Here is a 42724-nt window from a genome sequence, read left to right as displayed (position 1 = left end):
AGCAATCAGCAATCAGCAAATCATATCTGCTTTTTTTTTGAAGATGATATTGTTTTTTCTGATAAATTTACTCCCGATCTTATCAATGAAATCACAGATTTCATTTCCTCTTTAGAAAAACCCTCTATTCTTGTTTTGTTTAATAGTATTTACAAAAAGAAGAAAATAAAAGATTTCCAAACTTGCAATATTTCTGTCTTCTCTGCTCATAATTTATTTTATGCTTATGGATATGTAATCAATCGAAAAGCTGCGGAAAATATTTTAACAATTCAAACACCAATTAAATTTGAAATTGATGCGTTCAAATTTTATTATTGGCTAAGTGCGGTTGATTTATATTGTTTAAATGCCAATTTAGTAGAACCAGCTCCAACAATATCAGAATTATCAGAAATAAATGATGGACACCCTAGAGGATATACCAAACAGCGTACCATAAAGAAAAATAAAGCATTTCGCCTTTTATATAATCAACTCAGTTGCAAAGATAAATTAAGTGCTAATATTAAAAGAATACAAAAAGCACTACATAAGCCTTTTGAAAAATTATAATCTGCGGTCACTTTTTCATTAAATTTTAGGCATGCTAGAAAAAATTCTCTAGCATGTTTTAAATTAAAAATTTAAAACTTCTAACAATAACAATCCATATTTTCTACGCCAACCACAAAGTAAATCGGGTAAATCATTAGGATCTTGTTGCTTAATCCAACACCATTTTATCAGTTGATCTAACATACGTTTGCTGGATAAAACCTTCGTTGGTAGACCCTGTGGAGTGATTTCTTGTAATTTAGTTTGTAACAATTTAATGACTATACGATAACGAGGATCGTTAGAAACACGCAAAATAGGGACTGGATAATCATGCTTTGCAACTCTTTTCGCTTTTTCTAATATTTTTAATATTTTTTTGCCATGAATACGAATCTCTTGCGGATCCAAGCCTATGGATAAAAGCTCTGAGATGTGCTTTGGATTGTGTTGAGCAACGGCAATCAAATGTTCTGCTCGCACAACAAAATTTAATGCAAGATCCCTTTTGATTGCTTCTTCTTGGCGCCATTTAGCCAGTAATTTCAAGCGCATCAATTCCTGTGAATTTAACTTCCAAGCACCAGAGACAGAAAAATAAGCATTTTGACTATCTTTTATTTGCTTGTATTTTTCTAGCAAAATTTCGCAGTCATTTTCTACCGCACTTTGCCAAGGTGTTTGAGCGAGAGCTTGTTGCATGCGTTGAAACAGTGGCAATAAATACCATACATCAGCTACCGCATAATGCAATTGTATTTTAGACAGAGGACGAGTCAGCCAATTCGTTCGAGAAGCTCCTTTATCAATTTCTAATGCAAAATAGTGTTTCAGCAATGTGGAAAACCCTATGGAGCTTCCATGCTGCAAAAAGGCAGCCATAATTTGCGTATCGAGCATTGGCGTTGGTAATTGTTGAAAATAATGCTGAAAAACTTCTAAATCTTCACCACAAGCGTGTAATACTTTAATTACTTTTTGATTAGACAACAGCTGAATAAAAGGCGAGAAGTCACTAATTTCAAGAGGATCAATTAAGCTAACTTGTTCACCATCATAAAGTTGGATTAACCCCAATTTAGGATAAAAACTTCTTGTACGAACAAACTCAGTATCTAGTGCAACAACAGTCTTTTGCTGTGCTTGTTGACAAACCTCAAATAATTGAGCATTTGTTGTAATCAATTGAAAGTGCGGTGGATTTTGGACTTCTTTTATTAAAACAGACATACTTCTTATCTATTAAATAGGAAACAAAAAAGAAATGGGCGATTGATTGATCGCCCACTTAATATTTAGCTTTGCGAACGTTTTGCGAGCTCTTCATCACGCAAGACTCGACGCAAAATTTTACCTACATTAGTTTTTGGTAATTCATCACGGAATTCAATATCTTTCGGGATTTTGTAACCTGTAAGGTGCTGGCGACAATGTTGACGTAATTCATCACGAGTTAAACTATCATCTTTCACTACGAAAATTTTAATTGTTTCTCCGGAAACTTCATGAGGAACGCCAATAGCAACTACTTCTGCGACTTTATAGTTAAGCATAACGACATCTTCAATTTCATTTGGATAAACATTAAAACCAGATACGATAATCATATCTTTTTTACGATCCACAATACGCAAACTATAAGTTTCATCCATGATTACCACATCGCCTGTTGCCATCCAGCCATCTTTCAATACCTCGGCGGTAGCTTCTGGACGTTGCCAATATCCCTGCATAACTTGCTCGCCTTTAACCCAAAGTTCGCCCGGTTCGCCAAGTTCAGCCAAAGTGCCGTCATCTTTAACAATCTTAATATCGGTATTTGGTACAGGAACACCAATAGTGCCGTTGTGTTTAACCACATTAATTGGGCAAGCAGCAATTAAAGGCGAACATTCAGTCATGCCATAACCTTCGATAATATTGCAACCTGTTAATTCATGCCAACGCGTAGCCACAGACTGTTGAATAGCCATACCACCGCCAACAGACAATTTCAGCGTAGAAAAATCAACTTCTTTAAAGTTTTCATTGTTCAATAACGCATTAAATAAAGTATTTACACCTGTTAGTGCGACAAAACGATGCTTTTTCAACTCTTTAACAAAACCATCAATATCACGAGGATTGGTAATTAACACTGCTGTGATACCTAATTCAATAAAGAGCAAACAGTTTACCGTTAAAGCGAATACATGATAAAGCGGTAAAGCAATGATAGCTTTACGTTCTTTTTTATGATCACCCACAAACGGCAGTGCAATCCAAGCGGCTTGGAAAATATTTGTGATGATATTACCATGGCTCAACATCGCTCCTTTTGCCACGCCAGTTGTGCCACCTGTATATTGCAAAAAGGCTAAATCAGTGCGCTCTACTTGTGGGCGCACATATTGGCGATTTTTGCCCACTGCTAAAACTTCACGAAATGTGACCGCACTTGGTAGCTTATATTTTGGTACTAATTTTTTCACATATTTCACCACAAAATTAACTAAAGTGCGTTTACCAAAAGAAAGCTGATCGCCCATTCTAGTTAAAATAACGTGCTTAATATTGGTATTGAAAACCACTTTTTCTAAAGTTGAGGCAAAATTTGACACAATCACAATGGCTGTTGCGCCACTATCTTGTAACTGATGTTCAAGTTCACGTGGCGTATAAAGTGGATTTACATTCACTACTACCAAACCCGCACGCAAAATCCCAAATAATACGATTGGATATTGCAATAAATTGGGCATCATCAATGCAACACGATCACCACGTTTTAATTTCAATTCATTTTGTAAATAAGCAGCAAAAGCTCGGCTACGTTCTTCTAATTTACGGAAAGTTAAAACTTGCCCCATGTTCACATAAGCAGGACGATCTGGATGCTCACGAATAGCTTTATCAAACATATCTAATAAGTTTTCATATTTTGACGTATCCAGCTCAAATGGTGAACCTTCTGGGTAATTTTGAAACCAAGGTTTTTGCATGGTATTTATCCTTTTCAATCAATGAGATTTTCAGTCTTTTTTACTATTTTCTTGTGAAAAATTGGCTTGCATTATACTTTAATTTTTGGCTTTTGGCGGATTTATTTCTCCAAATAAATCCCACTTAATCCAAGTAAAATCAGCCATAAAAAGAGAAAAAGGCGAGCTAAACTCGCCTTCACGCCTAATATAAAACATAACGTAAACGAGGTTCGGGCCGCCAAAAACCACCAAATCCCCAACGACGTCGACTTTCATAAAAATCGGCTAAATCTTCTGGATCATAATAATATTCTTGAGCAAGCTGCCAAATGCGGTAATCTTTTCCTTGTAAAATAGGGTAAATATAATCCGCTTGATCAATTTTTCCTTTTTCAGCGCCCTTTAGAAAACCGCCCATCGTAATATATTGATCTTTTAAACTTTCTGGATCAATAAAGCCATCAAGATAGGCAATGAAACGTCCGTTTGTTTGTCCTTCTAACTCTGGTCTTCCCGAAAAAGTTAAAATCGGTAAACTCAACACTTCAATTTTCATTTTATTTTGTAATGCTGTCGCCTTGATGACTTTTCCACCTAAACGGGCTTGCTTGCAATGACATTGCAGAATCTCTTCATTGACTTGCGCTAAATTTTGGATCTCATACTTATCTCGCTCTAACCCTTGTGGTGCTGAGATACAAGCGGTTAAGAAAAAAATACTCAATAAAAAAAAGCTATTTTTCATTTGATTTGCTCCTCAAATTAGGCATTATTCACGCCCTGGCAATTTCTTCCAAGTCACTTCATTACGCAAATAAACTGGCTCAATTTCCACCGCACTTATCCATTGTTTTTGATGATAATAAGGTAATGCAAGGGAAAGCATATAGCGTGCCGAAGGCAAGTGGATTTGCGTATTTTCGCCCAGTCCTGCAACACTAAATTCTGCATAAGCATTCCAACCTGTACCTACGGTTATCCAGTGCTCTGCTGGAATATCTTGTAATTGTGCTAAAGCCTGCAGTGGCGAACAAACTTGCTCATTGATGAGTTCTTGCCATTGCATAAACTCCGTATTTTCCAACCGCACTTTTTCCGCTCTTAGCTGGCTAAAATACACTTCATTCATTCTCGCATCAATTGCACACAATACCTGTTCGGCACCATATTGCTCATAGGCCTGTTGCGCCATTGTGGTTAAATTAGAAATCGCAATTACTGGTAAATCTGCCCCCAAAGCCAAACCTTGAGCAATTCCAGCGCCAACACGCACTCCCGTAAAACTTCCTGGCCCACGCCCAAATACCAGTGCATCGAGCTGATTTAACTGAATACCAGACTGCGTTAAAATCTCATCTATCATGGGTAAAATACGTTTCGTATGGGTGCGTTGTGCGAACTCGTCAAAATGAGTGAACTCCCCTTTGTGTAATAAGGCGACAGAACAGGCTTCTGTTGATGTATCAATTGCTAATAAAGTTGTCATAATTCTGTTATTTTTCCTTGTTAATTTCCGCCAAGAATTGTACCACTTTGTTTAAATCTCGGGTACGTTTTGCATTAGGCAAACTGCGCAAAAAGATCTCGCCGTAAGGTCTGGTCACTAATCGGCTGTCACAAATAATTACCGCACCTCGATCTGTGACATCACGAATTAAACGCCCTACACCTTGTTTTAAGGCAATTACTGCCTCTGGAATTTGAATATCGTTGAAAGGCTCTCCCCCTTGTAAACGACAATCTTCAATTCTCGCTTTAAGTAAAGGCTCATCAGGTGCAGTAAAAGGTAATTTATCAATGATCACTAAAGATAACGCATCTCCACGCACATCAACCCCCTCCCAAAAACTCGAAGTAGCCACTAGGACGGAATGATCTTCTTGAATAAATTGCTCAAGTAATTTTCCTTTTGAAGTTTCGCCTTGCAGCAAAATACTTAATTGACTATGTTCACGAAAATATTCCGCCAAGCCTTTCATCATCAAATAAGAGGTACAAAGCACAAAACAGCGCCCTTTATTACTTTCGATAACGGGCAATAACATTTCAGCTAATTGGTTTAGCGTCTTACTTTGATTTGTAGCCGGCAAGTAACGAGGCACGCAAAATAGCGCTTGCTCAGGATAATTAAATGGGCTAGGCAACACTTGCTGTTCGGCATTTTCAATACCTAAACGTTGACAAAAATGATCAAAAGTACCAGCAACTTCCAAAGTTGCAGAAGTAAAAATCCAAGCAGTTTGGCGAGATTTCATTTGTTCACCAAATTTATCCGCCACAGTTAAAGGCGTAATATGTAAACCAAATTGTCGCCCTATTGTTTCAAACCAGTAACAAAATCCTACCACATCGGTTTCCCGTAAGCGTTGTAACATAGTTTTTAGTTGAATAACTCGCTCAAAAATACTGTCTAACGTTTGCGAACGACCTAAGCCTAACTTAATAACCTCGGCGGTAAAATCTAATTTTTCTTGTAATAAATTAAAAGATTTTTCCACCGCACTTTGGGCAAGCATTTCACGCCAATTTCCCCGTGAATTTCCCTCACTGAGCAATATACGAAAATCTTGCACCACTTTTAATAAAGTATCAGATGCGACACCAAGCTGTGCCATATCTTTGACTTCTGTGCGGTAAACAATATTAATATCTTTGCATAAATCAAAAAATTGGCGAGAAGTAATACTTTGCCCAAAATATTGACTGGCAATATCGGGAAGTTGATGTGCTTCATCAAAAATAATCACTTCAGCTTGAGGGATTAATTCACCAAAACCACTCTCTTTTACCGCCATATCAGCAAAAAATAAATGGTGATTAACAACAACTAAATCAGCATTTAGTGCTTTTTTACGAGCCAAAGCAACATAACAATCGGCATAATTAGGGCAATCTGTTCCCAAACAACTTTCTACCGTGCTTGTTAATTGTGGCAAAATGGGACTATCTTCCGCCAACTCCACACATTCAGTCAAATCGCCTGTTTTGGTTGCATTATTCCATTTGCGCACCTTAGCTAAATCTGCTAGCACGTCCCTATTACCCAGTACGCCTTGGGCAATAAGCTGATCTAAACGCTCCAAGCATAAATAATTAGCTCGCCCTTTTAGCAAGGCTATTTTTCCGCTGTAATTCAAGGCTTTTTTGATGACCGGAAGATCTCGGCTGAAGAGTTGGTCTTGTAGATTTTTGGAGCCCGTGGAAATAATGGTTTTCTTTTTAGCTAATAAAACTGGAGCTAGATATGCAAAAGTTTTCCCAGTTCCTGTGCCAGCCTCTACAACTAAAGTGCTTTTTTGACTAATTGCACGCCAAACTGCTTTTGCCATTTCCACTTGTTCGGTACGAGAACGAAAATCTTTGATCTTTTCACTTAATGCACCGTTATTGGCGAATGTTTGAATAATTTGTTGCATTGATTAATAAATTTAAACCGCACTTTGAACCTAGGTTATGACAAACACAAGAAAAGTGCGGTGTTATTTTGCTTAAAATTAAAGTCATCATTTGGAAGTTGCCGAATAATAGCAAAATCAAATAAAAACGAAAGGATTATTTAAAGCAACAATAACGCAAAAATAGCGCACAACGATAGCGCCAGTGTCCTCACTGGTGCTTTGTTTTTTTGCCGCAAAGAGCGGTGGTAATTTTAGGAGTTTTAGTCACCCGTGAGGACACGGGCGACAGCAGCGTAATATTAAAAATAATCTTAGTTGCTTGTCCGCTAAAACGATCATCAATTATGCGTCTTGCTCTCAAAGCGATACCTAAAATCAGCATTAACAATGTAGGTAAAGTAACGCTAATGGAAAAGAGAAAAGCAGACAAGAAATCGTTATTTTGCACACTACTCTGGATATTTTATCTCCGTAACCACCGCACATTGCTCACAATCCCATTGCATGCCAGCAATCGTTGAAGGATAAAAACTCACTGGACTGCGTCTTTGGCATAATTCCGTCACAATTTCGCCCACTAAAGGTAAATGTGAAACAATTAAAACAGTATTAACGCCTTGTTCTGCTAATACGGATAAATAATCGACAACTAAACTACTGCTACTGTAAGGCGTAATAGCATCCCAAATTTCCTGTTTTGCACTTAATTGATGCTGATAAACTGCATCAATTTTGGCAAAAGTTTCTAGCGCTCTTGTATAAGGGCTGACCAGCACCTTATCAAAATCAGGCATTACTGTTTTTAACCAGTTTCCCTGCTCTGTGGCTTGTAACTGTCCTCTTGAGGTTAAACAGCGTTCTTTGTCTGACTTTGCCATGACTTCTGCTTCGCCATGGCGCATTACAAATATTTTCATTATTTTCTTACACTTAATTTGCTCGCACTGCATCAGCAATTTTTTCAGCACTAAGTTGGGCTAATTCGGCATCTTCACATTCCACCATAACTCGAATTAACGGCTCCGTCCCAGATTTGCGCAATAAAATTCTGCCTTTACCTATCAGCTGTTGCTCAACTTCTGTCGCAATTGATTTTACCGCATCACTTTCCAGTGGATTTGTTCCACCTGTAAAGCATACGTTGATTAACACTTGTGGAAATAATTCCACCGCACTTGCCAATTCATGTAAGGAAAATCGGTGTTGAACCATGGCTGCGAGTACAGCTAAGGAAGTAATCACGCCATCTCCCGTTGTATTCTTATCTGCAATAATGATATGACCTGAGTTTTCACCACCAAATTTCCAACCTTTTTCTTGCATTTTTTCCAACACGTAGCGGTCGCCAACATTAGCTCGCACAAATGGAATACCCAATTGTTTTAAGGCTAACTCTAAGCTCATATTGCTCATTAAGGTTCCTACTACACCACCTTTTAAGTTACCAGAACGCAATGCCTCACGAGCGATAATAAATAAAATCTGATCACCATCAACTTTATTACCTAAATGATCAACCATAATTAAGCGATCACCATCACCGTCATAGGCTAAACCAACATCAGCTTTGGTTTCTAATACCTTATCTTGTAGTGCTTTAATATCTGTTGCACCGCACTTTTCATTAATATTCATACCATTTGGCTGAGTACCGATTTCGATCACTTCAGCACCAAGCTCACGCATTACGTTTGGTGCAATATGGTAAGTTGCACCATTTGCACAATCCACAACAATCTTATATTTTTCTAAACTTAAATGTGCTGGGAAAGTACTTTTACAAAATTCAATATAACGACCTGTTACATCATTAATACGACTTGCACGTCCTAATTGAGCAGACTCAACACAGTCCATTGGTTGCTCTAACATAGTTTCAATAGCTTCTTCTATATCATCAGGCAATTTTGTTCCTTGAGCAGAGAAAAATTTAATTCCATTATCATAGAAAGGGTTATGGGACGCAGAAATTACAATCCCTGCTTCAGCACGAAAAGTACGGGTAAGATAAGCAATTGCTGGTGTTGGGATCGGTCCAGTAAAAGCGACAGATAATCCTGCTGCTGCCAAACCAGCCTCTAATGCCGATTCCAACATATAGCCAGAAATACGCGTATCTTTTCCAATTAAAACTCGACCTGTGCCTTGAGTTGCTAATACTTTACCAGCAGCCCAACCTAACTTAAGTGCAAAATCAGGAGTTATTGGATAAGTTCCTACTCTGCCACGCACGCCATCAGTTCCAAAATATTTACGTTCTGCCATTTTTTATTCCTTGATTATTCATCAAATAAGTGGAAAACACTTATTATTTATTGTTATAAAATGAATTTTTATTAGATCCTTTCTAAGCATGCTCTGTTGCCTGCCAAATTTTCAATACATCTTGCGTTTCAGCGACATCATGTACGCGCAAGATTCTTGCACCATTCATTGCGGCAAGTAATGCACCTGTAACACTGCCCATCACTCGCTGATCCACAGGCTTATCCAACACAGCACCAATCATTGATTTACGCGATAAACCCGCTAGTACAGGAACACCTTGCTGGCAAAATTGGCTAAGTTGCTGTAATAACTTGTAATTATGTTGCACTGTTTTACCAAAACCAAACCCAGGATCCCAAATGATATTTTCTTTTTTTATCCCAGCTTGCAAACAAAGTGCGGTGCGATTTTGCAAAAATTCTAATACTTCTTGCACTACATCACCATATTGTGGGTTCTGTTGCATAGTACGAGGTTGTCCTTGCATATGCATAATACAAGTTGGCAAGCCTAATTTTACCGCTGTTTCCAATGCCTTTGGCCCTTGTAGTGCACGAATATCATTGATCAAATCCATGCCAACTTTAGCACTTTCCAACATCACTTCCGCTTTAGAAGTATCCACTGAAATCCAGCAATCAAAACGTTTTCTTACCGCCTCAACCAAAGGAACCACACGATCTAACTCTTGTGCTAAGCTGACTTCTTCAGCATTGGGACGAGTAGATTCACCGCCAATATCAATAATCGAAGCACCCGCTTTCAACATTTTTTCCACTTGAATAATTGCTTTATCTAACTGAAAAAATTGTCCTTTATCAGAAAAAGAATCTGGGGTGAAATTTAGAATACCCATAATTTTAGGGGAAGAAAGATCTAACGTTCTATTATTTGCTTTCAAATAAAATTTAGATGAAGAATAAATCATAAAAATTTCTCTTGACTTATTCCTTCCAATATACATTCCATGTTCCATGTTCCATGTTTTGGCATTCTCTCATTTTCTGGAGGCAACTGCATATAGTTACCGTAATAATCTGTTAAATGTTCATGATAATTTTTTGTTACATAAAAATATTTATCTTCAAATTTCACTTTTTCAAATTTAGAAAAATATTCTTTGGGCATATAAGATTTTTGCCAACCACCATAATCAGATAAAAAAAGTCCAATATTTTCACTATTCTTTTCATTATAATTTTCTCTTAACCAACTCAAATTAGTTTGCATTTTTTGATAAAAGAATTGTGCTAATTTACCAAATATTTTTTTCATTAGACTATTATCTTTGGCTCGATAAAAACGTTTCTTTAAGGAACTAAATCTTAGTTTTAATCTACGATGCTTTTTCATGGATTTATACAAAAGATCTAAATCACTAGGCACATAATCTAAAACAAAAATATCAATAAATATATGACTTGATCTATGTCTCTCCGCCAAATATGTTCTCATATCATAAATTTTAGCCATTTCTCCAGCAACATCGCCATCAAAAGTTTCAATAGGAGATAATTGATAATAATCATGATTGAATTTATTCCAAACTGATACAAACTTTTGATACTCACTCCATAACATATAGACATCAATATCATCATCCCAAGGAATAAATCCTTGATGTCTAATTGCACCAATTAATGTACCCCCACCTAGAGAATATTTTATATTATGCTCCTCACATATATTATGAAAATACTCTAAAATATTTAAAGAAATCATTTGTAATTCTTTTAAAGATATATTTTTACCCTTTATCATACTATACCTCTAGAGTTTATATTATTAAGTGCAAAATAATAATGTTCTAACTTATCTACTTCAAACGCATCATTTTCATTAAGATTGAAAACACCTATGTTTAAGTCATCTAACATACTAATTGGAATATTATCCCAATATAACTTTGAATTGGTTAAATTATCTTTCGAGTTATATTTTTCTAATTTTTCTTTGATTTTAGTTGCATCCTTTTTATTCCAATAGGACACACCTAATAAACTAGCTTTTACATCATTGCTAATCCTCATGTTTATAACTCGATCATTATTATCACATTCTGGGATCCATTCATTATCTTCAGAAATAGGTCTTTTAATAACGAAATAAGAGCTTCTATTTAACTTTTCAAGGAAAATATTTCTTGTTAAAATAACATCTGAATCAATCACATAAGTATCTGAAAAATAATCTTTTGCTAAATAAAATGAATATACATTATTATATTCAATAAATTTATCATTATATATTAAATTACAATTATATTTATCCCTTAAATAATCAAATTGTTCTTTTAAATATCCTGTAACAATAAAGATATCCTTTATACCTGCCTCATGTAAATATAAGATAGTCCTTTCAATATTTGGAATATTATCTACAGGTAATAAAGCTTTATGTTTATTTTTAGTTATTTCTTTTAAACGGCTACCAAGCCCAGCAGCTAATATTATTGCATTCATACATTCTCCCTTAATACAAAGACGCAACCTAAAACAATACCTAATGACAATAAAATATGAGAGATAGATATATTGGAATTAGAAAAAAAATATTCAAAAACGACAACCCATACACCATAAGTTATATTTAATATCATTGCTCTTATGGGTTTAATATAGTATATAGCCCTATAATAAAGATAATAAGAAATAATTGAGAAAGAGATAATACCTAACAATATAAATTTGATATTGAAATTTATACCATCTGGAATATCTTTTTTAATATAGAAAAGAGTTAAAAATGATGCTAAATATAAGATACTTGAACTAAGCTGACGAAAGAGATAAACATAATGAAATTTTAAATATCTCATGGCATATCCTGAAACTGCAATTTCTATTCCCCATCCGAATGCCGTACAAAGAGCTAAAACTCCACCTAATATATAAAATTCGTTATCATATTGATAGCTCAGTAAAGCAGAGCAAAAAATAGCAATTAAAAAGCCATATTTAGCATATCTAGATAATTTTTCTTTTAGAAGAACATATGAGAAAGTAGCTCCTATTATTGGATACAGCGCTGAAATTGAAGCTATATAACTAGAATTCATTGTGCTGATAGCAAATAAATAGCAAAGCATTGCTGAGGCACTCAAAATACCCGCTAAGCAAGAAAAAATCATGCCTTTATTGCTTAATGTTAGTATAGAGATTCTATTCTTCTTTCTAAAGAAAATATAAAACGAAACAGAAATAAAAGCGATAAAATCTATAAAAAAGAGGATTATCAATATAAACGAAGAATTATTAGAGATAGGATAACTATTATTTAATAAGGAATATAAAAAAGTTACTCCCCCCCATAGAATACCAGAAAATAAAGCAATAAAGTAAGCAAAGAACATCTACTAATATCCTCTTTCCTTTATATCTTTCATGAACTTAATTGCCCTTAAAATTCTATTTTCCGCATAATCACCAAAGCTTTCTTGATTTTCTTCTTTAATTAAAGTCCATAAAAACCAAAGAACATCTTGAGTAAATTGGTAATAGCTAATTTTTTTCATTACTTCATCAAAATCAATCTTCTCTTGATAATAATTACTAAGAAAAAATTTTTTCTCATCTAAGTTGAGATTACATTCTAAGAAAAAAGCCGCTATATCAAATAAAGGATCATTCATCCCTGAATATTCCCAATCAATAAAATAAATATCATTATCTTTAATTAAGATATTTTCTGGAACCAAATCATTATGACAGGGAGATAGTAGTATACTTTGACCATCAAAATAATCAGAGAGAGACTCAAATAAGTGAATAACATTTATCATTTCTGGATGATACTGATAAAAATCATTCTTATTTTTTAATAAGCTAAAATAGTGCTTATACTCATTAAATACATTGAATCTGTTATAAAATTGAACAGCACTTTGATGTAACAATTTTAATTTTTTTGCTATTTTAGCTAGAAAGTCGTAATTTCTAATATTTTGGTGGGTTAGTGAATAGCTATTCTCTAAGAAATAAGTTACTTTTATTCCTGTTTTTTCATCAAAGAAATACGTCCCTACATTAATATTTATTTCTGAAGCCTTAACACTATTAATGGACTCATAAGAACGATTAATGAGTTCCTGAGTCATAGCCCCAGGAACTCTTAGAACATATTTCGTATTATCAATATTGATAATATAGTTTTTATTTGTCATTCCCCCTAAATACATGATTTCAGTATCACTTATCTCAGTATCTGGGAAAACATTTTTAACAATATTGGTTACGTTATGCATATTTAATGAATATTTTTATAGATTAACAATCCTCTACTATCTAATTCTACTAGGCTTTTTTAGAACTATAAACAGGGAATTGTAAATTTTTATTCATTATTACTCCAACCTGATGGAGCCGTAACCTCTTCTCTATTCATCAATTGTTTGATTTGTACTTCCTCGATCGTTTCATATTTTACTAATGCGTCTTTCATTGCATGTAAAATATCCATATTATCAATCAGCAACTGTCTTGCTCTTTGGTAATTACGGCTAACTATTGCTCTTACTTCTTCATCAATAGTATGTGCGGTTTCATCAGACATATGTTTAGCCTTTGCCATTGAACGTCCAAGGAACACTTCGCCTTCATCTTCTGAATACAAAATTGGACCTAATTTATCTGAAAAGCCCCATTGAGTCACCATATTACGAGCAATATTTGTTGCTACTTTAATATCATTAGAAGCACCCGTTGAAATATTTTCTTCGCCATAAATAAGCTCTTCAGCTAAACGACCTGCATATAAAGTCGAAAGTTTACTTTCTAATTGTTTTTGGCTAATGCTAACTTGGTCACCTTCCGGTAAGAAGAAAGTTACCCCTAAAGCACGCCCACGAGGAATAATCGTCACTTTATGTACAGGATCATGTTCAGGCACTAAATAACCCACAATAGCATGACCTGCTTCATGATAAGCAGTACTTTCTTTAACTTTATCTGTCATGATCATGGTACGGCGTTCAGGTCCCATGTTGATTTTGTCTTTCGCTTTTTCAAACTCTAACATGGTCACTACTTTTTTATTGGTGCGTGCAGCAAATAAAGCTGCCTCATTCACAAGATTTGCTAAATCCGCACCTGAATATCCCGGTGTACCACGAGCTAATGTCATTGCATCAACATCATCTGCCACAGGTACTTTACGCATATGAACTTTTAAAATATGTTCACGACCGCGCACATCCGGTAAACCAACAACGACTTGGCGGTCAAAACGGCCTGGACGAGTTAAAGCTGGATCTAAAACATCAGGGCGGTTAGTTGCAGCAATAACAATAACGCCTTCATTACCTTCAAAACCATCCATTTCAACAAGCATTTGGTTCAAGGTTTGTTCACGTTCATCATGTCCACCGCCAAGACCAGCTCCACGCTGACGACCAACCGCATCAATCTCATCAATAAAGATTAAGCAAGGCGCATTTTTCTTAGCTTGTTCAAACATATCACGAACACGAGATGCCCCCACACCAACGAACATTTCTACGAAATCAGAACCTGAAATAGTGAAAAATGGTACTTTTGCTTCTCCAGCGATGGCTTTTGCTAGTAAGGTTTTACCTGTACCTGGAGGTCCCACCATCAAAATACCTTTTGGAATTTTACCGCCCAATTTTTGGAACTTGCTTGGATCGCGTAAGAAATCAACAATTTCGCCAACCTCTTCTTTTGCCTCATCACAGCCGGCAACATCGGCAAAAGTCGTTTTAATCTGCTCTTTGGTTAGCATCTTGGCTCGGCTTTTACCAAAGCTCATGGCTTTACCGCCACCACCTTGCATTTGGCGCATAAAGAAGAACCAAACCCCAATTAATAAAATCATTGGAAACCAAGAGATTAAAATTTGTGATAGAAAACTGCGTTGCTCTGGTAAAGCTCCATCAATTTTTACCTTTGACTTAATTAGATCGTCTAATAATTTACGATCTTCTAAAGGTGTAGGAAGAACTGTTGTATATTTTGAACCATCTTTTTTAGTGACAAAAATTTCACCTACTTCATTAAATTTAGTAGCTGAAACTTGGTTATTTTCTACATCACTAATAAATGTAGTGTAATCAATTGCATTACTTGATGAACTTCCGCTAAAACTTTGATAAGCGGTCATCATCACCACTGCAACAACAATCCAAAGGACTAGATTTTTCACCATATCGTTCAAGGCTTGAACTCCATATTTTAGTAGTTAATAATTTGTTACAAGATACTATAAATCCATAGGGATTTAAAGTTATCACATTGATTGTTCATTATTTATTAAATGAAAAAGTGCGGTCACTTTTTTATCCTTTATAACCCGTAGCCACAATGTAAACCTCACGAGAACGTCCACGGGATGCTTCTGGTTTACGCACTTTAACCACGTTAAATAATGAGCGAATTTCTTTTAAATATTCATCAAAACCTTCCCCTTGAAAGACTTTAACCACAAAACTTCCTTTTGTCGCTAAAACTTGTTTACACATATCAAGGGCAAGCTCAACTAAATACATTGCACGAGGAATATCCACTGATGGCATACCACTAAAATTTGGAGCCATATCAGACATCACTACATCTACTTTTTTTTCACCAACACGCTCTAACAGTGCTTGTAATACTTTTTCATCGCGGAAGTCGCCTTGTAAAAAATCAACCCCCACAATGGGATCCATTTCCAAAATATCACAGGCAATCACTCGACCATTACCGCCAATTTGCCCCACAACATATTGTGACCAGCCACCCGGCGCTGCACCAAGGTCAACAACTGTCATACCATGCTTAAACAAGCGATCTGTTTGTTGAATTTCATCTAATTTAAAATAGGCTCTGGAGCGCAGTTTTTGCTTATGTGCCTTTTGCACAAAAGGATCTTTAAAATGTTCATTTAACCAGCGGCTAGAACTCGCTGAACGTTTTTTCTTTCCCATAATTTTCTAAATTTTGTAGCGGTTTGCTCAATATAAGGTTAAAATCTTCCAGTTCAAGTCAATTTAACTATTTTTATAAAATTGACCGCACTTTTTCATTATGTAGGATAAATAACCAATGACATTATCGACAAAACAAAAACAATTTCTAAAAGGTTTAGCACATCATTTAAGTCCTGTGGTCATGCTAGGTGCTAATGGTTTAACAGAAGGGGTTTTAGCTGAAATTGACAACGCATTAAATCACCATGAATTAATCAAAGTGAAAATTTCTGGTGCAGAACGTGAAACCAAGCAATTGATTATTGATGCAATTGTACGTGAAACTCAAGCAAATGCGGTACAAACTATAGGTCATATTCTTGTGCTTTATCGTCCAAGTGATGAACCAAAAATTCAATTGCCTCGTAAATAAATTACAGCAAATAAAATGGGCTCTTAAGCCCATTTTTATCTGTTAAACCTCTACCCTATTTATATTCTACTTCGATAATCTCAAATTCAACTTTGCCACCTGGTGTAGCGATAACAACGGTATCATCAACTTCTTTACCAATTAAACCACGAGCAATGGGTGAATTCACAGAAATTAGACCAGCTTTAATGTCAGCCTCATCATCTCCAACAATTTGATAAGATACTTCTTCATCAGTATCTGTATTGAGTAATACCACTGTTGCACCAAAAATTACTTTGCCATTGTTAGGTAATTTAGTGACATCAATAATTTGGCAATTTGCTAATTTGCCTTCGATTTCTTGGATACGTCCTTCACAGAAACCCTGTTGTTCACGAGCAGCATGATATTCTGCATTTTCTTTTAAATCGCCATGTTCGCGCGCTTCAGCAATTGCTTTAATAATCTCTGGACGGCGTACATTCTTTAAAAAATCTAATTCTTCTCTTAATTGTTCTGCGCCACGCACAGTCATTGGAATTTGTTTCATTGCTTTATACTTCCTTTTTTAAGTAAAACAAAACTACGATATGGAAATAATAACCATATCGTAGTTTATAAAAAATATTCTCACAAAAGTCATTTACTCTTGCATATCACCGCACTATTATTGTTCGTCTTAAAAAAAATAGCAACTACAATCCGCATTATGTGTAAACTTATTTCTAAATTTAAACTCGGTCTTTTAACCCTTAGCTTATCTATCTCGCAATATAATCTTGCTCAAGTTGATATGACAGCGCTCTCTGGTCATTTACCTGAAGGTGCTCAACTTGGCTTTATTGCCAAAAATTTGCATACTAATCGAATTTCAGCTGAATTCAATGCTCACTCACTTATGCTGCCAGCTAGTACACAAAAAGTTCTGACCGCACTTGCTGCTAAACTCACGCTTGGTGATCAGTTTAAATTTGAAACGAGTTTACTTACCAATGGAAAAATAGAAAACTCACAATTAAAAGGCGATCTGATTGTAAAATTCACTGGCGATCCAGATTTAACCAGCGGACAGCTCTATAATTTGCTTGCTCAACTCAAACAAAAAGGAGTTAGCAAAATAACTGGTAATCTTATTTTGGATACTTCAGTTTTTGCTGGCCATGATCGTGGTTTAGGCTGGATTTGGAATGATTTAACCATGTGTTTCAATTCCCCACCAGCTGCGGTAAATATAGACAATAACTGCTTTTATGTAGATTTAGATGCAACACAAGCGGCGGGAGAATTAGTTAAATTTAATATACCAGCACAATATCCTGTGCAAGTATTTGGTCAAGTTCGTATAGCCAGCAAAGAAGAAAGTCCTTATTGTACGTTAGATGCTGTTGTGCATGATAATAATCGCTATCAAATTAAAGGTTGTTTATCTCGCCAAACAAAACCTTTCGGTCTTAGCTTTGCGGTACAAGATCCTAACGCTTATGCTGCTGCTATTATTTCACGTCAACTGACTCGCCTTGGTATTCAATTTAGCGGTAATATCCAGCAACCGCATTCATCATCAAAAGGGATTTTATTAGCGCAACATTTATCTAAGCCATTACCTGATTTATTAAAAAAAATGATGAAAAAATCAGATAATCAAATTGCAGATGCGTTATTTCGTACAATCGCCTACCAATATTACAAACGACCAGCAACTTTCCAACTAGGTGCAATGACTCTAATGCACATTTTACAGTCAAAAGCAGGTATAAAATTCAATAATGCCAATATTGCGGATGGTTCAGGCTTATCTCGCCATAATCTCATTACGCCACAAATCATGCTACAAGCACTGGAATACATCGCAAAACATGAAGCACAATTAGGTTTATTGGAAACCTTTCCTATTGCGGGTGTCGATGGAACTTTAAGTGGTCGTGGTTCCATGATTAAAGAACCACTAATGAAAAATATAATCGCTAAAACAGGGGCGTTAAAAAATGTTTATAACTTGGCTGGATTTATCACAAATGAAAGAGGGGAAAAAATTGCTTTTGTGCAGTTTATCAATGGATACTCTACTGGAAACAATGAAAACAAGGTCAAGCGAGCGCCTTTAGTTCAATTTGAAAATTCAATTTATAATCATCTTTATCAAGAGTAAAAAATTGGCAGATGATCAACATCTGCCAATTTTCATCTCAATTAGTAGCCTAATTTATAGCCTATACCGCTCAACATAAGCAAGAATCGGATCTCTTCATCCGTGAAGAATTTGTCATTAAATTTTAGCTTATTATCTTCCAAATTCATGGTTAAAGTTAATTTATCGCCATTAACAACAAATGCGTTGGAGCCGATAGCTTGAAAATATAATTCATTGACTGTTTTCTCAGCGATCTGTTCTGCCATTTCATTATTTTGTAGTTTTTGTAACTGAATCAAACGAATAAATTCCTTAATCACAGCTTTATCTAATTCTATATTTGCAGAAAGTCTATTAAATAACCCCAAAATAGTCTGAGATGCAGCAACTTTTTCTACATCATGAACGAACGCAAGATCTAAATTAGCTGAAATTTTACCTTTTGAATTACTTAACATTAAAGGGGAAACTTTAATTTCTGGTGCATCATTTAAAATCTCTTTAGCTTCTTGGATCGCTAGCTCATCTTGCAAATGAGTATTGCCTGTAGCAGTCATGTTTTGTGAAATAACGAGAAGATTGTTTAAGGCAAGAGCATTAACATGATTAAACTGAGTGCTTAATTCGCCACCAAAGAAAGATTGCCCAGCCCAAAGAAGATCATCAAGTTTATAACTCACCCCAATATCAACAAATCCCTCTTTTTCTGCCATAGTCACCGTATTGTTTAGATTTTTCAGCTTGACTTTAAGATCTTGCTTTTTCAGGCTCGAAATATCTATATCTTTGACATTAATAGAATAGGTTCCCTTAAATAAATGCGCTAGATTTTCGATAGGCTGTAAATCAGCATGAATGGAGCCATCTTTTAATTTCACTACAATTTGATCGCCAGATAAGCCTGTCATTGACATTTCATTAAGGTGAAGTTCACCTTGACCAAATCCGTCCATATCATCAGAGTTAAATGTGCTATTTATAGCCCAATCAACTAACATTTTTTCTGTTTTCACAGCCACATCAGACTTCGCTTTACTGCGAATTCTTTTGTCATAGCCTAAAGCATAAGTAATTTGTAATGGGTTTGTTTTATCATCTTTAAACCAAGAAGATGTAAGCTCATTTTTGACCATCTCCGCTTTAGAGGAAAAAAGAGCTAAAGAAAAATCATTTAAGGTAATAGGACCATGATAAAACTTCTCTTTAAAAGGAATCTCATATTGTTTTTCATTTATATCTAAATTTACCTTATAAGAAATATCAGAGCTAAAAAAGCCACGTTTAAATTGTAAATCATTAATCGCCACATGAAAGTTAGGTGATGTTGCTTGAGTCGCTAATTTCTGATTAACGTTCTCTACATATTTTAGGTATTCTTGCTCTGCTACTTTTCCTGTGTACCAAGTACTGCCCGCCCAAACAGCACCTAATACCCCCAAAATAGCTATTGAAATTTGTGATTTTTTCATCGTATTTCCTTAAAAGTGATAATTGTAAAAATGAAGAGATAAACTCTGCTGGCTAAATTAGCACAGTTCATTACCAAATCAAAGTGCGGTTACATTTTGCAAACTTTTGTATCTTTACTAATCTTATGCAAAGCCTTAGAATACTGCGACTTTTTTATCATCTAATAACTTATGAAACCATATCAAAAACGCCTTTCCATTCTTATTTTAAGCGCCTTACTAAGTGCTTGTACTTTAGATATTGCTAGCGAGCGTCCACAAAATATTCAGTATATAGAAAAAAATGATGCAACGTGGTTACAACATCTACAACAACTTAAACAAATAAAACAATATCAAACAACTGGACAACTCGGTTACATTAGCAATAAAGAGCGATTTTCTACTCGCTTTACTTGGCAATACCAAAGTCCACAATCCTATTCTTTACTACTTTCTTCTACCATAAGTAGCTCAACTCTTAAATTTGAAATGTCTCCTTTCGGCATCACGATTTCAGATCATAAAGGTAATCAGCGTTCAGCTAGCGATGCCAAAAATTTATTGCGAGAAATCATTGGCACAGATATTCCATTACAACAATTAGGAAACTGGTTAAAAGGCCAACCTGATGAAAAGGCTGATTATCAAGTGGGAATAAATCATCTTTTAGCCAGTTTTAGCTATTCTGTAGAAGGCGATGTTTGGACAGCGGATTATCTCAACTACCACACAGAGCAAAAAATTCCATTACCAAAAGATATATTACTCAAAAGTCATCAACAGACTTTAAAAGTCAGAATAGATAACTGGAAATATTAATGAAAAACTATCAATTTTCCACCGCACTTTTATCATCAAAACAACAAGGGAAAAAATGGCGTTTCCCTTGTCCTGCAAAGCTGAACTTATTTCTATACATAAACGCTCAACGCCCCGATGGTTATCACGAATTACAAACTCTATTTCAATTTTTAGATTTCGGCGATTGGTTGAGTATTGATGTTCGTAGTGACGGAGAAATCATCCTAACGCCTGAAATACCTCATCTAAAAACGGAAGATAATTTAATTTATCGAGCAGCAAAATTATTACAACAGAAAACAGGTTGTACGCTAGGCGCAGATTTACATTTAGACAAAATATTGCCAATGGGTGGTGGTGTTGGTGGTGGCTCATCAAATGCCGCTACGACCTTAGTTGCCCTCAATTATTTATGGAATACTCAGCTGTCACTTTCCGAGCTTGCTGAATTAGGGCTACAGCTTGGCGCTGATGTGCCAATTTTTGTCCATGGACAAGCTGCTTTTGCTGAAGGTGTTGGTGAAAAACTGACCTTTTGCCAGCCGCCTGAAAAGTGGTTTTTAGTCTTAAAACCCGAAACCTCAATCTCCACAGCTGTTGTATTTAAAGATCCTAACTTACCTCGCAATACAGCAAAACGTTCTTTAAAAGAGTTATTAACGACAAAATATGAAAACGATTGCGAAAAAGTTGTTTTAAATCATTATTCAGAGGTTGAAGAAGTCCTTAGCTGGTTGTTAAAATATGCGCTGGCTAGATTAACAGGAACTGGAGCTTGTGTTTTCGCTGAATTTGATAACGAACAAGCGGCACAATCTGCATTTCTTGATAAACCTGAAAAATACTTTGGTTTTGTTGCTCAAGGAAAAAATATTTCGCCATTACATCAAATGCTCAAATATTTATCGCAACAAGAACAAAATTCTTTATCTTCCTAACAATCCAAACTCCAGAGGTTAAATTTACAATGCCTGACATTAAACTTTTCGCTGGGAATGCAACGCCTGAACTAGCAAAACGAATTTCTGAACGCCTATACATTTCTTTAGGTGACGCAACTGTGGGTCGTTTCAGTGACGGGGAAATTCAAGTTCAAATCAATGAAAATGTACGTGGTTGTGACGTTTTTATTATTCAATCTACCTGCGCACCAACAAACGACAATCTCATGGAGTTAGTCGTTATGGTTGATGCGCTAAGACGAGCATCAGCGGGGCGCATTACAGCGGTAATTCCTTATTTTGGCTACGCTCGTCAAGATCGCCGTGTGCGTTCTGCTCGTGTACCAATTACTGCAAAAGTAGTGGCAGATTTCCTATCAAGCGTAGGCGTGGATCGTGTTCTCACTTGTGATCTACATGCTGAACAAATCCAAGGTTTCTTTGATGTACCAGTAGATAACGTGTTTGGTTCACCAGTACTTATTCATGATATGTTGAAGAAAACAGATCTAGAAAACCCAATGGTTGTTTCTCCAGATATTGGCGGTGTAGTTCGCGCTCGTGCAATCGCAAAATTACTTAATGATACAGATATGGCTATTATTGACAAACGCCGTCCTAAAGCCAATGTTGCACAAGTTATGCATATTATTGGGGACGTTGCAGGTCGTGATTGTATTTTAGTGGATGATATGATCGATACTGGTGGTACATTATGCAAAGCAGCTGAAGCATTAAAAGAACGTGGCGCAAAACGTGTCTTTGCTTATGCAACTCATGCGGTATTCTCTGGTGCTGCAGCAAAAAATTTAGCAAATGATGTATTAGATGAAGTTGTTGTAACAGATACTATTCCACTTACACCTGAAATCAAAGCATTAGGTAAAGTGCGAGTATTAACCTTATCTGGAATGTTAGCTGAAGCTATTCGCCGTATTAGTAACGAAGAATCTATTTCTGCTATGTTCAGTTAGTAAAGTTGAACTAACAAAAATGTCGGGCTCACACCCGACATTTTGCTTTAAGCATTTTGTGCAATTTGTCCAAACTTACCATTTTGTACATCATACATTGCCTGCAAGATTTCAGACTCAGTATTCATCACAAACGGACCATATCCAACAATAGGCTCATCAATTGGTTCTCCTGTTAGGATTAATAACTTAGACTCGTTATTCGACTCAATTTGCACATCTACACCACCTCGCTCAAAAGTAATTAATTCTCCACGGCGAGCAATATCTTCATCATTAATCTGTACTGTGCCATCTAAAACCAAAATAATCAGATTATGATTTTCTGGCACAGAAAAGACCGCACTTTTACCCCCATTCATTACCACGTCCCACATATTGATAGGTGTAAATGTGGAAGCTGATCCTTGTGTATTATTCAATTCCCCCGCAATAATACGAGCACTTCCAACTTCATCTGGTAGATTTACAACTGGAATATCTTGCGATTTAATCGCTTGATATTTTGGCGCCGTCATTTTGTCTTTTGCTGGCAAATTAACCCAAAGTTGCACCATTTCAAACATTCCACCTTCTTGTGAAAAACGTTCTGAATGGAATTCCTGATGCATTAAACCAGAACCGGCTGTCATCCGTTGTACATCGCCTGTACCAATAGTTCCGCCACCACCATGTGAATCTTGATGCGTAACCTCACCTTGATAAGCAATGGTCACAGTTTCAAAACCACGGTGCGGATGTTCGCCTACACCACGAAAATCTGATTTACGACCACCGTCAAAATAACGTGGAGGGTTGTAATCCATTAATAAAAATGGGCTTAAATTCTTATCTTGATCTTGATAACTAAACATTGATTGCACTTGGAAACCATTACCAACCCAGTGTTTTGCGGGTGCATAATGTACTTTCGCTACTTTCTTCATATTGTACTCCTTAGTTATTTTTGAATAGATGAATAACTGTCTTTATCATCTCTGTATGTGCTTATTATACGAAGGATAAATAGTTAATAAATAAGAAACACATTGAATAATTTTCAACTAATATAAAGAAATAAACGTATTATAAATCAATTTGCTTTTAGTTTTTCTGGTTCTATAATGGCGAAACTTTTAGCTTACTAAAGAGAAAACCATATGAAAAAAATCTTATTATCTCTGTCTATTGCCATAATAGCATTATTATCAGCTTGTCAGGATCAGGAAATTAAAAATTTACAAGTCAATACTATTACACTTTTTAACAAAGAAGAAAGCATCGTTTATCCTGCTTCAACTGATGAACTATCTCCTAAAAAAGGGATAATTACAGTTCGTGGTGAACTATCTGAAACAGGAATTGAATGGCTTGATCAACTCCTAATCAAAAGCACTTATAACTTAATTGACTCTCAAGAAAACATTAAAAAAGACAATCCAACTAAGCAAGATCTCATAAAAAAATTTCAACAAATTTATGATGAATTAGCTAATCAAGCAAAAGAATCTTCAGCATTTGGAATTGCTTTTGAGTTAGAATCATACTATACAGAACAATATCATCATATCATTACTTTTATGAACTCTCTTTATAGTTTTTATGGTGGACCTCATCCTTTTCGTAATGCGTATTACCAAAATATTGATATTAATAAAAGAAAAGTTATTGAAGTAAACGATATAGTTAGTCAACATCAACAAGAGAAATTAAAAGAGATACTTTGGAAAGACTATAATCATATATTAATTCAAAAAAATATTGATAATTATATTGCAAAGGAAGACTTCACTATTTCAAAACAATTTTATTTCGATGATAATGGTATAACCTTTGTCTACCAACCATACGAACTCCTTCCTTATGCTTATGGCTACACAATATTGGTTGTTGGTTGGGAACAAATACAAGATATTATTAACCCTGAGTATCTTTGGAAAAAATAATATTCTAAATATAAAAAAAGTGCCTCAAAAGAGGCACTACTCGGAAAGCAAAATATGTCGGCTATTGTAATAGCACTTGTTTTTAGTGCGCATAGGATAGAAAACAATGCCATATAATGCAAATACTTATATTAAAATTTGTGAGCCAATTCACGCTTTTAAATAAGTTTTCTATTTTTTATAACGCTTACTCAATTCAGCATAACGCTTAACCGCCTTACGAATTTGGCCCTTTTTTGGTCGACGGCGAGGTTTTGTTACATCAAGTTTACTTTCAGTTTCTGCTGGCAAGCCGACAAGTTCACGCAAATAATTAACATTAGTTAAATCCATTTCTTCCCAGCCACCACGAGGTAAAGATTTCATGAGCTTAATATTGCCATAACGAATACGAATTAAGCGGCTGACTTGAATACCTTGCGACTCCCACAAACGTCGAACCTCACGATTACGCCCTTCCATTAAAGTCACATCAAACCATTGGTTCATACCTTGTCCACCAACAGCTTTAATACTGGTAAAATTAGCAGGACCATCTTCTAATTGCACACCTTTACGCAAACGAGCAATCATTGCATCATCTACATCACCAAAAACACGCACAGAATATTCACGCTCAACCTCATGGCTTGGATGCATTAAGCGATTTGCTAATTCGCCATCTGTAGTAAATAAAAGTAATCCTGATGTATTAATATCCAAACGTCCCACAGCAATCCAGCGAGAGCCATTTAAACGCGGCAAACGATCAAAAACGGTTGCTCTCCCCTCAGGGTCATGTCGAGTGCAAAGTTCGCCTTCTGGTTTGTAATACATTAACACTCGACACACTTCTTTTTGTGCTTGTGTTAAATTCACAATATGCCCATCAATTCTAATTTTTACACCAGAATGTACATCTACACGATCACCTAAGGTTGCCATTTTGCCATCAATGCTGATGCGATTCGCACTAATCATCGCTTCAATTTCGCGGCGTGAACCTTGCCCAGCTCTTGCTAGAACTTTTTGTAGTTTCTCTCCTTCCACTTTTGGCTTATTGCTAGCGTGAGATGATTTTACTGAATTTACAGAAACTTGTGTTTTTTTAACCGCACTTTTATGTTCAGATAAAGCGCCTTTGGCTGAAAAACTTCTGTTATTTGCTCGTTGCTCATTACTTTTACTCGTCATGTTCTTTGCAAAGTGCGGTTTATTTTGACGAGCTTTTTGATTATTTTCTTTCATATATTTTCCTTTTGTCGCTTTCACAAGCGTCTATGATAATTTTCTAAATAAATTTAACTTTAAGCAAAAGGGCTAATATCGCCACTTCCTTCACGCACAATCACTGGGCTATCTTCGGTTAAATCAATAACCGTGGTGGGTTGCTGCCCCAAATAGCCACCATGAATAATTAAATCCACTTGTCGCTCAAGGCGTTCTCTGATTTCTTCTGGGTCCGATTGTGTTGTATATTCCTCTCCCGGCAGCATTAATGAACAAGATAAAATGGGTTCGCCTAAGGATTTTAATAAGTCCAAGGCAATTTGATTATCTGGAACACGAATACCAATGGTTTTACGTTTTGAAGTCATCAAACGGCGAGGCAATTCTTTTGTTGCAGTTAAAATAAAAGTATAGCGCCCTGGCGTATTATTCTTAATCAAACGATATGCCATATTATTCACGACGGAATAATTGGATAACTCAGAAAGATCACTACAAACCAGAGTAAAATTATGTCCTTCAGGTAACTGACGAATTTTTACGATATGATCCATTGCATGCTTATCCCCGATCATACAACCAAGTGCATAACCCGAATCTGTTGGATAAACAATCACGCCACCTTGGCGTAAAATTTCCACCGCTTGATTAATCAATCTTGGCTGTGGGTTTTCTGGATGAACATAAAAAAATTGGCTCATAATTTATTCTCAAAAAGTGCGGTCGAAAATTGGCGCTGATTATACCCAAATTGATAGCGAGATTATAGCATTATTGTGCTAATAGCCTTGTTCAAGCCCGAATTGATAAAGGGCATTTTTCTTATAACCATAAATCTCAGCTACCATAGCCGCCGCTTTTTTCAAAGGTAACTCTTGGCTAATAAGTTGTAATGTTTTCACAGCTTGAGGCGAAAATGTTTCCTCTTCTACTTTCGGCTTGCCTTCAATAATGAGCACCATTTCCCCTTTAGTTCGATTAGGCTCTTCCTCTAACCATTGACGTAACGCCCCAACTTGATCACCATGAATAGTTTCCCATGTTTTTGTAATTTCACGAGCTAACACAACATAACGTTCAGCGCCTAATTCAAGCTCAATATCAGCTAGGCAATCTAAAATACGATGGGTGGACTCATAAAAGATCAAAGTGCGGTCTTCATTTGCCAAGTTTGCCAATTTATCTCGTCTTGCCTTACTTTTAGCGGGTAAAAATCCCTCGAAGCAGAAGCGATCAGAAGCGATACCTGAAGCACATAATGCGGTGATTGCTGCACAAGCCCCCGGCAATGGTATCACTTGAATATCTGCTTTGCGACATTTGCGCACCACATGAAATCCTGGATCACTGATTAAAGGCGTACCCGCATCGGAAATCAATGCAATCCTTAACCCCTGTTGTAACTTCTCCACCAACAAATCTGCTTTTTGTTGTTCATTATAATCATGTAAAGCAAAAAAAGGCTTTTTAATCCCGTAATGACTGAGCAATAAACCACTATGGCGAGTATCTTCCGCTGCAATCAAATCAACTTCAGAAAACACCGTTAAAGCTCGTTGAGTAATATCTTGTAAATTGCCAATTGGCGTTGCCACAATATATAAAATTCCTTTTGAATTATTCATTTTTCACTTCTTTTATTTGCTTTTAGTTAGTTAGATAAGTAAGATCGCTGTGCATTTTACATTGCACATACTTAAGGAGCAATTTATGTTATCTATTCTAGTACAAGGAACAGGTTTAAAAAAACGATTACTGCCTGTTTTATTTACACTTTTTTTGGCTGGCTGTACCAATTTATTTAATAGCAGCTTTACTTCAAGTTTAAAAAATGATGCCAATGCAAGTTCTGATTTCTATATTCGGAAAATTGAACAAACACAAAACAAAGAAGATTTACAAACCTATAAACTTTTAGCGGCTCGTGTTTTAGTAACAGAAAATAAAATCCCACAAGCAGAAGCCTATCTTGCTGAATTAGCTGATTTAAATGATGAGCAAAAATTAGATAAATCTTTAGTTGAAGCGCATATTTTAGCTGTTAAAGGTAAAAATAAATCGGCTGAACGTCAGTTATCTTTGGTTAATTTAGCATTACTTAGCCCTTCACAAAAATCACGTTATTATGAAATCCTTGCTCGTATTGCAGAAAATCGCAATGACAATATTGCTGCAATCAAAGCACGTATTCAAATTGATAATTTCTTAACTGATATTCAAAGAAAACAAAAAAATAACGACCGCACTTGGGCATTATTACGTAATACAAATACTGGCATATTAAATAATACCAGTGCTGAAGGAAATGCTGCACTAGGCGGCTGGTTAGCCTTAGCACAAGCATATAACAGCAATCTCAATCAACCTGCTCAACTAAGTCATGCACTACAAAATTGGAAAAACAATTATCCAACGCATACAGCCGCATATTTACTACCAACTGAACTACAAGGTATTGCAAATTTCCAACAAACAGTACTCACGCAAGTAGGGCTACTCCTTCCATTAAGTAGTAATGCACAACTTATTGGCTCCACCATCAAAAAAGGCTTTGATGATGCTAAGGGTAATTCATCCGTTCAAGTACAAGTATTTGATACGATGACAATGCCAATGGAACAAATTATCGAACAAGCAAAACAGCAAGGTATCAATACGATTATCGGACCATTACTAAAACAAAATGTAGATGTTATTTTAAACAATCCAAATATTGTGCAAGGATTGAATGTATTAGCATTAAACTCGACACCAAATGTGCGTGCAATTGGTCAACTTTGCTACTATGGATTATCACCTGAAGATGAAGCTGAAAGTGCTGCGAATAAAATGTGGAATGATAGCGTTCGTAAACCTCTCGTATTAGTTCCACAAAATAATGTAGGCCAACGTACTGCATCAGCATTCACTGTACGCTGGCAACAGCTATCTGGTACAGATGCCAACATTAAATTCTACAACCAGACTGCCGATATTAACTTTGCTTTAAAATCTGGCTTAAGTGAAAATGCCGAAGGTGTTTATATTATTGCTAATGGTGAGCAATTATCTGAAATTAAAGTCGCAATCGATAATATCAATCCAAATTTAAAGCTATATGCAAGCTCACGTAATAACTCACCTAACAATGGTCCTGAATATCGCTTGTTAATGAATAATTTACAATTTAGTGATATACCATTTTTTAAAGATATAGAATCACCTCAATATAAACAAATTGAAAAAATGACTAATGGTGATTATTCATTGATGCGTTTATATGCTATGGGAGCAGATGCTTGGTTATTAATCAATCAATTTAATGAGTTCCGTCAAATTCCTGGATTTACTATTGATGGATTAACTGGAAAATTAAGCGCTGGTCCTAATTGTAATATTGATCGTGATATGACTTGGTTCCAATATCAAAACGGCAGTATTTATCCATTAAACTGAAAATGATATTGTCTAAACGTCAACAAGGGGCGAGCTTTGAATATCAGGCTCGCCTTTTCTTAGAAAAACAAGGCTTAACTTTCATCGCTGCGAATCAACATTTTAAATGTGGTGAGCTTGACTTAATTATGCAAGATAAACAAACCATCGTATTTGTTGAGGTTCGTCAGCGTAAAAATAAACTTTTTGGTTCTGCAATTGAAAGTGTGGACTGGAATAAACAACAAAAATGGCTCGATGCTGCTAACTTATGGCTAGCTCAATATGATGCTAGTTTAGAAGATGCTGACTGTCGTTTTGATCTCATTGCTTTTGGCACCACTGTAAATGAAATTGAGTGGATACCCAATTTTCTCGATGAATAAATTATGTTAGACAAAATTAAAGATATTTATACAGAAAGTATTCAAACCCAAATTTCCTCCTCTAGCTTACTGGCGACAAAAATAGCAGAAGCAACACAGCATATTGTAACTTGTTTACTAAAAGGTAATAAAATTATTGTTTGTGGACATGGTCGATCCTATGCTAATGCGCAATTTTTAGTAGCAAATTTATTAAACAGATATGAATTAGAGCGCCCAAGCTTTCCTTCTGTTTTATTAAGCTTAGATAGTGCGGTGGGTTCTGCAATTATTTCTGAAAGCAGCAATAATATGTTGTACCAAAGACAATTTAACGCAATAGCACAACAAGGTGATTTATTAGTTATCTTTTCTCCCTTTGGCAATGAGGAAACTATGCTTAATGTATTGCAATGTGCTTTAAATAAAGATGTACAAATTATCGTGCTAACCGGAGAAAATAATGGACATATCCAAGGATTTCTAACAGAAAATGATCTGGAAATATCTGTTCCAGCCAACAAGGAAAGTAGAATCCTAGAAAACCATTTATTAATTGTTAATACGCTATGTGAACTTATTGACTATTCATTATTTTCACATTCATAATTCTTGACAAAAAAACTTATTTCAAGTCAACTAGAACAAAATTTCAGCAAGGAGAAATCATATGAAAATAAATAAAACATTAGGACTAGTATTAGGCTCAGCATTGCTATTACAAGGCTGTGCAACGGCAACTGTACTTGGTATTGTGGGAGGAGCAGCAGTTGCAACTAAAGTTGCAACAGATCCAAGAACAGTAGGAACTCAAATTGATGATGAAACATTAGAAGAGAAAGTTTTATCTGCAATTAACAAAGATGAACAAATCAAAGCAGAGGGGCGTGTTAATGTCGTTTCTTATAACGCTCGCATTTTATTAATAGGACAAGTTCCAAACAATAATTTAAAAGAACAAGCGACTAATTTAGCTAGAGGTGTTGATCAGGCTGGTGAAGTATATAATGAGTTACGTATTGCTCAACCTATTTCAATCGGACAAATTACTAAAGATAGCTGGATAACAACGCAAATTAAATCTAAGCTGTTTGTAAATTCAAATGTTAAATCAACGGATGTAAAAGTAATTACCGAAGATGGCGAAGTATTTCTAATGGGAAATTTAACACAATCTCAAGCTGATGCAGCAGCAGAAGTTGCTCGTAATGTACCCGATGTGAAAAAAGTCATTAAAGTTATAAAGTATCTTAATTAGAACAAGAAGGGCGAATAAAATATGATATTCGCCCTTTTTAATAAGTAATTACGCTTGCTCTTTCGTTGTCACAAACAATAACCAATACCCAATAACTGCAGATAAACTAGAGCCAAACAAAATACCCAAGCGAGCGTAAGCAGTTAAATGTCCATCCCCACCACCAAAAGCAAGGCTAGCTAAGAACATTGACATAGTAAAACCTATCCCACAAAGCACAGCAACAGCGAAAATTTGTTTAAAATTAATGCCTTCTGGTAATTTGGCTATGCGTAATTTGACAGATAAATAACTAAAGGCAAACACACCTACTGGCTTACCTAATAGCAATCCGAAAGTCACTCCCAATGTTAATGGCGAGGTCAATGCCTCCATTCCTAAGCCAGATAATGGAATACCAGCATTACAGAATGCAAAGAGCGGTAAAATTAAAAATGAGCTCCAAGGTGCAATAGCATGCTCCATTTCTACTAGAGGTTCTCTGTTATTTTTAGCTTTTAGTGGTACACAGAAACCGATAATTACACCAGCTAATGTTGCATGAACACCAGATTTCAGTACCGATACCCAAAGGATAACCCCCACGACAACATAAGCAATTAAATTTGATACTTTGAAGCGATTTAGAAGAATTAACCCGACAATAGCAATACTTGCTAAAATCAGTGCTCTTGTACTCAAATCATGGGAGAAGAACAAAGCAATCACAATAATTGCCCCTAAGTCATCAATAATCGCTAAAGCTAATAAAAAGACTTTTAATGCAAAAGGTACACGATTGCCTAATAACACCAATACTCCAACCGCAAACGCAATATCCGTTGCCATTGGAATTGCCCAGCCACCATGATAATCGGGAACCCCTTGATTGATAAACCAATAAACTAAAGCAGGAATAATCATTCCGCCACAAGCAGCAATCGCTGGGAAAATAGCTCGTTGATAGCTAGAAATTGCGCCAACAAGCATCTCTCGTTTTACTTCCAACCCCACAAGGACAAAGAAAACTGCCATAAACCCATCATTTACCCACATCAATAATGGTTTATGTATTTCAACAATCTCACCAACCTGAATAACAACAGGAGAATTAAGAAAGCTGAAGTAATAATCTCTCAAAGGAGAGTTTGCGAATATGAGCGCAAATGCAGAAAAAATTAATAAAAGAATTCCGCCAGCCGCTTCCATTTTTAAAAATTGTTGAATACATGTTTTAAGCTTCTCGCTACTTATCATTTTTACTCCCTTTTAATATCCAAATACCAAGTAAGCGTTAGATTTTTATCACGAATTTTTATTTAGGGTCAAGGCAAATCAAAGACAATTCTTTTTATTAAGAAAAAATGCGACAAAGCTCACAATAACATTCGGCGCATTTAACAAAATCTTAAATAAAAAAAAATAGATTTGCTAAAAACTTTTAAAGTTGCTGATACACTCTTATCGCATAAGCATCTGACATTCCTGCAATATAATCGCAAATCACTCGCTTACGCTCTTCTTCGGCTGCATTTTGCCAACGGTTTGCTGTATTACGAGGAAGCAAACGCACTGGATCGCTTTCAAAAATTTGAAACATTTCCGTCAACATTCTTTGCCCTTTATATTCAATACGTTGTGTATCAACATTCTTAATCACATATTCCCATACAAAACGTTTAAAAATATTCAATACTTCAACTACTTCTCCAGGGAGTTCTGCGTTATAACGTAATAATGGATCAGAAAAGCCCGCATTTATTTTCCAACGAACATGCGTAATAAAATAATTCACTAATGCACCAATTGCATTCTTACGCTCATAATGTAAGTCAGAGAAAAGTTTTTGACTGATAGGTTGCACATTTTTAACCATCCATTCAGATCGACATTGGGCTAATTTTTCAACCGCACTTTGCCATTGCTGCAAAGTTACCACACCAATCACAATTGCATCTTCTAAATCATGTACTGCATACGCAATATCATCAGCGAGTTCCATAATGCTACAATCCAAAGATTTATAACGCGTTTTTAAAAAATCTTTAGGATCTGACCGCTCTTTTTGATATTGCCCAAATAAAGTGCGGTCATTTTCGGACAATGGTTCAAGCAACCAATTAAACATATTCAAATCATCTCGGAAAATCCCTTTTCCCGGTTTCCAATCTGAGATTTTGACATATTTAGGATCCGCATTATCTATGACTGCACCTTGATGATATTGTGGTGAAGAAAGATCTAAAATCGTAGGATATTTAACAATGCCTAACAACGTTCGGCGGGTTAAATTCATACCAGCATTAGCGGTATAAGGTTCAAGTTTAGTTAATAAACGAAAAGTTTGCGCATTACCTTCAAAACCACCGTGATGACGCATCATATAATTTAATGCCACTTCTCCACCATGCCCAAAAGGTGGGTGCCCAATATCATGGGCAAAACAAAGGCTTTCAATTAAATCATTGGAAGGAAGAAGTAATTTGAGATTTTTTTGCAATTCTGTTCGCTCTTCATTGAACGCTTGCGATAAATTAAAAAAAGCATCAATCAGCTTCATCTGTGCAACAATGCTACTACCAATTTGAGCGACTTCTAAAGAATGGGTTAAGCGAGTACGATAGAAATCATTTTCGCCTACAGCATGAATCTGTGTCTTGGCTTGTAAGCAACGGAAAGCAGCGCTATGTAATATTCTGCCACGATCTCGGCGAAAAGGAGGTCGATGATCTTTTTCTCTTGGAGGATCAGCAAGAAAACGCGCTTGCCATGCTGGATTAATTTGTGATTTCATATTTATCCTTGAATAAAAAACAAACACACCCAAAACACCAAAGGTGCTAATAACGAACTGATAATGCCACATAATACCAAAGCAATGGAACTATAACTACCTGCTTTCGCATCTACATCCATACAGCTCACCGTACCCAACGCATGAGAAATCGCACCGATTGCTAAACCTTGACTTTCTGAGCTTTTAACCCCTAATTTTTGCAAAATCATACGCCCTAAAATTGCTCCCTGCAATCCAGCAATAAGTACCCCAACTGCCGTTACAGAAGGTATTCCACCTAAATTTTCTGCCATAACGGTAGCTATCGCAGTAGTTACAGATTTAGGAACAATGGAAGCAGCAATTTCTGGTGTTGCACCAAATAAAATCGCTAGTAACACGCCAGAAAACATTGAAAATAAGGATGCCAAACAGGTTACAAATAAAATAATTTGCCAATGTTTACGAATTTGTGGCAATTGTTCATAAAGTGGCAAGGCTAATGCAATAATACTTAAACCGAGTAAATGATTGATGGGTTTATTTCCTTGGTAATAACGCTCAAAAGGAATATCAAAAATCAAAAATACTACAATCAACATTAATAAAGTGAGTACAAAGGAATTAAAGACAACCGACTTCCAACGTTTATTGATGAGTAAAGCAACTGCAAAAACCGCAACTGTTAATAAACTATAAAAATACATCATGTTATTTTCTTCCTTGGCGTTGTTTAATCATTTTTTGACGCAAATGCGCAAAAGTGCGGTGCGAAAAAAGGTATTCAGCCAACATACCAATTAATACTAAAGTCAACATCGTACTGATGATATTGGGCAATAAAAACGACTTTGCTTCCCTAACTAATACATCAGCATATTCCACAATACCCGCACTCACAGGAACAAATAGCACTGACATATAACGAATTAATAAACTTGCACCAAAATTAATCCATTCAGACTTAATTATTTTGCTAAGTAATCCAATGAATAATAACAATAATCCCCAAATACTTGCTGGAACACTAAGAGGAATAATCAGCCCAATAAAATTACCGAGATATAAAGCAACATACAAAATAGCGAAAGAACGGATAAATTCAAAAACACGTCTTAACATAGTTATAACAACTTGAAATTCAACAAAAACAATAAAATTTATAAATTTATTTTACTCTTATTTTATTCGTTTTGTTACGTTTTTTCGGTAGAATTAGCTCAATTAACTTAAATACAATAATAACTATGTGGAAAAAAATCCTCTTTATCTTATTCTTCTGCACAATTTCTTATGTCTCAGCCAAAGATATCCGAATTATCCCTTGTTATGTAATTTCGATTAGTGATGGCGATACTTTGAACTGTTTACTTAGCAATAACAAAAAAGTCAAAGTTCGTTTACAAGAAATTGATGCGCCTGAGAAAAAACAGGCATTTGGAAAAAAGGCACGACAACATTTAGCTAAATTAGTCTATAAAAAAGATGTCATTTTGCATGTTTCAGGCTATGACCGTTATCAGCGAATACTTGCGACAGTTTATAATTTGCAAGGACAAAATATCAATTTAGCCATGGTTAAATCGGGCTTTGCTTGGGCTTATCAACAATATTTAAAAGATCCAACTTACTTAAAAGCACAACAATATGCTCAAAGCCAAAAATTAGGTTTGTGGAGAGATCCTAACCCAACGGCTCCTCATATATGGCGCCAGCAACGAAAAAACAGGAATAAATCATATGAATTTTGATCCGCAACGCTTTCGTCAACAATTTCCTTTTTTCCAAAAAGAAACACAAAGGGTTTATTTAGACAGTGCAGCAACAACCTTGAAACCCCAAGTGCTGTTAGATGCTACCTATGATTTTTACAGCTCTGCTGGCTCCGTTCATCGTAGCCAATATGATGAAAAACAGACCGCACTTTTTGAACAAGCCAGAACGCAAGTAAAAGCACTGGTGAATGCGGAAAGTGAACAAGCGATCATTTGGACTTCAGGAACAACACAAAGCATTAATCTTGTTGCTTATGGCTTAATGGATCAATTCAGTCCTAATGATGAAATTATCATTAGCGAGGCGGAACATCATGCCAATTTTGTTACTTGGCAACAAATTGCCCAAAAGTGCGGTGCTAAATTAATTATTTTGCCTTTGCAGGATAACTGGCTAATTGAACCTCATATTCTGCAAGCAGTATTAAATGAAAATACTAAATTAGTCGCCTTGAATGTTATCTCTAATGTAACAGGTACCGAGCAACCTATCACAAAGCTTATTCCACTAATCAGAAAAAATAGTTCAGCTTTCATTTTATTAGATTGCGCTCAAGCTATTAGTCATAAAAAAATTGATCTGCAAGCCCTTGATGCAGATTTTATAGTGTTTTCTGCACATAAAATATATGGGCCGACGGGACTAGGCGTTTTAACAGGCAAACTTGCTGCGTTGGAAAAATTACAACCGACTTTTTTCGGTGGGAAAATGGTTGAACGAGTATCAAAACAAGAAACGAGTTTTGCACCTTTGCCTTATCGACTAGAAAGCGGCACACCCAATATTGCCGGAGTCATTGGTTTTAGTGCGGTATTAAATTGGTTAAGTCAGTGGAATATAGCACAAGGAGAAAAATTTGCCGTTCAGCTAGCTGAACAAACAAAAGTGCAGTTACAAAATTACCCCAATTGTCGCTTATTTACTTCACCTCAACCAAGTACCATTGTTTCTTTTATTTTTACAGGCATAGCCACTTCAGATATAGCGACGTTACTTGCTGAACAACAAATTGCTTTACGTAGTGGCGAACATTGTGCCCAACCTTATTTACAACGCTTAGGGCAAAGCTCAATATTACGTTTGTCTTTTGCGCCTTATAACAACCAACAAGATATAGAACAATTTTTTAATGCTTTAGATAAAACCTTGGAGTTATTAGCATGATCAAAAAAATAAAACAGGCGACCAGTTGGGAAGAACGCTATCGTTTAATTATTCTTGCAGGAAAAAATATCTGCCAACCGACTGAGCAAGAACTGGCAGGAATGGAAGAAATTCGAGGCTGTGAGGCAAAAGTATGGTTTAAATCCTCTCCAAAAACTGACCGCACTTTTGAGTTTCAAGCTTATAGCGAAGCAAGAATAATCAATGGGTTATTATGGATTTTATTACAAGAAATTAATGATAAAAATGCGCAACAACTAACTGAATTTGATTTAACAAGCTATTTCAATGAACTTGGTATCGCACAACGTTTAAGCAATACAAGATTAAATGGTCTAAAAGAAATTGAGAAAAAAATAAAGCAATTAATCGTATAGATTTATAATCTTCTATAAAGGCAAAAAACCGCTCAAAAGAGCGGTTTAATTTGCATAAGATTAAGCTAAATTAGAAGTATACGCGTAAACCTGTTCCATAGAAACTTTCTTTAACTTTGTTTTCTTTAGTTTTAACACGGCTATTGGCATATTCTGCATAAGCAACAACATTTTTATTAAACGCATAATCCGCACCTAGTATATATACATTTTGAGTTGCTTTTTCATTATATCTTAAAATATCAACGAAACGAGATAAAGCTACTTTAGAAAGTTTATAGTCAGCAACAAAACTACCTGCATCCCCTTTAAAGCTGTTACGTTGCCATTGAGCATACACACTAGATACTTCAGGTAATACATTATATTTTGCACCTACTTCGATGAAACGAGCTGTACCTTCTTCTGGTTCATCCTTACTTGTGAATTTAGTCTGACCATATTCAACACCTAATGATGCTGGACCAAAATCAAATTGAGTTGCTACGCGCCAAGCTTTTTCTTGTTTATTTGTTGAAGCTAGATGCTTTTTACCATCTAAGTCATTATTCTTAACTGTATAACCTGCGTTTACATTTGCACTAAAGTCACCGAAACTACCCGCATAGAACAAAGAAACCCCGTAACCATTTTTTAATCCATCTTTAGTAAGATTTTTCTTATCAGACTGACCAAACACATAGTCAAGACCAAAACCTAAAGTTTGTCCTTCAGCAAGTTTGAAATCAGCTGAACGGAAAGAAGCAACTTTATCACTACCATCGAATAAGTTGTTATTACCACCAAAGATGTAAGTATGATTATTTAATTGAACAGCATCACCCGTTGTATCTTGTTTACCAAATGTTACTCGACCAACATCCGCATGTTCTAAACCTAACCATAATTGATTAGTCGTTGGATTAGCGAAAGTATTTGTAGAATCCCAGCGATCACCCTTTGTGGCATCATCAAAACGTAAGCGATAAAAACCTAATGCTTTTAAGCCATTTTGAATTTCATGTTCAACCTTAACTTCAACACGAGATTCATTGTTACGTAAATCTGTACGTTGGCTATCACCAAATTTGCCTAACATAATATCAACATAACCACCAAGTTCTACTTTAGTGCCATCTTGATTATAAACTGTTGTTGCACTTGCTGATGCTGCAACTGCTGCTACTGCTAATGCTACTAATGTCTTTTTCATAATAAAATTCCTTTCAGAATTAAGTTGTTTTTACAAATAAGCTAAAACTTTTCATTACATGAAATGTCTAAACCGCACCTCCTTTGAGGTGCGAGCTATGTTGGCAAAGAAATGCCACGCTGTCAACAAAATTCAACAAAAATCTTGTTATCTTAGTGATACAGATCACATTTTTTAAATAAAGTTTGAACTTTATTTCAGATCTTCAACCTTCATTTTCATCTGTATATTTTCATATTTTTCAATTAAATATTACTTATATCAGCTTAGGTTATCAAAATAAACCCTATATAATTTCACTTATATAGGGCTGTTCTAAATTAATGATGAATTTATTATCCACCTGCCAATTTAACTTGAAATCCTTTCTGCTCTAACAACGTTTTAAGTGTATCTCTTTTATCGCCTTGAATTTCAATTGTTCCATTTTTAGCAGTTCCACCACAACCACAACGTTTTTTCATCTCAGCAGCTAATTTTTTTAGTTCATCATCTGTTATATCTAAACCTGTGATAACACAAACCGCACTTCCCTTTCTCCCACTTGTTTGACGCTGAATGCGAACCACTCCATCTCCTTTAGGACGTGTTTCCTTCACTTTTTCCTGTTTAATTCTGCCCACTTCTGTGGAGTAAACTAATGAACTTTCCATATTTTATTATCCATAAATTGAAGCATTTATTTCTCGCAATACTTGTGCTGGGTTATTTGCTTGCGTAATTGGCCGTCCAATAACTAAATAATCTGAACCCGCTTTGATGGCATCTAAAGGTGTCATGACTCGACGTTGATCGCCAAATTCACTTCCAATAGGGCGAATTCCTGGTGTAATGAATTTAAATGCTTTCTCACACTGGGAACGTAAGATTTCTACTTCTTTTGGTGAACAAACAACACCATCTAGCCCTGCTCTTTGAGCTAAATTTGCTAATCGAATAACTTGCTCCATTGGAGATGCATTAATACCAATTTGCAATAAATCTAAATCTTCCATACTGGTGAGTACAGTCACTGCAATTAATAAAGGCGCATCTTTGCCATAAGGTTCTAGGATTTTTTTTGCCTCCTCCATCATGCGTAATCCGCCACTTGCATGCAAATCTACCATCCAAACACCTAAATCTGCTGCAGAACGCACCGCTCTTGCAACTGTATTGGGAATATCATGAAATTTTAAATCAAGAAAAACATCAAAATGATGGTTATGTAACTGTTTAACAAAATTAGAACCTAAAGTCGTAAACATTTCTTTACCTACTTTTAAACGGCACAAGCTCGGGTCAAGTTGATCAACTAAATTTAAAGCCTCAATTTCAGTTTCATAGTCCAATGCAACAATTATTTTACTCGCCATTCTCTTTTCCTTTTAATTGTGTTCAATTCCTGTTATCGGCTTAATTTTTTCCCACCGCTGACAAGCTGGACAGTTCCATAATAATTTATGTGTCTGATAGCCACAATTACTACAGCGATAGCTAAACCCTCGTGCTATTCTATCTCCAACCATTTTATGCAATAAAACGAGACTGTCTTTTGCTCTGCCATTTTCTGCGGTATCAATTTGATATTGGATAAAACGATGAAAAATAAAGGTGCTTGGGTTCTGTCCTAATTGTTGGTATAACTTCGATTGCGCTGCCATAATCCCATCCTTTTCTGCAATAAGGTCTGATAAGGCTAAATCAACTGCGCTGTTACGGCAAATTTGGCTAGCTCGGATGAGAAATAGCTCAAAGTTATCTAATTGATTTAATTCTTGATAGCAATATTTCAATGCTGGCAAAACTTCACCAACATAATCAGCGTTTTGTTCTAAAACATTTTCTAAATTTTGTACCGCACTTTTATACTCTAAATTAACAATATAGCGTTCGGCAATAAGAAGTGATGCTCTAACACTAGTTTTTGAAACATTCAAAGCTTGTTGCAAAAGATTAATGGCTTGTTCTTGTTCCCGCTCATCACTACCTAAAGTCAGAGAATATTCACAATAGTAGTGGGCTAATGCAGTGTTATTTTTTTGAGGGGCTATTTTAGCGAGTTTTTCAGCAACATTAATTGCTTTTTTCCATTCTTTCGTCTTTTGATAAATAACAGTGAGCTGCTGCAATGCACCTTCAGCATAATTTGGCTCATCAACTAATAAAATATAAAGGCTTTCTGCTCTATCATAGAAACCCACCGCCATAAAATCTTTTGCTAATTGTTGCTTCGCAAGAAGTTTTTGTTCAAAAGTATAATTAGGACTGCGATCTAATGCCTGATGTATACGCAAAGCTCGATCAACCTCACCACGAGAACGGTATAAATTCCCCAAGGTTAACTCAGCCTCAAATTGAGATCCGGTTTCAATATTATTTTCTTGCTCTTGTTTTTGTAGAATATCAAGAAATAAATCTGCAGCTTTTTCACGTTGATTAGATAGCAATAAATTAACACCAGCTACATAATCACGAGAAAGCTTATTGCTAATATTATCCTGATCTTTCCTTGCACTACGATGTCCCATATACCAGCCATAAGCAGCCGCAATAGGTAAAAGCAGGAAAAGTAGCTCAAGCATTATGCAGCCTTATTATCTCGATTTTTGTTTAGTTCAGTAATCAGCGCTGCTTGACGTTTTACTTGACGAGATAAAGAAAGGCTTTTAAGTTTTAATCTTAAGTAGAAGAATGCTGTGATTAGCCAACCTAAAATTAAACCGAGTCCAAACAATAAAGCAACTAGAGTTGATAAGCGCAATTCATTTTGAGCAATCACATAGTTAAAGGTAATAAGCTGATCATTATTAGCACCAATTGTCACTGCGACTAAAACAACAGCAATTAATAAAAGAAATCCTAAAATATATTTAAGCATTACATTCTCCTAATATAAGTTTATTTATTTGATGTAAATCACATAATATGTAGTATTACAGAAATGAAACCTCTGCCATTATGCCAAAAAAATACAAAAAAAACGACACTTAAAGTGTCGTTAATTTTGAGTTATATATTATGAGCAAATATCAATTCGTTCTCTTAATTCTTTACCTGCTTTAAAGTGCGGTACAGATTTTGCATCTAGGTCTACTTGCTCTCCAGTTTTTGGATTACGACCTACTCTTGGCTGACGAAAATGTAATGAAAAACTACCAAATCCTCGAATCTCTACCCTTTCACTATTCTCTAATGCACAAGACAATTGCTCTAAAATTTCTTTTACAGCATTTTCTATATTTTTTAATGGAATGGTAGGATTTTTTAATACTAAACGCTCGATAAGTTCTGATTTGGTCATAATATACTCCTCAGCTTAAAGCTGGTGTAATAATAAACTACACCAGCCAGTGAATTAATTATTCACCTTTTGCAGCTTTGAATGCTTCTGCCATTGCATTTGGAATAACAACTTCTTCTTTATTCACATTTGCAACAGCTGCTGCTTCTTCCGCTTGGTCTTTCGCTTTCACTGATAAGTGAACGATACGAGCTTTACGGTCAACGCCAGTATATTTCGCTTCAACTACATCGCCTACAGCAACTTCACTTGTTAAATCAGCTGTACGAATATAACCTTCGGCGCCTGCATCTAATTCAACTTTAGCACCTTTAGCATCAACTTCAACAACTTTAGCACTTACTACCGCACCTTTTTTATTTACTGCAATGAAGTTATTGAAAGGATCTTCTTCAAGTTGTTTGATACCTAAAGAAATACGCTCTTTCGCAGAATCAACTTGTAATACAACAGCTTCTACCTCATCGCCTTTTTTGTAGTTACGTACGGCCTCTTCACCTTGAACATTCCAAGAAATGTCAGATAAGTGAACTAAACCATCGATGCCGCCTTCAAGACCAATGAAGATACCAAAATCAGTGATTGATTTGATCTTACCTGAAACTTTATCACCTTTGTTGTGAGTTTCAGCGAATTGTAACCATGGGTTAGGTTTGCATTGTTTTAAACCTAAAGAGATGCGGCGACGTTCTTCGTCAATTTCTAATGCCATCACTTCAACAACATCACCTAAGTTAACAACTTTAGATGGGTGAATATTTTTGTTTGTCCAATCCATTTCAGATACGTGAACTAAACCTTCAACACCTTCTAAAATCTCAATGAAGCAACCATAATCAGTTAAGTTAGTCACTTTACCTGTTAATTTGCTGTTTACCGGATGATTTTCTGCGATAGCAATCCAAGGATCTTGACCTAATTGTTTTAAGCCTAAAGATACACGTGTTTTATCTTTATCAAATTTTAATACTTTAACTGTGATTTCATCACCAACATTAACGATTTCACTTGGATGTTTAACACGTTTCCAAGCCATATCAGTGATGTGTAATAAACCATCAACTCCGCCTAAATCAACGAATGCACCGTAGTCTGTTAAGTTTTTAACAGTACCTTTAACTTCAGAACCTTCAGCTAAGTTAGCTAAAATTTCTTCACGCTCTTGGCTGCTTTCTGATTCGATTACTGCACGACGAGATACAACAACATTGTTGCGTTTTTGA

Annotated in this window: 46 protein-coding genes and 1 pseudogene (1 of these 47 running past the window's edge); 14 read left to right on the top strand and 33 right to left on the bottom strand. The window is 35.7% G+C overall.

Translation table 11 applies throughout. The features are described 5' to 3' along the window. Positions 1 to 24 precede the first annotated feature (24 nt). Positions 25 to 555 carry a glycosyltransferase family 25 protein gene (locus tag B0186_RS11680; RefSeq protein WP_235817198.1) on the top strand — a complete coding sequence of 177 codons (531 nt, stop codon included), beginning with the start codon at positions 25 to 27 and terminating at the stop codon, positions 553 to 555. A 63-nt stretch (positions 556 to 618) separates the two neighbouring features. On the opposite strand, the gene rnd is transcribed toward B0186_RS11680, so the two are convergent. The 16 genes from rnd to rlmE form a co-directional block, all read right to left on the bottom strand. Continuing rightward, entirely contained in the window at positions 619 to 1767 is a 1149-nt protein-coding gene (rnd, locus tag B0186_RS07005) for a ribonuclease D (RefSeq protein ID WP_078218664.1), read from the bottom strand. A 65-nt stretch (positions 1768 to 1832) separates the two neighbouring features. Then, positions 1833 to 3518 (bottom strand): long-chain-fatty-acid--CoA ligase FadD, encoded by a 1686-nt coding sequence (gene fadD, locus B0186_RS07000; RefSeq protein ID WP_078218663.1) that lies wholly within the window; start codon positions 3516 to 3518, stop codon positions 1833 to 1835. Positions 3519 to 3702: 184 nt separating this feature from the next. Then, positions 3703 to 4245, bottom strand: coding sequence for a Slp family lipoprotein (locus B0186_RS06995; protein WP_078218662.1), 543 nt, complete (start codon positions 4243 to 4245; stop codon positions 3703 to 3705). A gap of 24 nt (positions 4246 to 4269) precedes the next feature. Beyond that, the gene (tsaB, locus tag B0186_RS06990; RefSeq protein WP_172459656.1) at positions 4270 to 4986 is read right to left on the bottom strand and encodes a tRNA (adenosine(37)-N6)-threonylcarbamoyltransferase complex dimerization subunit type 1 TsaB; all 717 of its coding nucleotides are present in this window, start codon (positions 4984 to 4986) and stop codon (positions 4270 to 4272) included. Positions 4987 to 4993: 7 nt separating this feature from the next. Beyond that, positions 4994 to 6916: an ATP-dependent DNA helicase gene (locus B0186_RS06985; protein WP_078218660.1), complete on the bottom strand. Its 1923-nt coding sequence runs from the start codon at positions 6914 to 6916 to the stop codon at positions 4994 to 4996. Further along, complete coding sequence (locus B0186_RS12145; protein ID WP_268875286.1) at positions 6885 to 7007, bottom strand: hypothetical protein; 123 nt, start codon at positions 7005 to 7007, stop codon at positions 6885 to 6887. The genes B0186_RS06985 and B0186_RS12145 overlap by 32 nt, the downstream gene beginning before the upstream one ends. Before the next feature lie 99 nt (positions 7008 to 7106). Then, positions 7107 to 7346 carry a hypothetical protein gene (locus B0186_RS11675; protein WP_158077970.1) on the bottom strand — a complete coding sequence of 80 codons (240 nt, stop codon included), beginning with the start codon at positions 7344 to 7346 and terminating at the stop codon, positions 7107 to 7109. Between the two features lies 1 nt (position 7347). Beyond that, a complete protein-coding gene (gene sixA / locus B0186_RS06980) occupies positions 7348 to 7815 on the bottom strand; it encodes a phosphohistidine phosphatase SixA (protein WP_078218659.1) in 468 nt (155 codons plus the stop codon). A gap of 13 nt (positions 7816 to 7828) precedes the next feature. Beyond that, the gene (glmM, locus tag B0186_RS06975) at positions 7829 to 9163 is read right to left on the bottom strand and encodes a phosphoglucosamine mutase (RefSeq protein WP_078218658.1); all 1335 of its coding nucleotides are present in this window, start codon (positions 9161 to 9163) and stop codon (positions 7829 to 7831) included. Positions 9164 to 9245: 82 nt separating this feature from the next. Then, on the bottom strand, positions 9246 to 10094 hold the full coding sequence (folP, locus tag B0186_RS06970) for a dihydropteroate synthase (RefSeq protein WP_078218657.1): 849 nt from the start codon (positions 10092 to 10094) through the stop codon (positions 9246 to 9248). Continuing rightward, complete coding sequence (locus B0186_RS06965; RefSeq protein ID WP_078218656.1) at positions 10091 to 10927, bottom strand: LicD family protein; 837 nt, start codon at positions 10925 to 10927, stop codon at positions 10091 to 10093. Before B0186_RS06965 ends, folP begins: the two co-directional genes overlap by 4 nt. Continuing rightward, positions 10924 to 11628 carry an NTP transferase domain-containing protein gene (locus B0186_RS06960; RefSeq protein WP_078218655.1) on the bottom strand — a complete coding sequence of 235 codons (705 nt, stop codon included), beginning with the start codon at positions 11626 to 11628 and terminating at the stop codon, positions 10924 to 10926. The genes B0186_RS06965 and B0186_RS06960 overlap by 4 nt, the downstream gene beginning before the upstream one ends. After that, the gene (locus B0186_RS06955) at positions 11625 to 12518 is read right to left on the bottom strand and encodes a DMT family transporter (RefSeq protein ID WP_078218654.1); all 894 of its coding nucleotides are present in this window, start codon (positions 12516 to 12518) and stop codon (positions 11625 to 11627) included. Before B0186_RS06955 ends, B0186_RS06960 begins: the two co-directional genes overlap by 4 nt. A 3-nt stretch (positions 12519 to 12521) precedes the next feature. Further along, positions 12522 to 13409: a choline kinase family protein gene (locus B0186_RS06950; RefSeq protein ID WP_235817197.1), complete on the bottom strand. Its 888-nt coding sequence runs from the start codon at positions 13407 to 13409 to the stop codon at positions 12522 to 12524. 89 nt (positions 13410 to 13498) lie between these two features. Then, positions 13499 to 15337 (bottom strand): ATP-dependent zinc metalloprotease FtsH, encoded by a 1839-nt coding sequence (gene ftsH / locus B0186_RS06945; RefSeq protein WP_078218653.1) that lies wholly within the window; start codon positions 15335 to 15337, stop codon positions 13499 to 13501. Positions 15338 to 15458: 121 nt separating this feature from the next. Next, entirely contained in the window at positions 15459 to 16088 is a 630-nt protein-coding gene (gene rlmE, locus B0186_RS06940) for a 23S rRNA (uridine(2552)-2'-O)-methyltransferase RlmE (RefSeq protein ID WP_078218652.1), read from the bottom strand. A gap of 118 nt (positions 16089 to 16206) precedes the next feature. On the opposite strand from rlmE, the gene yhbY reads away from it, so the two are divergent. Beyond that, a complete protein-coding gene (yhbY, locus tag B0186_RS06935; RefSeq protein ID WP_078218651.1) occupies positions 16207 to 16503 on the top strand; it encodes a ribosome assembly RNA-binding protein YhbY in 297 nt (98 codons plus the stop codon). 55 nt (positions 16504 to 16558) lie between these two features. Here yhbY and greA read toward each other — a convergent pair whose 3' ends face one another. Continuing rightward, positions 16559 to 17035, bottom strand: a complete 477-nt coding sequence (gene greA / locus B0186_RS06930) for a transcription elongation factor GreA (protein ID WP_078218650.1) — start codon at positions 17033 to 17035, stop codon at positions 16559 to 16561. Positions 17036 to 17194: 159 nt separating this feature from the next. Here greA and dacB point away from each other — a divergent pair, with 159 nt between their 5' ends. Further along, positions 17195 to 18634: a serine-type D-Ala-D-Ala carboxypeptidase gene (gene dacB / locus B0186_RS06925; protein ID WP_078218649.1), complete on the top strand. Its 1440-nt coding sequence runs from the start codon at positions 17195 to 17197 to the stop codon at positions 18632 to 18634. Between the two features lie 41 nt (positions 18635 to 18675). Here dacB and B0186_RS06920 read toward each other — a convergent pair whose 3' ends face one another. After that, positions 18676 to 20085 carry a YdgA family protein gene (locus B0186_RS06920; RefSeq protein WP_078218648.1) on the bottom strand — a complete coding sequence of 470 codons (1410 nt, stop codon included), beginning with the start codon at positions 20083 to 20085 and terminating at the stop codon, positions 18676 to 18678. A 171-nt stretch (positions 20086 to 20256) separates the two neighbouring features. On the opposite strand from B0186_RS06920, the gene lolB reads away from it, so the two are divergent. Genes lolB through B0186_RS06905 form a run of 3 tightly spaced genes read left to right on the top strand, consistent with a single transcriptional unit; the run spans position 20257 to position 22783 of the window. After that, positions 20257 to 20886: a lipoprotein insertase outer membrane protein LolB gene (lolB, locus tag B0186_RS06915; RefSeq protein WP_078218647.1), complete on the top strand. Its 630-nt coding sequence runs from the start codon at positions 20257 to 20259 to the stop codon at positions 20884 to 20886. Further along, positions 20886 to 21806, top strand: coding sequence for a 4-(cytidine 5'-diphospho)-2-C-methyl-D-erythritol kinase (gene ispE / locus B0186_RS06910; protein WP_078218646.1), 921 nt, complete (start codon positions 20886 to 20888; stop codon positions 21804 to 21806). The genes lolB and ispE overlap by 1 nt, the downstream gene beginning before the upstream one ends. A 29-nt stretch (positions 21807 to 21835) precedes the next feature. After that, positions 21836 to 22783 (top strand): ribose-phosphate pyrophosphokinase, encoded by a 948-nt coding sequence (locus B0186_RS06905; RefSeq protein WP_078218645.1) that lies wholly within the window; start codon positions 21836 to 21838, stop codon positions 22781 to 22783. Positions 22784 to 22830: 47 nt separating this feature from the next. On the opposite strand, the gene B0186_RS06900 is transcribed toward B0186_RS06905, so the two are convergent. After that, on the bottom strand, positions 22831 to 23709 hold the full coding sequence (locus B0186_RS06900; protein ID WP_078218644.1) for a pirin family protein: 879 nt from the start codon (positions 23707 to 23709) through the stop codon (positions 22831 to 22833). Between the two features lie 213 nt (positions 23710 to 23922). On the opposite strand from B0186_RS06900, the gene B0186_RS06895 reads away from it, so the two are divergent. Further along, positions 23923 to 24708: an RsiV family protein gene (locus B0186_RS06895; protein WP_078218643.1), complete on the top strand. Its 786-nt coding sequence runs from the start codon at positions 23923 to 23925 to the stop codon at positions 24706 to 24708. Between the two features lie 171 nt (positions 24709 to 24879). Here B0186_RS06895 and rluB read toward each other — a convergent pair. The 3 genes and pseudogenes from rluB to rsmI all read right to left on the bottom strand — a co-directional run. Continuing rightward, positions 24880 to 25773 (bottom strand): annotated as a pseudogene (gene rluB / locus B0186_RS06890) (23S rRNA pseudouridine(2605) synthase RluB); the annotation flags it as partial. A gap of 221 nt (positions 25774 to 25994) precedes the next feature. Next, positions 25995 to 26618 carry an L-threonylcarbamoyladenylate synthase gene (locus tag B0186_RS06885; RefSeq protein ID WP_078218641.1) on the bottom strand — a complete coding sequence of 208 codons (624 nt, stop codon included), beginning with the start codon at positions 26616 to 26618 and terminating at the stop codon, positions 25995 to 25997. Between the two features lie 78 nt (positions 26619 to 26696). Next, a complete protein-coding gene (rsmI, locus tag B0186_RS06880) occupies positions 26697 to 27542 on the bottom strand; it encodes a 16S rRNA (cytidine(1402)-2'-O)-methyltransferase (RefSeq protein WP_078218640.1) in 846 nt (281 codons plus the stop codon). 85 nt (positions 27543 to 27627) lie between these two features. Between rsmI and B0186_RS06875 the strand changes: the two genes are divergently transcribed. The 4 genes from B0186_RS06875 (at position 27628) to dolP (ending at position 30954) form a co-directional block, all read left to right on the top strand. Next, complete coding sequence (locus B0186_RS06875) at positions 27628 to 29352, top strand: penicillin-binding protein activator (RefSeq protein ID WP_078218639.1); 1725 nt, start codon at positions 27628 to 27630, stop codon at positions 29350 to 29352. A 2-nt stretch (positions 29353 to 29354) separates the two neighbouring features. Continuing rightward, positions 29355 to 29717 carry a YraN family protein gene (locus B0186_RS06870; RefSeq protein WP_078218638.1) on the top strand — a complete coding sequence of 121 codons (363 nt, stop codon included), beginning with the start codon at positions 29355 to 29357 and terminating at the stop codon, positions 29715 to 29717. A gap of 3 nt (positions 29718 to 29720) precedes the next feature. After that, a complete protein-coding gene (locus B0186_RS06865) occupies positions 29721 to 30305 on the top strand; it encodes a D-sedoheptulose-7-phosphate isomerase (RefSeq protein ID WP_078218637.1) in 585 nt (194 codons plus the stop codon). Positions 30306 to 30366: 61 nt separating this feature from the next. Continuing rightward, positions 30367 to 30954, top strand: coding sequence for a division/outer membrane stress-associated lipid-binding lipoprotein (gene dolP, locus B0186_RS06860; RefSeq protein ID WP_078218636.1), 588 nt, complete (start codon positions 30367 to 30369; stop codon positions 30952 to 30954). A 48-nt stretch (positions 30955 to 31002) separates the two neighbouring features. Here dolP and nhaA read toward each other — a convergent pair whose 3' ends face one another. The 4 genes from nhaA to B0186_RS06840 all read right to left on the bottom strand — a co-directional run bounded on the left by nhaA (position 31003) and on the right by B0186_RS06840 (position 34831). Next, on the bottom strand, positions 31003 to 32190 hold the full coding sequence (gene nhaA / locus B0186_RS06855) for a Na+/H+ antiporter NhaA (RefSeq protein WP_078218635.1): 1188 nt from the start codon (positions 32188 to 32190) through the stop codon (positions 31003 to 31005). A gap of 184 nt (positions 32191 to 32374) precedes the next feature. Further along, a complete protein-coding gene (locus B0186_RS06850) occupies positions 32375 to 33727 on the bottom strand; it encodes an anti-phage deoxyguanosine triphosphatase (protein ID WP_078218634.1) in 1353 nt (450 codons plus the stop codon). Positions 33728 to 33729: 2 nt separating this feature from the next. Further along, a complete protein-coding gene (locus tag B0186_RS06845) occupies positions 33730 to 34419 on the bottom strand; it encodes a CidB/LrgB family autolysis modulator (RefSeq protein ID WP_078218633.1) in 690 nt (229 codons plus the stop codon). Position 34420: 1 nt separating this feature from the next. Next, complete coding sequence (locus tag B0186_RS06840) at positions 34421 to 34831, bottom strand: CidA/LrgA family protein (RefSeq protein WP_078218632.1); 411 nt, start codon at positions 34829 to 34831, stop codon at positions 34421 to 34423. 125 nt (positions 34832 to 34956) lie between these two features. Here B0186_RS06840 and B0186_RS06835 point away from each other — a divergent pair, with 125 nt between their 5' ends. From B0186_RS06835 to B0186_RS06825, 3 genes are read left to right on the top strand one after another with little or no spacing between them, the layout of a single operon-like run. After that, positions 34957 to 35460: a thermonuclease family protein gene (locus tag B0186_RS06835; RefSeq protein ID WP_078218631.1), complete on the top strand. Its 504-nt coding sequence runs from the start codon at positions 34957 to 34959 to the stop codon at positions 35458 to 35460. Then, the gene (locus tag B0186_RS06830) at positions 35450 to 36649 is read left to right on the top strand and encodes a cysteine desulfurase (RefSeq protein WP_078218630.1); all 1200 of its coding nucleotides are present in this window, start codon (positions 35450 to 35452) and stop codon (positions 36647 to 36649) included. Before B0186_RS06835 ends, B0186_RS06830 begins: the two co-directional genes overlap by 11 nt. Further along, positions 36646 to 37026, top strand: coding sequence for a SufE family protein (locus B0186_RS06825; RefSeq protein WP_078218629.1), 381 nt, complete (start codon positions 36646 to 36648; stop codon positions 37024 to 37026). The genes B0186_RS06830 and B0186_RS06825 overlap by 4 nt, the downstream gene beginning before the upstream one ends. Positions 37027 to 37096: 70 nt before the next feature. On the opposite strand, the gene B0186_RS06820 is transcribed toward B0186_RS06825, so the two are convergent. The 7 genes from B0186_RS06820 to rpsA form a co-directional block, all read right to left on the bottom strand. Next, positions 37097 to 38218, bottom strand: a complete 1122-nt coding sequence (locus B0186_RS06820; RefSeq protein WP_078218628.1) for a porin — start codon at positions 38216 to 38218, stop codon at positions 37097 to 37099. Between the two features lie 335 nt (positions 38219 to 38553). Further along, positions 38554 to 38871, bottom strand: a complete 318-nt coding sequence (gene yciH / locus B0186_RS06815; RefSeq protein WP_078218627.1) for a stress response translation initiation inhibitor YciH — start codon at positions 38869 to 38871, stop codon at positions 38554 to 38556. 6 nt (positions 38872 to 38877) lie between these two features. Beyond that, positions 38878 to 39573 carry an orotidine-5'-phosphate decarboxylase gene (gene pyrF / locus B0186_RS06810; protein ID WP_078218626.1) on the bottom strand — a complete coding sequence of 232 codons (696 nt, stop codon included), beginning with the start codon at positions 39571 to 39573 and terminating at the stop codon, positions 38878 to 38880. 12 nt (positions 39574 to 39585) lie between these two features. Continuing rightward, positions 39586 to 40782, bottom strand: coding sequence for a lipopolysaccharide assembly protein LapB (lapB, locus tag B0186_RS06805; RefSeq protein WP_078218625.1), 1197 nt, complete (start codon positions 40780 to 40782; stop codon positions 39586 to 39588). Beyond that, positions 40782 to 41078: a lipopolysaccharide assembly protein LapA domain-containing protein gene (locus B0186_RS06800; protein WP_078218624.1), complete on the bottom strand. Its 297-nt coding sequence runs from the start codon at positions 41076 to 41078 to the stop codon at positions 40782 to 40784. The genes lapB and B0186_RS06800 overlap by 1 nt, the downstream gene beginning before the upstream one ends. Positions 41079 to 41216: 138 nt before the next feature. Then, complete coding sequence (locus B0186_RS06795; RefSeq protein ID WP_078218623.1) at positions 41217 to 41501, bottom strand: integration host factor subunit beta; 285 nt, start codon at positions 41499 to 41501, stop codon at positions 41217 to 41219. Positions 41502 to 41559: 58 nt separating this feature from the next. Further along, on the bottom strand, positions 41560 to 42724 hold the 3' portion of the coding sequence (gene rpsA, locus B0186_RS06790; protein ID WP_078218622.1) for a 30S ribosomal protein S1. It continues 479 nt past the right edge of the window; only the last 1165 of its 1644 coding nucleotides appear in the window; the start codon falls outside the window, past its right edge; it ends in the stop codon at positions 41560 to 41562.

This window comes from Canicola haemoglobinophilus (genome assembly GCF_002015075.1).
Lineage (GTDB): Bacteria > Pseudomonadota > Gammaproteobacteria > Enterobacterales > Pasteurellaceae > Canicola > Canicola haemoglobinophilus.
The sequence above is the reverse complement of the archived record's forward strand: the minus strand, read 5'-3'. Positions and strand labels throughout refer to the sequence as shown.

Excerpts from the sequence above, each read along its gene's own strand:
- B0186_RS06800 (WP_078218624.1), bottom strand. The coding sequence starts at position 41,078 with ATGCTTAAATATATTTTAGGATTTCTTTTATTAATTGCTGTTGTTTTA.
- pyrF (WP_078218626.1), bottom strand. The coding sequence starts at position 39,573 with ATGGCGAGTAAAATAATTGTTGCATTGGACTATGAAACTGAAATTGAG.
- B0186_RS06950 (WP_235817197.1), bottom strand. The coding sequence starts at position 13,409 with ATGCATAACGTAACCAATATTGTTAAAAATGTTTTCCCAGATACTGAG.
- rsmI (WP_078218640.1), bottom strand. The coding sequence starts at position 27,542 with ATGAATAATTCAAAAGGAATTTTATATATTGTGGCAACGCCAATTGGC.
- B0186_RS06850 (WP_078218634.1), bottom strand. The coding sequence starts at position 33,727 with ATGAAATCACAAATTAATCCAGCATGGCAAGCGCGTTTTCTTGCTGAT.
- B0186_RS06840 (WP_078218632.1), bottom strand. The coding sequence starts at position 34,831 with ATGTTAAGACGTGTTTTTGAATTTATCCGTTCTTTCGCTATTTTGTAT.
- B0186_RS12145 (WP_268875286.1), bottom strand. The coding sequence starts at position 7,007 with ATGATGACTTTAATTTTAAGCAAAATAACACCGCACTTTTCTTGTGTT.
- glmM (WP_078218658.1), bottom strand. The coding sequence starts at position 9,163 with ATGGCAGAACGTAAATATTTTGGAACTGATGGCGTGCGTGGCAGAGTA.
- yhbY (WP_078218651.1), top strand. The coding sequence starts at position 16,207 with ATGACATTATCGACAAAACAAAAACAATTTCTAAAAGGTTTAGCACAT.
- B0186_RS06995 (WP_078218662.1), bottom strand. The coding sequence starts at position 4,245 with ATGAAAAATAGCTTTTTTTTATTGAGTATTTTTTTCTTAACCGCTTGT.
- B0186_RS06830 (WP_078218630.1), top strand. The coding sequence starts at position 35,450 with ATGAATTTTGATCCGCAACGCTTTCGTCAACAATTTCCTTTTTTCCAA.
- B0186_RS06985 (WP_078218660.1), bottom strand. The coding sequence starts at position 6,916 with ATGCAACAAATTATTCAAACATTCGCCAATAACGGTGCATTAAGTGAA.
- rnd (WP_078218664.1), bottom strand. The coding sequence starts at position 1,767 with ATGTCTGTTTTAATAAAAGAAGTCCAAAATCCACCGCACTTTCAATTG.
- greA (WP_078218650.1), bottom strand. The coding sequence starts at position 17,035 with ATGAAACAAATTCCAATGACTGTGCGTGGCGCAGAACAATTAAGAGAA.
- B0186_RS06960 (WP_078218655.1), bottom strand. The coding sequence starts at position 11,628 with ATGAATGCAATAATATTAGCTGCTGGGCTTGGTAGCCGTTTAAAAGAA.
- dolP (WP_078218636.1), top strand. The coding sequence starts at position 30,367 with ATGAAAATAAATAAAACATTAGGACTAGTATTAGGCTCAGCATTGCTA.
- sixA (WP_078218659.1), bottom strand. The coding sequence starts at position 7,815 with ATGAAAATATTTGTAATGCGCCATGGCGAAGCAGAAGTCATGGCAAAG.
- lolB (WP_078218647.1), top strand. The coding sequence starts at position 20,257 with ATGAAACCATATCAAAAACGCCTTTCCATTCTTATTTTAAGCGCCTTA.
- fadD (WP_078218663.1), bottom strand. The coding sequence starts at position 3,518 with ATGCAAAAACCTTGGTTTCAAAATTACCCAGAAGGTTCACCATTTGAG.
- B0186_RS06895 (WP_078218643.1), top strand. The coding sequence starts at position 23,923 with ATGAAAAAAATCTTATTATCTCTGTCTATTGCCATAATAGCATTATTA.
- B0186_RS06845 (WP_078218633.1), bottom strand. The coding sequence starts at position 34,419 with ATGATGTATTTTTATAGTTTATTAACAGTTGCGGTTTTTGCAGTTGCT.
- B0186_RS06865 (WP_078218637.1), top strand. The coding sequence starts at position 29,721 with ATGTTAGACAAAATTAAAGATATTTATACAGAAAGTATTCAAACCCAA.
- yciH (WP_078218627.1), bottom strand. The coding sequence starts at position 38,871 with ATGGAAAGTTCATTAGTTTACTCCACAGAAGTGGGCAGAATTAAACAG.
- B0186_RS06965 (WP_078218656.1), bottom strand. The coding sequence starts at position 10,927 with ATGATAAAGGGTAAAAATATATCTTTAAAAGAATTACAAATGATTTCT.
- B0186_RS06820 (WP_078218628.1), bottom strand. The coding sequence starts at position 38,218 with ATGAAAAAGACATTAGTAGCATTAGCAGTAGCAGCAGTTGCAGCATCA.
- ispE (WP_078218646.1), top strand. The coding sequence starts at position 20,886 with ATGAAAAACTATCAATTTTCCACCGCACTTTTATCATCAAAACAACAA.
- B0186_RS06825 (WP_078218629.1), top strand. The coding sequence starts at position 36,646 with ATGATCAAAAAAATAAAACAGGCGACCAGTTGGGAAGAACGCTATCGT.
- rlmE (WP_078218652.1), bottom strand. The coding sequence starts at position 16,088 with ATGGGAAAGAAAAAACGTTCAGCGAGTTCTAGCCGCTGGTTAAATGAA.
- nhaA (WP_078218635.1), bottom strand. The coding sequence starts at position 32,190 with ATGATAAGTAGCGAGAAGCTTAAAACATGTATTCAACAATTTTTAAAA.
- B0186_RS06870 (WP_078218638.1), top strand. The coding sequence starts at position 29,355 with ATGATATTGTCTAAACGTCAACAAGGGGCGAGCTTTGAATATCAGGCT.
- tsaB (WP_172459656.1), bottom strand. The coding sequence starts at position 4,986 with ATGACAACTTTATTAGCAATTGATACATCAACAGAAGCCTGTTCTGTC.
- B0186_RS06900 (WP_078218644.1), bottom strand. The coding sequence starts at position 23,709 with ATGAAGAAAGTAGCGAAAGTACATTATGCACCCGCAAAACACTGGGTT.
- B0186_RS06905 (WP_078218645.1), top strand. The coding sequence starts at position 21,836 with ATGCCTGACATTAAACTTTTCGCTGGGAATGCAACGCCTGAACTAGCA.
- dacB (WP_078218649.1), top strand. The coding sequence starts at position 17,195 with ATGTGTAAACTTATTTCTAAATTTAAACTCGGTCTTTTAACCCTTAGC.
- B0186_RS06875 (WP_078218639.1), top strand. The coding sequence starts at position 27,628 with ATGTTATCTATTCTAGTACAAGGAACAGGTTTAAAAAAACGATTACTG.
- B0186_RS06835 (WP_078218631.1), top strand. The coding sequence starts at position 34,957 with ATGTGGAAAAAAATCCTCTTTATCTTATTCTTCTGCACAATTTCTTAT.
- B0186_RS06920 (WP_078218648.1), bottom strand. The coding sequence starts at position 20,085 with ATGAAAAAATCACAAATTTCAATAGCTATTTTGGGGGTATTAGGTGCT.
- B0186_RS06795 (WP_078218623.1), bottom strand. The coding sequence starts at position 41,501 with ATGACCAAATCAGAACTTATCGAGCGTTTAGTATTAAAAAATCCTACC.
- B0186_RS06955 (WP_078218654.1), bottom strand. The coding sequence starts at position 12,518 with ATGTTCTTTGCTTACTTTATTGCTTTATTTTCTGGTATTCTATGGGGG.
- lapB (WP_078218625.1), bottom strand. The coding sequence starts at position 40,782 with ATGCTTGAGCTACTTTTCCTGCTTTTACCTATTGCGGCTGCTTATGGC.
- B0186_RS06885 (WP_078218641.1), bottom strand. The coding sequence starts at position 26,618 with ATGAGCCAATTTTTTTATGTTCATCCAGAAAACCCACAGCCAAGATTG.
- folP (WP_078218657.1), bottom strand. The coding sequence starts at position 10,094 with ATGATTTATTCTTCATCTAAATTTTATTTGAAAGCAAATAATAGAACG.